At 70.6% G+C, this 56,316-nt stretch carries 53 protein-coding genes and 1 pseudogene (2 of these 54 running past the window's edge); 19 read left to right on the top strand and 35 right to left on the bottom strand.

Annotated features, from left to right (window positions below):
• From scy to ACZ4IF_RS37720, 4 genes are all read left to right on the top strand, one after another.
• Positions 1–2,960, top strand: partial view of a polarized growth protein Scy gene (scy, locus tag ACZ4IF_RS37735; protein ID WP_467571566.1) — the 3' portion only. Its footprint begins 889 nt before the window's first position; only the last 2,960 of its 3,849 coding nucleotides appear in the window; its start codon lies beyond the left edge, outside the window; the stop codon is at positions 2,958–2,960.
• 183 nt (positions 2,961–3,143) lie between these two features.
• Positions 3,144–4,079, top strand: a complete 936-nt coding sequence (locus ACZ4IF_RS37730; protein WP_028804254.1) for a coiled-coil domain-containing protein — start codon at positions 3,144–3,146, stop codon at positions 4,077–4,079.
• A gap of 115 nt (positions 4,080–4,194) precedes the next feature.
• Positions 4,195–5,163: an ABC transporter ATP-binding protein gene (locus tag ACZ4IF_RS37725; RefSeq protein WP_467571561.1), complete on the top strand. Its 969-nt coding sequence runs from the start codon at positions 4,195–4,197 to the stop codon at positions 5,161–5,163.
• Positions 5,164–5,165: 2 nt separating this feature from the next.
• Positions 5,166–5,936 (top strand): ABC transporter permease, encoded by a 771-nt coding sequence (locus ACZ4IF_RS37720; RefSeq protein WP_467571558.1) that lies wholly within the window; start codon positions 5,166–5,168, stop codon positions 5,934–5,936.
• 70 nt (positions 5,937–6,006) lie between these two features.
• Here the strand turns inward: ACZ4IF_RS37720 and ACZ4IF_RS37715 are convergent, their stop codons facing one another.
• Positions 6,007–6,879 carry a hypothetical protein gene (locus tag ACZ4IF_RS37715; protein WP_467571556.1) on the bottom strand — a complete coding sequence of 291 codons (873 nt, stop codon included), beginning with the start codon at positions 6,877–6,879 and terminating at the stop codon, positions 6,007–6,009.
• Positions 6,880–7,150: 271 nt separating this feature from the next.
• On the opposite strand from ACZ4IF_RS37715, the gene ACZ4IF_RS37710 reads away from it, so the two are divergent.
• The 3 genes from ACZ4IF_RS37710 to ACZ4IF_RS37700 all read left to right on the top strand — a co-directional run bounded on the left by ACZ4IF_RS37710 (position 7,151) and on the right by ACZ4IF_RS37700 (position 10,401).
• On the top strand, positions 7,151–8,032 hold the full coding sequence (locus ACZ4IF_RS37710) for a hypothetical protein (protein ID WP_467571554.1): 882 nt from the start codon (positions 7,151–7,153) through the stop codon (positions 8,030–8,032).
• A gap of 258 nt (positions 8,033–8,290) precedes the next feature.
• A complete protein-coding gene (locus tag ACZ4IF_RS37705; RefSeq protein ID WP_467571551.1) occupies positions 8,291–9,559 on the top strand; it encodes an ABC transporter ATP-binding protein in 1,269 nt (422 codons plus the stop codon).
• Positions 9,556–10,401: an ABC transporter permease gene (locus ACZ4IF_RS37700; RefSeq protein WP_095936698.1), complete on the top strand. Its 846-nt coding sequence runs from the start codon at positions 9,556–9,558 to the stop codon at positions 10,399–10,401. The genes ACZ4IF_RS37705 and ACZ4IF_RS37700 overlap by 4 nt, the downstream gene beginning before the upstream one ends.
• An 83-nt stretch (positions 10,402–10,484) precedes the next feature.
• On the opposite strand, the gene ACZ4IF_RS37695 is transcribed toward ACZ4IF_RS37700, so the two are convergent.
• Positions 10,485–10,853, bottom strand: coding sequence for a hypothetical protein (locus ACZ4IF_RS37695; protein ID WP_467571548.1), 369 nt, complete (start codon positions 10,851–10,853; stop codon positions 10,485–10,487).
• Positions 10,854–10,974: 121 nt separating this feature from the next.
• Positions 10,975–11,313, bottom strand: coding sequence for an ATP/GTP-binding protein (locus tag ACZ4IF_RS37690; RefSeq protein ID WP_359501628.1), 339 nt, complete (start codon positions 11,311–11,313; stop codon positions 10,975–10,977).
• Between the two features lie 221 nt (positions 11,314–11,534).
• Here ACZ4IF_RS37690 and ACZ4IF_RS37685 point away from each other — a divergent pair, with 221 nt between their 5' ends.
• On the top strand, positions 11,535–12,563 hold the full coding sequence (locus ACZ4IF_RS37685; protein ID WP_467571545.1) for an LLM class flavin-dependent oxidoreductase: 1,029 nt from the start codon (positions 11,535–11,537) through the stop codon (positions 12,561–12,563).
• A 102-nt stretch (positions 12,564–12,665) separates the two neighbouring features.
• Here the strand turns inward: ACZ4IF_RS37685 and ACZ4IF_RS37680 are convergent, their stop codons facing one another.
• On the bottom strand, positions 12,666–13,058 hold the full coding sequence (locus ACZ4IF_RS37680; RefSeq protein WP_028804246.1) for an SCO5389 family protein: 393 nt from the start codon (positions 13,056–13,058) through the stop codon (positions 12,666–12,668).
• A gap of 244 nt (positions 13,059–13,302) precedes the next feature.
• On the opposite strand from ACZ4IF_RS37680, the gene nucS reads away from it, so the two are divergent.
• The gene (gene nucS / locus ACZ4IF_RS37675; protein WP_095936694.1) at positions 13,303–13,974 is read left to right on the top strand and encodes an endonuclease NucS; all 672 of its coding nucleotides are present in this window, start codon (positions 13,303–13,305) and stop codon (positions 13,972–13,974) included.
• 95 nt (positions 13,975–14,069) lie between these two features.
• Here the strand turns inward: nucS and ACZ4IF_RS37670 are convergent, their stop codons facing one another.
• Positions 14,070–15,095 carry a recombinase family protein gene (locus tag ACZ4IF_RS37670; RefSeq protein ID WP_467571540.1) on the bottom strand — a complete coding sequence of 342 codons (1,026 nt, stop codon included), beginning with the start codon at positions 15,093–15,095 and terminating at the stop codon, positions 14,070–14,072.
• Positions 15,096–15,248: 153 nt separating this feature from the next.
• Positions 15,249–16,145 (bottom strand): helix-turn-helix transcriptional regulator, encoded by an 897-nt coding sequence (locus ACZ4IF_RS37665; RefSeq protein WP_467571537.1) that lies wholly within the window; start codon positions 16,143–16,145, stop codon positions 15,249–15,251.
• Positions 16,146–16,363: 218 nt separating this feature from the next.
• On the opposite strand from ACZ4IF_RS37665, the gene ACZ4IF_RS37660 reads away from it, so the two are divergent.
• The 4 genes from ACZ4IF_RS37660 (at position 16,364) to ACZ4IF_RS37645 (ending at position 20,111) form a co-directional block, all read left to right on the top strand.
• Positions 16,364–17,341, top strand: coding sequence for an aldo/keto reductase (locus ACZ4IF_RS37660; protein WP_467571534.1), 978 nt, complete (start codon positions 16,364–16,366; stop codon positions 17,339–17,341).
• A gap of 52 nt (positions 17,342–17,393) precedes the next feature.
• Entirely contained in the window at positions 17,394–18,422 is a 1,029-nt protein-coding gene (locus tag ACZ4IF_RS37655; RefSeq protein WP_467571531.1) for a zinc-binding dehydrogenase, read from the top strand.
• A 35-nt stretch (positions 18,423–18,457) separates the two neighbouring features.
• Positions 18,458–19,309 carry an aldo/keto reductase gene (locus ACZ4IF_RS37650; protein WP_467571528.1) on the top strand — a complete coding sequence of 284 codons (852 nt, stop codon included), beginning with the start codon at positions 18,458–18,460 and terminating at the stop codon, positions 19,307–19,309.
• 100 nt (positions 19,310–19,409) lie between these two features.
• The gene (locus ACZ4IF_RS37645) at positions 19,410–20,111 is read left to right on the top strand and encodes a flavodoxin (protein WP_467571525.1); all 702 of its coding nucleotides are present in this window, start codon (positions 19,410–19,412) and stop codon (positions 20,109–20,111) included.
• Positions 20,112–20,129: 18 nt separating this feature from the next.
• Here the strand turns inward: ACZ4IF_RS37645 and ACZ4IF_RS37640 are convergent.
• The 5 genes and pseudogenes from ACZ4IF_RS37640 to ACZ4IF_RS37620 all read right to left on the bottom strand — a co-directional run bounded on the left by ACZ4IF_RS37640 (position 20,130) and on the right by ACZ4IF_RS37620 (position 28,433).
• Positions 20,130–23,271: pseudogene (locus tag ACZ4IF_RS37640) on the bottom strand (Tn3 family transposase).
• 168 nt (positions 23,272–23,439) lie between these two features.
• On the bottom strand, positions 23,440–25,980 hold the full coding sequence (locus ACZ4IF_RS37635; RefSeq protein ID WP_467571522.1) for an ATP-binding protein: 2,541 nt from the start codon (positions 25,978–25,980) through the stop codon (positions 23,440–23,442).
• 236 nt (positions 25,981–26,216) lie between these two features.
• Positions 26,217–26,540, bottom strand: a complete 324-nt coding sequence (locus ACZ4IF_RS37630) for an STAS domain-containing protein (RefSeq protein WP_028804243.1) — start codon at positions 26,538–26,540, stop codon at positions 26,217–26,219.
• Positions 26,541–26,731: 191 nt separating this feature from the next.
• A complete protein-coding gene (locus tag ACZ4IF_RS37625) occupies positions 26,732–27,580 on the bottom strand; it encodes a 3-hydroxyacyl-CoA dehydrogenase family protein (RefSeq protein WP_467571519.1) in 849 nt (282 codons plus the stop codon).
• Between the two features lie 211 nt (positions 27,581–27,791).
• Complete coding sequence (locus tag ACZ4IF_RS37620) at positions 27,792–28,433, bottom strand: TetR/AcrR family transcriptional regulator (RefSeq protein WP_467571516.1); 642 nt, start codon at positions 28,431–28,433, stop codon at positions 27,792–27,794.
• Between the two features lie 81 nt (positions 28,434–28,514).
• On the opposite strand from ACZ4IF_RS37620, the gene ACZ4IF_RS37615 reads away from it, so the two are divergent.
• From ACZ4IF_RS37615 to ACZ4IF_RS37605, 3 genes are read left to right on the top strand one after another with little or no spacing between them, the layout of a single operon-like run.
• Positions 28,515–29,297, top strand: a complete 783-nt coding sequence (locus tag ACZ4IF_RS37615; RefSeq protein ID WP_467571513.1) for an ATP-binding cassette domain-containing protein — start codon at positions 28,515–28,517, stop codon at positions 29,295–29,297.
• 10 nt (positions 29,298–29,307) lie between these two features.
• On the top strand, positions 29,308–30,057 hold the full coding sequence (locus tag ACZ4IF_RS37610; protein WP_359499880.1) for an ABC transporter permease: 750 nt from the start codon (positions 29,308–29,310) through the stop codon (positions 30,055–30,057).
• 13 nt (positions 30,058–30,070) lie between these two features.
• Positions 30,071–30,643, top strand: a complete 573-nt coding sequence (locus ACZ4IF_RS37605) for a cob(I)yrinic acid a,c-diamide adenosyltransferase (protein WP_028804238.1) — start codon at positions 30,071–30,073, stop codon at positions 30,641–30,643.
• Positions 30,644–30,789: 146 nt separating this feature from the next.
• On the opposite strand, the gene ACZ4IF_RS37600 is transcribed toward ACZ4IF_RS37605, so the two are convergent.
• The 5 genes from ACZ4IF_RS37600 to ACZ4IF_RS37580 are packed head-to-tail and all read right to left on the bottom strand — an operon-like array spanning position 30,790 to position 34,153.
• Positions 30,790–31,011: a hypothetical protein gene (locus tag ACZ4IF_RS37600; RefSeq protein WP_467571508.1), complete on the bottom strand. Its 222-nt coding sequence runs from the start codon at positions 31,009–31,011 to the stop codon at positions 30,790–30,792.
• On the bottom strand, positions 30,981–31,367 hold the full coding sequence (locus ACZ4IF_RS37595) for a hypothetical protein (protein WP_467571505.1): 387 nt from the start codon (positions 31,365–31,367) through the stop codon (positions 30,981–30,983). Before ACZ4IF_RS37595 ends, ACZ4IF_RS37600 begins: the two co-directional genes overlap by 31 nt.
• A 51-nt stretch (positions 31,368–31,418) precedes the next feature.
• Entirely contained in the window at positions 31,419–32,882 is a 1,464-nt protein-coding gene (locus ACZ4IF_RS37590) for a sensor histidine kinase (protein ID WP_467571502.1), read from the bottom strand.
• Positions 32,879–33,559, bottom strand: coding sequence for a response regulator transcription factor (locus tag ACZ4IF_RS37585; RefSeq protein ID WP_359499872.1), 681 nt, complete (start codon positions 33,557–33,559; stop codon positions 32,879–32,881). The genes ACZ4IF_RS37590 and ACZ4IF_RS37585 overlap by 4 nt, the downstream gene beginning before the upstream one ends.
• 15 nt (positions 33,560–33,574) lie before the next feature.
• Positions 33,575–34,153, bottom strand: coding sequence for a hypothetical protein (locus ACZ4IF_RS37580; protein WP_467571500.1), 579 nt, complete (start codon positions 34,151–34,153; stop codon positions 33,575–33,577).
• A 153-nt stretch (positions 34,154–34,306) separates the two neighbouring features.
• On the opposite strand from ACZ4IF_RS37580, the gene ACZ4IF_RS37575 reads away from it, so the two are divergent.
• The 3 genes from ACZ4IF_RS37575 to ACZ4IF_RS37565 all read left to right on the top strand — a co-directional run bounded on the left by ACZ4IF_RS37575 (position 34,307) and on the right by ACZ4IF_RS37565 (position 38,112).
• A complete protein-coding gene (locus ACZ4IF_RS37575; protein ID WP_467571498.1) occupies positions 34,307–35,491 on the top strand; it encodes a sensor histidine kinase in 1,185 nt (394 codons plus the stop codon).
• A complete protein-coding gene (locus ACZ4IF_RS37570; RefSeq protein ID WP_359499865.1) occupies positions 35,488–36,129 on the top strand; it encodes a response regulator transcription factor in 642 nt (213 codons plus the stop codon). The genes ACZ4IF_RS37575 and ACZ4IF_RS37570 overlap by 4 nt, the downstream gene beginning before the upstream one ends.
• Positions 36,130–36,276: 147 nt before the next feature.
• Positions 36,277–38,112 carry a glycosyl hydrolase family 18 protein gene (locus ACZ4IF_RS37565; protein ID WP_467571495.1) on the top strand — a complete coding sequence of 612 codons (1,836 nt, stop codon included), beginning with the start codon at positions 36,277–36,279 and terminating at the stop codon, positions 38,110–38,112.
• An 83-nt stretch (positions 38,113–38,195) separates the two neighbouring features.
• On the opposite strand, the gene ACZ4IF_RS37560 is transcribed toward ACZ4IF_RS37565, so the two are convergent.
• From ACZ4IF_RS37560 to ACZ4IF_RS37470, 19 genes are all read right to left on the bottom strand, one after another.
• Positions 38,196–38,642, bottom strand: coding sequence for a DUF2550 domain-containing protein (locus ACZ4IF_RS37560; protein WP_095936681.1), 447 nt, complete (start codon positions 38,640–38,642; stop codon positions 38,196–38,198).
• Positions 38,643–38,780: 138 nt separating this feature from the next.
• Entirely contained in the window at positions 38,781–39,155 is a 375-nt protein-coding gene (locus ACZ4IF_RS37555) for a F0F1 ATP synthase subunit epsilon (RefSeq protein ID WP_028804231.1), read from the bottom strand.
• A gap of 128 nt (positions 39,156–39,283) precedes the next feature.
• Complete coding sequence (gene atpD, locus ACZ4IF_RS37550) at positions 39,284–40,720, bottom strand: F0F1 ATP synthase subunit beta (RefSeq protein WP_467571491.1); 1,437 nt, start codon at positions 40,718–40,720, stop codon at positions 39,284–39,286.
• Complete coding sequence (locus tag ACZ4IF_RS37545; protein WP_467571488.1) at positions 40,720–41,637, bottom strand: F0F1 ATP synthase subunit gamma; 918 nt, start codon at positions 41,635–41,637, stop codon at positions 40,720–40,722. Before ACZ4IF_RS37545 ends, atpD begins: the two co-directional genes overlap by 1 nt.
• Before the next feature lie 21 nt (positions 41,638–41,658).
• Complete coding sequence (gene atpA, locus ACZ4IF_RS37540) at positions 41,659–43,251, bottom strand: F0F1 ATP synthase subunit alpha (RefSeq protein WP_028804228.1); 1,593 nt, start codon at positions 43,249–43,251, stop codon at positions 41,659–41,661.
• A gap of 130 nt (positions 43,252–43,381) precedes the next feature.
• Positions 43,382–44,203 (bottom strand): F0F1 ATP synthase subunit delta, encoded by an 822-nt coding sequence (locus ACZ4IF_RS37535; RefSeq protein ID WP_095936676.1) that lies wholly within the window; start codon positions 44,201–44,203, stop codon positions 43,382–43,384.
• Entirely contained in the window at positions 44,200–44,745 is a 546-nt protein-coding gene (locus ACZ4IF_RS37530) for a F0F1 ATP synthase subunit B (protein ID WP_028804226.1), read from the bottom strand. The genes ACZ4IF_RS37535 and ACZ4IF_RS37530 overlap by 4 nt, the downstream gene beginning before the upstream one ends.
• A 42-nt stretch (positions 44,746–44,787) precedes the next feature.
• Entirely contained in the window at positions 44,788–45,018 is a 231-nt protein-coding gene (gene atpE / locus ACZ4IF_RS37525; RefSeq protein ID WP_031039373.1) for an ATP synthase F0 subunit C, read from the bottom strand.
• Positions 45,019–45,092: 74 nt separating this feature from the next.
• A complete protein-coding gene (gene atpB / locus ACZ4IF_RS37520; RefSeq protein WP_359499905.1) occupies positions 45,093–45,929 on the bottom strand; it encodes a F0F1 ATP synthase subunit A in 837 nt (278 codons plus the stop codon).
• 210 nt (positions 45,930–46,139) lie between these two features.
• Entirely contained in the window at positions 46,140–46,577 is a 438-nt protein-coding gene (locus tag ACZ4IF_RS37515) for a hypothetical protein (protein ID WP_095936674.1), read from the bottom strand.
• Between the two features lie 293 nt (positions 46,578–46,870).
• Positions 46,871–48,229, bottom strand: coding sequence for an MraY family glycosyltransferase (locus tag ACZ4IF_RS37510; RefSeq protein ID WP_467571483.1), 1,359 nt, complete (start codon positions 48,227–48,229; stop codon positions 46,871–46,873).
• A 129-nt stretch (positions 48,230–48,358) separates the two neighbouring features.
• On the bottom strand, positions 48,359–49,597 hold the full coding sequence (locus ACZ4IF_RS37505) for a serine hydroxymethyltransferase (RefSeq protein WP_467571480.1): 1,239 nt from the start codon (positions 49,595–49,597) through the stop codon (positions 48,359–48,361).
• Positions 49,598–49,730: 133 nt separating this feature from the next.
• Positions 49,731–50,378 (bottom strand): arsenate reductase/protein-tyrosine-phosphatase family protein, encoded by a 648-nt coding sequence (locus tag ACZ4IF_RS37500; RefSeq protein ID WP_467571477.1) that lies wholly within the window; start codon positions 50,376–50,378, stop codon positions 49,731–49,733.
• A gap of 52 nt (positions 50,379–50,430) precedes the next feature.
• Positions 50,431–51,078, bottom strand: coding sequence for an L-threonylcarbamoyladenylate synthase (locus ACZ4IF_RS37495; RefSeq protein WP_345650234.1), 648 nt, complete (start codon positions 51,076–51,078; stop codon positions 50,431–50,433).
• 53 nt (positions 51,079–51,131) lie between these two features.
• On the bottom strand, positions 51,132–51,977 hold the full coding sequence (gene prmC / locus ACZ4IF_RS37490) for a peptide chain release factor N(5)-glutamine methyltransferase (protein WP_095936669.1): 846 nt from the start codon (positions 51,975–51,977) through the stop codon (positions 51,132–51,134).
• Positions 51,978–52,029: 52 nt separating this feature from the next.
• Positions 52,030–53,106 (bottom strand): peptide chain release factor 1, encoded by a 1,077-nt coding sequence (gene prfA, locus ACZ4IF_RS37485; protein WP_467571474.1) that lies wholly within the window; start codon positions 53,104–53,106, stop codon positions 52,030–52,032.
• Between the two features lie 173 nt (positions 53,107–53,279).
• Positions 53,280–53,501: a 50S ribosomal protein L31 gene (rpmE, locus tag ACZ4IF_RS37480; RefSeq protein WP_028804216.1), complete on the bottom strand. Its 222-nt coding sequence runs from the start codon at positions 53,499–53,501 to the stop codon at positions 53,280–53,282.
• 272 nt (positions 53,502–53,773) lie between these two features.
• On the bottom strand, positions 53,774–54,910 hold the full coding sequence (locus ACZ4IF_RS37475) for an LCP family protein (protein WP_467571471.1): 1,137 nt from the start codon (positions 54,908–54,910) through the stop codon (positions 53,774–53,776).
• 213 nt (positions 54,911–55,123) lie between these two features.
• Positions 55,124–56,316 carry the 3' portion of a trypsin-like serine protease gene (locus tag ACZ4IF_RS37470; protein WP_467571645.1) on the bottom strand. 514 nt of this gene lie beyond the right edge of the window, so only the last 1,193 of its 1,707 coding nucleotides appear in the window; its start codon lies off the right edge, out of view — the gene reads right to left on this strand; it ends in the stop codon at positions 55,124–55,126.

Below are 56,316 nucleotides of genomic sequence, written 5' to 3'. Positions count from 1 at the left end.
TGGCGAGCGCCGAGTCGACGAACGAGCAGCGCACGCGGACCGCGAAGGAGCAGGTCGCCCGCCTGGTCAGCGAGGCCACCAAGGAGGCCGAGAACACCAAGTCCGAGGCCGAGCAGCTCGTCGCCGACGCCCGTACCGAGGCCGAGAGCATCATCGCGACGGCCAGCGAGAAGGCCCGCAGCCTCACGGCGGAGGAGACCGCCTCCCAGCTCTCCAAGGCGGCCCGCACCGCCGAGGACGTGCTGAACAAGGCGTCCGAGGACGCCAAGAAGACGACGAAGGCCGCGTCCGACGAGGCCGAGCGGATCCGTTCCGAGGCGGAGGCCGAGGCCGACCGGCTGCGCGGCCAGGCGCACGACATCGCCGAGGAGCTCAAGGGCGCCGCCAAGGACGACACCAAGGAGTACCGCGCCAAGACCGTCGAGCTCCAGGAGGAGGCCCGTCGGCTGCGTGGCGAGGCCGAGCAGCTGCGTGCGGACGCGGTCGCCGAGGGTGAGCGCATCCGTGCGGAGGCCCGGCGCGAGGCCGTCCAGCAGATCGAGGAGGCGGCCAGGACCGCCGAGGAGCTGCTCTCCAAGGCGAAGGCGGACGCGGACGAGCTGCGGGCGACGGCCACGGCGGACAGCGAGAAGGTCCGCACCGAGGCCATCGAGCGCGCCACCACGCTGCGCCGGCAGGCCGAGGAGACTCTGGAGCGCACCCGGGCGGAGGCCGAGCGGCACCGCGCGGAGGTCGTCGAGCAGTCCGAGACGATCAAGGCGGAGGCCGAGCGGGCCGCCGAGGGGCTGCGCGAGGAGACCGAGCGGGCCATAGCGGCACGCCAGGCCGAGGCCGCCGAGGGGCTGACCCGGCAGCACACGGAGGCCGAGGAGCGACTCGCCGCCGCCGAGCAGGCGCTGACGGACGCGCGTGCGGAGGCCGAGCGGATCCGGCGCGAGGCCGCCGAGGAGGCGGACCGGCTGCGGTCGGAGGCCGCCGAGCGGATCCGTACGCTCCAGGCACAGGCCGAGACCGAGGCCGACCGGCTGCGCAACGAGGCGGCCGCGGACGCGTCCGCCTCCCGGGCCGAGGGCGAGGCCATCGCCGTACGGCTGCGGTCGGACGCCGCCGCGGAGGCCGAGCGGCTGAAGTCGGAGGCACAGGACACCGCGGACCGCGTACGGGCCGAGGCGCAGGCCGCGGCCGAGCGGCTGGCGACCGAGGGCGCCGAGACCCTGGCCGCCGCGCAGGAGGAGGCCGCCCGCCGGCGGCGCGAGGCGGAGGAACTCCTCGGCTCCGCGCGCCAGGAGGCCGACCAGGAGCGCGAGCGGGCCCGCGAGCAGAGCGAGGAACTCCTCGCGTCCGCCCGCAACCGTGTCGAGGAGGCCCAGGCCGAGGCGGTTCGCCTGGTCGAGGAGGCCGACCGACGCGCCACCGAGATGGTGTCGAACGCGGAGCAGACCGCCCAGCAGGTGCGCGACTCCGTGTCCGGGCTGCACGAGCAGGCCCAGGAGGAGATCACCGGGCTGCGGTCGGCGGCCGAGCACGCGGCGGACCGTACGCGCAGCGAGGCGCAGGAGGAGGCGGACCGGGTCCGCGCCGACGCCTACGCGGAGCGCGAGCGGGCCTCCGAGGACGCGGCGCGTCTGCGCCGTGAGGCGGCCGAGGAGACGGAGGCCGCCAAGTCGCTCGCCGAGCGCACGATGTCCGAGGCGGTCGCCGAGTCGGAGCGGCTGCGTTCGGAGGCCGCCGAGCACGCCCAGCGCGTACGCACCGAGGCGTCGGACACCATCGCGAACGCCGACCAGGACGCCTCGCGCACCCGTGCCGACGCCCGTGAGGACGCGAACCGGATCCGTTCGGACGCGGCCACGCAGGCCGACACCCTGATCACCGAGGCGGTGTCGGAGGCCGAGCGGCTGGCGACCGAGACAGCCGCCGAGGCCGAGCGGGTCCGCGCCGAGTCCGTGGCGAAGGCCGAGAAGCTCATCGCGGACGCGACGGGCGACGCGGAGCGGCTGCGCGCCGAGGCCGCCGAGACGGTCGGGTCCGCGCAGCAGCACGCGGAGCGGACCCGGGCCGAGGCGGAGCGCGTCAAGGCGCGGGCCGAGGAGGAGGCCGAGCGGCTCACCTCGTCGGCGCGCGAGGAGGCCGAGCGGACGCTCGACGAGGCGCGCCAGGACGCCAACAAGCGGCGCTCGGAGGCCGCCGAGCAGGTCGACACGCTCATCTCGGAGACGGCGTCCGAGGCGGACAAGCTGCTCGCCGAGGCTCAGCAGAGCGCGCAGAAGACCACGGCGGACGCCGAGTCGCAGGCCGACACGATGGTCGGCGTCGCGCGGGGCGAGGCGGAGCGCCTGGTCTCCGAGGCGACCGTCGAGGGCAACACCCTGGTGGAGCGGGCCCGCACGGACGCGGACGAGCTGCTGGTCGGTGCGCGCCGGGATGCGACGGCGATCCGGGAGCGCGCGGAGGAGCTGCGCGACCGGATCACCTCGGAGATCGAGGATCTGCACGAGCGGGCGCGCCGCGAGTCGGCCGAGGCGATGAAGACGGCCGGCGAGCGCTGCGACACGCTGGTGAAGGCCGCCGAGGACCAGCTCGCCGAGGCCGAGGCGAAGGCGAAGGACCTGGTCTCGGAGGCCAATTCCGAGGCGAGCAAGGTGCGCATCGCCGCCGTGAAGAAGGCGGAGGGTCTCCTCAAGGAGGCCGAGCAGAAGAAGAACTCGGTCGTGTCCGAGGCGGAGAAGATCAGGTCCGAGGCCATCCAGGAGGCCAAGGCGGCCGTCGAGGAGGGCAAGCGCGACCTGGAGGTCCTGGTGCGGCGCCGCGAGGACATCAACGCCGAGATCTCCCGCGTCCAGGACGTCCTGGAGGCGCTGGAGTCCTTCGAGGCGCCGTCCGGCGGCAAGGACAGTGGGGTCAAGGCGGGTGCCGCCGCCGGCGCAACCCGTTCGAGTGGCAAGACGTCAGAGGGCTAGCCAGAAGCACCGATTCCGTGCTTTGCCGGGACCTTTCATACAGGGCTCTGGCAAGCCCTCCGACAGCTAGCCACCCAAAAGGAGTGTCATTCTCCAGATCAAACACGTATCCGCTCGATGACACACCGCTTTGGCCCCTAGGATTCCCCTATCACCTCACCGGTCTCATTCGACAGGAACCCCATGAGCGACACTTCCCCCTACGGCTTCGAGCTTGTGCGGCGTGGGTACGACCGCGCGCAGGTGGACGAACGCATCTCGAAGCTCGTCTCCGACCGTGACAGCGCTCTGGCCCGCATCACTGCTCTGGAAAAGCGCATCGAGGAGCTCCACCTCGAAACGCAGAACGCCCAGGCCCAGGTCACCGACGCAGAGCCGTCGTACGCGGGTCTCGGCGCGCGGGTCGAGAAGATCCTCCGCCTCGCCGAGGAGGAGGCGAAGGACCTGCGCGAGGAGGCCCGTCGCGCTTCCGAGCAGCACCGCGAGCTCGCCGAGTCGGCGGCCCAGCAGGTGCGCAACGACGCAGAATCGTTCGCCGCGGACCGCAAGGCCAAGGCGGAGGACGAGGGCGTCCGGATCGTCGAGAAGGCCAAGAGCGACGCCTCCCAGCTGCGCTCCGACGCGCAGAAGGACGCGCAGTCCAAGCGTGAGGAGGCGGACGCCCTCTTCGAGGAGACCCGCGCCAAGGCCGCGCAGGCCGCCGCGGACTTCGAGACGAACCTCGCCAAGCGCCGCGAGCAGTCGGAGCGGGACCTGGCCTCGCGTCAGGCCAAGGCCGAGAAGCGTCTCGCGGAGATCGAGCACCGCGCCGAGCAGCTCCGCCTGGAGGCCGAGAAGCTGCGCACGGACGCCGAGCGCCGCGCCCGCCAGACGGTGGAGACGGCCCAGCGCCAGGCCGAGGACATCGTGGCCGACGCGAACGCCAAGGCCGACCGGATCCGTTCGGAGTCCGAGCGCGAGCTCGCGGCCCTCACCAACCGCCGCGACTCGATCAACGCCCAGCTCACGAACGTCCGCGAGATGCTCGCGACGCTCACGGGCGCCGCGGTGGCCGCTGCCGGCACGCCGGCCGAGGACGAGCCGATCTCCCGTGGTGTTCCGGCCCAGCAGTCCCGGTAACCGCAGGACCGGCTGACGACGCCGCAGGCCCGCGCTCTCTCCTCGGGAGTGCGGGCCTTCGTCGTGCCGGGATGCTCAAGTGGCAGGCCCCTGCGCCCCGTCTTAGCGTGGCCGCATGATCGAACTCGTGGGGCTGACCAAGCGGTACGGCGAGAAGGTGGCGGTCAACAACCTCACCTTCACCGTCAGACCGGGCATCGTGACGGGCTTCCTCGGCCCGAACGGCGCCGGCAAGTCCACCACGATGCGGATGGTGCTCGGGCTCGACCACCCCACCACGGGCGACGTACGGATCGACGGCAGCCACTACGACCATCTCAAGGACCCGCTCAAGTACATCGGCGCCCTGCTGGACGCGAAGGCCATGCACGGCGGGCGCAGCGCCTTCAACCACCTGCTGTGTCTGGCCCAGAGCAACGGCATCCCGAGGGCGCGGGTGCACGAGGTCCTCGACACGGTGGGGCTCACCGCGGTGGCGAGGAAGAAGGCGAAGGGCTTCTCGCTCGGCATGGGCCAGCGGCTCGGCATCGCGGGCGCGCTGCTCGGCGACCCGCGGATCCTGATGTTCGACGAACCGGTCAACGGCCTCGACCCCGAGGGCATCCACTGGATCCGCAACCTCATGAAGTCCCTCGCCGCCCAGGGGCGTACGGTCTTCGTCTCCTCGCACCTGATGAGCGAGATGGCGCTGACCGCCGACCACCTGGTCGTCATCGGCCAGGGCCGGCTGCTCGCCGACACGTCCATGGCGGACTTCATCCAGCAGAACTCGCGGTCCTACGTGCGGATCCGCTCCCCGCAGCGCGAGCGGCTGCTCGACGTGCTGCACGGCGCGGGCATCACCGTCGTCGAGTCGGGCACCGGCACGCTGGAGGTGGACGGCGGCAAGCCGGAGCACATCGGTGAGCTGGCCGCCCAGCACCAGATCGTGCTGCACGAGCTCAGTCCGCAGCAGGCCTCCTTGGAGGAGGCCTTCATGCGGCTGACCGCGGAGTCGGTGGAGTACCACGCGCACGCGGACACCCCGCACGCGCCGCCGGAGCCCCGCCGGGAGTGGGGCAGCGACTGGAAGAGGGGGGCCTGACCGTGGCCGCGTCCCAGGTCCTGCGGTCCGAGTGGACCAAGATCCGGTCGGTCTCGTCGACGGTGTGGACGCTGAGTCTCGCCGCGGTCGTCACGATCGCGCTGGGCATCCTGATCTCGCTGCTGTCGAAGAACGAGTTCGCCCGGATGAGCGTGAAGGACCGGCTGTCCTTCGACCCCACGTTCATCAGCTTCGCCGGCATGAGCCTCGGGCAGCTCGCGATGATCGTGTTCGGGGTGCTGGTGGTGAGCAACGAGTACAGCACCGGCATGATCCGTACCTCGCTCGCCGCCGTTCCGCAGCGCGGCATGTTCCTGTCCGGCAAGATCACGGTCGCCGCGGTGCTCGCCCTCGTGGTCGGCCTCGTCACCAGCTTCGTCGCCTTCTTCCTCGGTCAGGCCGCGCTCGGCCCGCACCGGGCGTCGATCGGCGACCCCGGTGTCCTGCGCGCGGTGATCGGCGGCGGGCTGTACATGACGCTGATCGCCGTGTTCTCGATGGGCGTCGCGACGATGCTGCGCAGTCCGATGCTCTCGCTGGGCATCCTGATGCCGTTCTTCTTCCTGATCTCCAACATCCTGGGAGCGGTCTCCGCGACCAAGAAGGTGGGCCGCTACCTGCCCGACCAGGCCGGCAGCAAGATCATGCAGGTGGTGACACCGCTCGGCGACGACACCCCGTACGGGCCCTGGGGCGGCTTCGGGATCATGGTGTTGTGGGTGATCGCGGCGCTGCTCGGGGGATACGCGCTGTTGAAGAGGCGGGACGCGTGACGCTCACCCGGCTGCGGGCCGCTCCGCCTCACGGCCCAACGGGTCCTCGCCGTCCGGGCGGTCCCGGCCCTCAGTCGTCAGGATCCTGGCCGTTCGGGCGGGGCGCCAGCAGGCCGTCGAAGTCGGTCCATCCCTCCCAGCGCCAGACGTCCTTGTCCAGTTCGGGCTCGAGGGGCACGAAGCGGCCGAGCTCGAAGTCGCCGGCCTCCAGGTCGAACCAGCGCTCGTCGGCGACCTCGGTGCCCAGGCCCACGGTCCGCGCGGTCAGCCGCACGAGCAGTTTCACACCGCGGGAGTCCGACAGGTCCTTGCCCTGGATGTGCCGGAACGGCAGCTCGGACACCGGCGCCTGGACGGGTATCCACACGGTGAACGGCGCCCCGCGCTCGACCGCCAGCCAGTAGCGCTCGTCGGCCGGCTCGCCCTGCGCGTCCAGCACCTTCAGCCACTGTTTGTAGATCACGAGGCTGCCGTCGTGCGGGGACTCCTCCAGGTAGCGCAGGTGCGCCCGGGCCCGCAGGTCCACGACCGAGAGGTTGTCGAAGCGGTTGTAGAAGCGGACGGCGATGATCGCGTCGTCGCTGTGGGCGTGCCGCCGCGAGTAGCCGGGGAAGTCCGCGGTCCAGGCGTGCGAGATGCTGGCCCGCTGCCGCCAGACGAAGGGCCGCAGCGCGAACAGCTTGATCAGGACGATGCCGAGGAGGGCCGCGGGCGCCAGCGCGCCGGTGACGGAGGCGACCGTGGCGAGCAGCTGGTGCGCGGTGCTGTCCGGTTCGGGGTTGAGGTTGTCGGTGCCGACGCTGGCGCGCAGCACGGACAGGCTGAGGTCGAACAGCCGCTCGCCGTCCGAGAAGCGCCGCGCCATGGACCGCGCCGAGTGCTCGGTCAGGGTCCAGCCGACCGCGATGAGCACGGAGAGCCCGGCCAGCGCGCCGAGCGTCATCAGTAGCAGGGCGTGGACCGTGCGGCCGGCGATCCACCAGCGAACGGACGTACGGAACCGCGGATGCGCCCGGCTTCGCCCCGAGCGCCTCTGTAAGCTCAACTCGCATCCCCCGTAACCGACTTGGTCCCACTCGTACAATGGGACGGCATCATTCCCGGTGTCCGTTCCGGCCAACCCCGTCCACGTGGGGAGACGAGCCGCCGCCCCGGGTACATCCCGCGTGGAAGGCTGTGCCCGTATCGCGCGACCACCCCGGAAGGGCGTCACCGTGACGACGAAGGACCGAAGCCTCGAAGCGCTGGGCCTGGACGACGTGCCCGCGAAGAAGCCGCTGACCTATCCCGGCCGCCCCACGACGGAGCCGTCCCTGCTGACCGGCGGGGAGCTGCTCCAGCTCGACGTACGGCCGCTGCGCCTGGGCGAGTGGTACGTGGAGGAGCGGCAGGAGCAGCAGCGGCTCGACGAGGCGCTCGCCGACCTCGGCCAGGTGGTCACGGGGCGCCGCCACCCGGTCATCGCCGTCGGCTCCAACGCCTCCCCCGGCCAGGTCGCCCACAAGCTGACCCGGCTCGGGATCCCCGCGACGGTACCGATGGTCCCGGTGCGGGTGCACGGCATCGCGGTGGGCTGCTCGGGGCACATCAGTCCGGCGGGCTATGTGGCGGGGACGCCCTACGTGGACCGGGACGCCTCGGCCACGCTGGTGGTGACCTGGCTGGATTCGACGCAGCTGAAGGCGGTCGACGACACCGAGTTCCCCGACTACCGGCGGGCGATACTCCCGGGCGACGCGTTCGCGATGACGATGCCGTCCGGGGAGCGCCTCGGCGGCGCGTACATCTACTTCAGCGCGCACGGTGTGCTCGCCGACCCGGCCACCGGACACCCGCGTGCGGGCGGCGGCGACCAGGCCGAGCTGCTCGCCCACCTGCTCGCCGACTCGGCGCGGCTGCGCGAGCTGCTCGGGCCCGACCCGGCCACCTGGGTGCGGCGCGCCGGAGCCGACCGGTCGCTGCGGGAGCAGGGCACGCTGGTCTTCGGCGAGGAGGGCTGGGTCCTGCCGCAGACCGACTTCCTGCCCTACGTCGACGAGTCGGCGGACCTGCGGCTGTACGACGACCTGCCGCCGTTGGGCGACTCGCTGCCGTAGCGCACACCGGGCGGGGCACCGGGGGCCGGGTTCCGGCCGTGTCTCCGGGCCCTTCGGGACGTTGCCGGAACACGGCGGTTCCTGCCCCTCGGGATTCCGTTTCGCCCCTGGCCTGCGAAGACGCGTACCTGACAACGTGAGCGTGTGACCTGCGCAGTTTTACTTTCCCTTGAGTGGAACCGTCAGCGCCCCGATATCCTCCTAACCCTTACGGGGGCGTGTGCCCCGACGTCCTGAACCTTTCGATGGGTGCGGAGCATGATCGAGGCAGTCGGCCTGACGAAGCGCTACGGCGCCAAGACGGCCGTGTACAACCTTTCCTTCCAGGTGCGGCCGGGCGCCGTCACCGGCTTCCTCGGGCCCAACGGCTCGGGCAAGTCGACCACCATGCGGATGATCCTCGGCCTGGACAACCCCACCTCGGGGCATGTGACCATCGGCGGCTTCCCCTACCGCAAGCTGCCGAACGCGCCCCGTCAGGTCGGCGCGCTGCTCGACGCCAAGGCCGTGCACGGTGGCCGCCACGCCCGTAACCACCTGCTGTGCCTGGCCCAGCTGTCCGGCATCCCCGCCCGCCGGGTGGACGAGGTGCTCGGTGTCGTCGGCCTCCAGGACGTCGCCAAGAAGCGCTCCAAGGGCTTCTCGCTCGGTATGGGGCAGCGGCTCGGCATCGCCGCCGCGCTCCTCGGCGACCCGCAGGTGCTGCTCTTCGACGAACCGGTCAACGGCCTCGACCCCGAGGGCATCCTCTGGGTCCGCAACCTGATGAAGTCCCTCGCGGCGGAGGGCCGGACGGTCTTCGTCTCCTCGCACCTGATGAGCGAGATGGCGCTGACCGCCGACCACCTGATCGTGATCGGCCGCGGCCAACTGCTCGCCGACATGAACATCAAGGACTTCATCTCCCACAACTCGGCCGACTTCGCCCGGGTCCGCACCCCGGACACCGAGCCCCAGCAGCGCGAGAAGCTCACCGCCGCGCTGACGGAGGCCGGCGGCCAGGTGCTGCCCGAGCAGGACGGCGCCCTGCGCGTCACCGGCCTGCCGCTGCCCCGCATCAGCGATCTCGCACACTCCGCCGACGTACGCCTGTGGGAGCTGTCGCCCCATCAGGCCTCGCTGGAGGAGGCGTACATGCGGATGACGCAGGGTGCCGTCGACTACCGCTCGACGATCGACCAGAAGGCCGGTCTCCAGCAGGAGCTGCCGCCGGGCGCCGTGCCCCAGCCGCAGATGCCGGTCGCCGGGCAGGGCCAGCCGGGCTGGTACGCCCCGCCGCCGCCCCAGCAGGGCGGGCAGCCGTTCTCGATGCCGCAGGGGCAGCCCGGCCCGTACGGCGCGCCCGCGGGCGGCGCTCCGGGCCCGTACGGCGCTCCGTCCGCACCCGCGGGCGCGGACGCCAACCCGTACGCCCGGTCCGCGCCCCAGGCGCCCGCACAGGCTCCCGCGCAACCGCCCGCCGCACCGGCTGTTCCCGCCGCTCCCGCCGCCGCACCCGACCTGACCAAGCCCGAGGACGCCCGATGAGCACGCCCCAGCCCCCGATGCCGCAGCAGGCGGCCGCTGCCCCCAACTGGCAGGCGGCGCCCGGCGCTTCGTACACCTCGCCGATCCCGGTCACCCGCACCCACATCGGTCACGCGCTCACCTCCGAGTGGACGAAGATCAAGTCGGTGCGCTCCACGATGTGGACGCTCGGTATCTTCCTGCTTCTCGTGATCGGCATCGGCTTCCTGGTCGCCGCGCAGACCACGAACGAGGACTTCAGCGACGTCCCGTACACCATCCCGGCCTTCTTCGGCCTGATGCTCGGGCAGATCTGCCTGATCACCCTGGGCGTCCTGGTGGTCTCGTCCGAGTACGGCACGGGCATGATCCGTACGACCTTCACGGCCTCCCCGCAGCGTCACCGGGTGCTCGCCGCGAAGCTGATCATCTTCTTCGCGGTGGCGTTCGTCGTGTCGGCCTTCTCCATCGCGCTCGTCGGCATGATGACCTCCGGGATGCACGGCGGCTCCTCGGACGTCAGCTGGGGCGGTTCGGTGATCATGGGTGCGCTGTACGTCTCGCTGCTCGGCGCCCTCGCGCTCGCCGTCGGCTCGATGCTGCGCCACTCGGCCGGAGCGATCACCACCATGCTCGGTGTGGTGCTCGTGCCCGCGATCATGCCCGCGTTCCTGATGATGTCCGACAGCATGCGCACCATCGGCGAGAAGATGCAGGAGTACAACGCGCCCAACGCCCTCGCCCGGATCTTCCAGCTGGACACCGAGAGCGGTCACGGCGGGGCGCAGCTCGGCCTGCTCGCCGGGGTCACGGCCGCGGCGATCATCGGCGCGTTCGTGCTGCTGGAGCGCCGGGACGTGTGAGTCCGCCCCCGAGGAGGGGCGCGCAAAGGCGGCGGGGCGAAGGTCGTGAAGACCTTCGCCCCGCCACCTTCGTTCTGTGCCCGTCACACCCCGCCGTCGGTGGCAGCGGCGTCCGCCTCGGCACCGCTGTCCGCGGGAGCCTGGTCGGTCGCGGTCTGGTCGGCCGCACCCTGGTCGGTGGCCGTCTGGTCAGTGGCACCCTGCTCGCTCGCGGTCTGATCGGTCGCGTCCTGCTGGGTGACGCCCTGCTCCTGACCCTGCTGACCGTCGGTGCCCTGCTCCGCCGGGTCCGTGCCCTGCTGGTCGTCGGTGCCCTGCTCCGCCGGGTCCGTGCCCTGCTGGTCGCCAGTCCCCTGCGCGTCACCGGTGCCCTGCGCCGGATCCGTGACGCTTCCGCGCCTCCGGAGCCCCGGTTTCTTCCGGCGAGGTCCGCACTTCAAGTAGGCCCGCATCCCGCGGCAGGGTCACGCTCCGAGGATTCGGGGCCTGACGGCACACGAGACCGCGGGTAACAGCCGCGTCGACGACCCGCACGAGCCACCGGCGCCTGCTCGGCCGGGCTCTCGGGCCCCTCTAGAACCTGGGCGCGTTACGGGACCGCTGCACCCGCGAGGTACGGCGGTCCTTCGCGTTCCAGCAGGCCTTGTGCCAGTGGCGCCGCTCGTCGACGCCCGAGTGCTCCGGCCACGCCACCACATGCGGTACGCCCGAGGGGATCATCTGGTCGCAGCCGGGGCAGCGGTACGTCTTGCCCTCGGCGCTCGCGCCCGCGACGTGGCGCACGCTCCACTCCTCGCCCTGCCAGCTCTCCGTGGACTGCCAGCCGCCGTAGCGGTCGGCCCGGTCGTCCTCTGCGGACGCGCTGCGGCCGGGGCTGCCGACGCCCTTCGAACGGTTGCGACGCGGGGACACGGAACACCTCACGGAGCTATACAGGGAGCAGCGGCCATGTCCAGCCTACGCGGCGCGCACAGGGGTACGCGTACTCCTCCAACCCGTACAGATCCCCCACCGGGTGGCCCATTTCGCAGACAATCCGCAAATCTCTCCGCCAGGCCGTGACTTCGGCACGTGTCACGCGGTTATGCCGGGTGGGGGAGCTCCGTGTCGGAGCCGAGGAAGCAGGAAGTGCCATGCACGTTGGAAGTTTTGTACTGGCAGCGCAGTTCCCGGGACAGGGCCACGGGGAGGCCCTGCACCGCGCGGTGCGGTCCGCCGAGCTCGCGGAGGAAGCGGGCCTCGACTCGGTCTGGCTGGCCGAACACCACTTCGTGCCGTACGGCACGTGCCCGTCGGCCGTCACGCTCGCCGCGTATCTGCTCGGCCGCACCAGCCGGATCCGCGTCGGCACGGCGGTCAGTGTGCTGCCCACCGCCCATCCCGTGGCACTCGGCGAACAGGCCGCGCTGCTGCACCTCACGTCCGGCGGACGGTTCTCGCTGGGCGTCGGACGCGGCGGCCCCTGGGTCGACCTGGAGGTCTTCGGCTCGGGTCTCGACGCGTACGAGAAGGGGTTCCCGGAATCACTCGATCTGCTGGTGCGCTGGCTGCGCGAGCCGGCCGTGGCGAGCGACTCCGGGCGCTTCCGGTTCCGTGAAGTCCCCGTGGTTCCACGGCCGTCGGAGGCGCTGAGCGGCACCCCCGGTCCCGAGGTGGTCGTCGCCTGCACCTCTCCGGCGAGCGTACGGCTCGCCGCGGAGCGCGGGCTGCCGATGCTCCTCGGCATGCATGTCGGGGACGAGGAGAAGGCCGAAATGGTGGCCCTGTGGCGGCAGTGCGCGCGTGTGGCGGGACGCCCGGCGGACGAGGTGTACGGGGCGGCCCACGTGTCCGCCGGGGTCTGCCAGATCGCGGACCGCCGCACGGACGCCGTCGAAACGCTCGTCAAGGCCATGCCGGGCTGGCTCAAGCACGGCCTGGAGGCCCATGTGACGGTCGACGGCCGCACCCGCTCCATGCGCGACCCCCTGGCGTACACCGAACTGCTCTGCGGCCTCCACCCGGTGGGGACTCCGCGCCTGTGCGCCGACCGGCTCGCGGCGACCTCGGAGCGCACCGGCATCACCCGCTTCGCCCTGCTGGTCGAAGGCTCGGGAGACCTGGCGGCGACCGAGGAGAACGTCCGCCGGCTCGGGGCCGAAGTACTGCCCCACCTCGGCTGACGTGACGCGGCCGGCCCCACGGGCCGGGTGTGCGGGGAGCTTGCCGCCCAGTACGAATGCACCTCCCGCGTACGGAGCGGCAAGCCATACGGCATCACCGTGTCAGCAGTCCCGGAACTCCGGGGACTGGTTCAGCACCTGACTGCGGACCGAGGTGAAGCGTGCCAGCGTGTCGTCCACCGAGGCGTCCAGCGGGAACACCGCCACCCGGTGGCAGTTCTGGAAGGCCAGCCGCACTCCGAAGTGCCGCTGCAACGCGCCGCGAATCGCGTCACTCGCGAGCGCACGCAGCAGCTGCCCACGTGCCTGCTCGTCCGGCGGGGGCGTCTGGTTGTCGGCGAAGTTGCCGCCGTCCACCTTCAGCTGGGCCACCAGGGAGCTGATCATCTCCCACGCGTAGGGCAGGGAGGTCCGGACGCAGTCGACGAATTCAGCTTCGTCGACCTCGCCTCGCTCGGCCTGTTCGAGTAGGGCCGGTGAGACGTCGAGCGACATGGGTTCTCCTCTCGCACCCCCAGACCTCGGGGGTTGCCGGACAGGGACAGGGAATTCGCGATGTCGAACACGGTGAGTACACACACCGCGACCTCCCGTTTATACGGTAAGCAACGGAAGGTGACGGCACCAGGAGAATGCGCACATAGCGAACTCCCAGTAGGCACACAATCAGCCACCGCAGAACATGCGCCTTCCAGGGCGAATCGCGTGCACCCGGGCCCGTCGAGTAGCGTTGTCGACCATGCGTCTCGTCATTGCCCGCTGTTCCGTGGACTACGCGGGCCGGCTCACCGCCCATCTCCCGTCGGCCCCCCGCCTCATCCTGGTGAAGGCGGACGGCAGCGTCTCGATCCATGCCGACGACCGGGCCTACAAGCCCCTCAACTGGATGTCGCCGCCCTGCACGCTGAAGGAGGGTTCCGGTGACGAGGAAGGCACCTGGACCGTCATCAACAAGGCGGGCGAGAAGCTCATCATCACGATGGAGGAGGTCCTCCACGACTCCTCGCACGAACTCGGCGTCGATCCCGGCCTGATCAAGGACGGCGTGGAAGCGCACCTCCAGGAGCTCCTCGCCGACCGCATCGAGACGCTCGGCGAGGGCTACACGCTCATCCGCCGCGAGTACATGACGGCCATCGGCCCGGTCGACATCCTGTGCCGGGACGCCGAGGGCCGGACCGTCGCCGTGGAGATCAAGCGGCGCGGCGAGATCGACGGCGTCGAGCAACTCACCCGCTATCTGGAGCTGTTGAACCGCGACCCGCACCTCGCGCCGGTGCGCGGTGTCTTCGCCGCCCAGGAGATCAAGCCGCAGGCCCGCGTCCTCGCCACGGACCGCGGCATCGGCTGCACGGTCCTGGACTACGACGCGCTGCGCGGCATCGAGGACGACAAGCTGCGGCTGTTCTGACCCCCTGAGGGTCCCGCCGGGGCAGGGGAGAGGGCCCGCACCGTCCGTGGACCGGGTGTGAGTAGTTGCGGTACAGAAAGTGCCGTTGAGATTGATCATGCTCCGGCTGGCGGGGTGAGCGGATCGTCCGGGTGCCGGATGCGGACTCGGCGGGGGCGGGGGATGTCGTCGGCGTTCTGGAGGTCGGCGAAGTCGGCGTGCGCCTGGGCGACGGCTTCGGGGTACGCCTCCTGCTTCTCGTGCTCGGCGAGCGCGCGGTAGATGCTCGCGACGCTGGGGGCCTGGCCCTTGCGTTTGCCGGTGGGGATGATCAGATCGGGCTGGATCTGTTCGACCGACTCGCCGTTCGCCCGGCGGCGGAGCACGGTGTGCAGCATGTCCTCGGTGATGACGGGCGGTCGGCCGCCGTGCTTGCCCTTGCGGGCCGCCGCGTTGAGTCCTTCGAGGGTCGACTCCCGGATGTTCTCCCGCTCGGTCTCCGCCATCGCCGCGAAGAACGCGAACAGCAGCCGTCCGGGCCCGCTCGGGTCGTAGATCCCGGACAACGGCCCGGCGAGCATCTCCAGGACCAGGCCGTGCGCGGTGAGGTGGTCGGCGAGCGCGGTGAGCTCGGCGGCGTCACGGCCCAGGCGCTTCATCTCGTAGACGGTGAAGATGACCCGGCAGTGTGGGGCGTGGGCCTTGATCTGGCGGGCAAGGGCGAGCGCGGCCTCGAACTGGGGGCGGACGCGCACGCGGGTGCTGATCTTCTCGGAGAACACCTTGTCGCGTGGGATGCCGTGCTTGGCGAGGGCGTCGAGCTGGGACTGGAGTTCCTGGGTGAGCGTCGAGCAGCGGGCGTATCCGATGCGGATGTCGGCGCTCGGGGTGTCCGGCGCGGGGGCGAGCGGGACCGGGGTGCCGGGGCGCCAGGGCTGGCCGGGGCCGCGGTCGGCGGGGGTGGGCACGCGCAGGAGCTTGGCGAGCCGGGGCACCTTGGTGAAGCGGCCGGTGTGGTAGGTGCCGGCGACTGCGCCGGAGCGCGAGCGGCACGGTGAGCCGGGTTCGGCCCGGCAGCGCGGGCAGGGGTGGCGTTCGACGTCGTCCGCGTTGCTCGGGGAGGCTTCTTGAGGGGCCGTCATGGCACCGGATGCTGTCACAAACGATTCTCAGAAGTGCCCCTAACTCACCTTTGAGTGAGAACGAGTTCTGCGAACCGAATCGCCGGGTCGTGATCACCGGGACGCCGTATTTGATCTTGCTCGGGCAAAGGACCCCGTTTGTGAGAACAGCGGTCAGGGCGATGCGTGCGGAACTTCCCGGTGGGGCACGGGTGCGGGCGCAGTCATGTCGAGCAGGAGCATGGCGTCGTGGTCGGGTGTGCCGGGTTCGGCGGTGTAGACGCCGATGCGCTGGCCGGGGGTGCCTTCCAGTTGCATGGACTGGGAGGTGAGCGTGAGGGCGCCGACGCGGGGGTGGTGGAAGGTCTTCTGTGCGGGCTTGCGGCCGGTGACCTCGTAGCGTTCCCACAGCCGGGCGAAGTCGGGGCTCTTGAGGAGGAGCTCGCCGACGAGGTTGGTCAGGTCCGGGGCGTCGGGGGCGGTGCCGGCGACGGCGCGCAGGCGGGCGACGCAGGCGGTGATCTGGCGGTCCCAGTCGCCGAAGAGATCCCGCGCGGCCGGGTGGAGGAAGAGGTAGCGGGCAAGGTTGCGGTGCTTGGCCGGCCAGTCTTCCAGGCCCGCGTACAGGGCGAGGCCGCCGGGGTTCCAGGCGAGCATGTCCATGCTGCGGCTGATGACGTACGCGGGGTTCGGCCGCAGGGACTCCAGCAGCAGTTTTAGGTGGGGGCGCACGGTGCGGCTGGGTGCGGGCGGAGGCTCGGGGGCGTAGCGGGCGGCGCGGGCGGCGAGCTCGCGCAGGTGCTGGTGCTCTTGGTCGTCCATGTGCAGGGCGCGGGCGAGGGAGTCGAGGACTGCGGGGCTGGGGCGGGTCTCCTTGCCGCGCTCCAGGCGCACGTAGTAGTCGATGCTGATGCCGGCGAGGGTGGCCAGCTCCTCGCGGCGCAGTCCGGGGGTGCGGCGGATGCCGGCGCCGACGGTGAGACCGACGTGTTCGGGGCTGGTCTGGGTGCGGCGGGCACGCAGGAAGCGGCCCAGCTCGGCGCCTTCGCTGTGCGCGCTCTGGGATGCCATGACTCCAGTTTCACCCGGTAGGCAGCCGTGCCGCGGACGGGAGGGGGGCCCTGTCATTACCCCTGAAGAGCCCGCCCTGCCACACCCGAGCAATCCGGGCGAAGGTGAATGAGGAAGACGCCGGCCTCGTGCGTCGCCCGGGCTTCGACGGGCACGGCTTGCTGGGCCGGGCAAGAGTGAGAGACCAGGCGAGCGAGACCCATGCGGAAGAGGGCGAGATGCGGTACATCAAGCTGCGTGACCTGGAGGTTTCCCGGATCGGGCTGGGTGCGATGGGCATGTCCCACGGCTACACCGGTTCCGGTACCGATGACGCGGAGTCGATCAGGACCGTGCACCGGGCGCTGGAGCTGGGCGTCACGCTGATCGACACCGCCGAGATCTACGGCCCCTACACCAACGAGGAGCTGCTCGGGCGGGCACTGAAGGGCCGCCGGGACCAGGTGGTGCTGGCGACCAAGTTCGGCCTGGTCTCGCACGGCGGCGAGGGTCCGTGGAACCTGGACTCCCGCTCGGCCAACATCCGCACCGCGGTCGAGGGTTCCCTGAAGCGGCTGGGCACCGACTACATCGACCTGTACTACCAGCACCGCGTCGATCCGAACACGCCGATCGAGGAGACCGCCGGCGCCGTGAAGGAGCTGATCGACGAGGGCAAGGTCCGCGCCTTCGGGCTCTCCGAGGCCGGTCCGGACACCATCCGCCGGGCCCACGCCGTCCAGCCGGTCACCGCGGTCCAGTCCGAGTACTCCCTGTTCACCCGGGGAATCGAGGAGCGCGTGCTGCCCGTCCTGCGGGAGCTGAACATCGGCCTGGTGCCGTTCTCCCCTCTCGGCCGCGGCTTCCTGACTGGCACTGTGCGTTCCACCGACCAGTTCGACGAGAACGACTTCCGCCGCGATAACCCGCGCTTCACCGGCGAGAACTTCCAGCACAACCTGGCGCTCGCCGACGAGGTCAAGGCCCTGGCCGACGAAGCCGGTGCCACGCCCGGTCAGGTGGCGCTGGCCTGGCTGCTCGCCCAGGGCGACGACATCGCCCCGATCCCCGGCACCAAGCGCGTGGCTCGGGTCGAGGAGAACACCGCCGCCGACGCGGTCACCCTCACCGCCGAGCAGCTCGACCGGCTCTCCAGCCTGCCGCCCGCCGCCGGCGCCACCCACATCGAGGCCCAGGCCCGGATGCTGGAGCGCTGACACCGCCCCGTCGCGCCCCTCCCCACCCCCCCTGTTTGGAGCAATCCCCCTCATGCGTGCAGCAGTGATGTACGGAGCCGGTGACGTCCGCGTCGAGGACCGGCCCGACCCGAAGATCGTCCGGCCCACCGACGCCGTGGTCCGCGTCGTCGCCTCCTGTGTGTGCGGCAGCGACCTGTGGCCCTATGCGTCGATGCCTGCCACCGATACCGGCCGCCCCATGGGGCACGAGTTCCTCGGCGTCGTCGAGGAGACCGGCGCGGACGTGTCAGGCCTGAAGGCCGGTGATCTGGTCGTCGCCCCGTTCACCTACAGCGACAACACCTGCGACTACTGCGCCAAGGGTTTGCACATCTCGTGCCGCAACGGCGGCCGCTACGGCTTCGACGGCGTCGACGGCGGGCAGGGCGAAGCCGTCCGCGTCCCCTACGCCGAGGGCACCCTGGTGAAGCTTCTGGTGGCCGCCGACTCCGCGCTGCTGCCGTCGCTGCTGGCGCTCTCCGACGTGATGACCACCGGCCACCACGGCGCCGTCACCGCCGGCGTCGGCCGGGGGGATGCGGTGCTGATCGTCGGCGACGGCGCGGTCGGCCTGTGCGCGGTGATCGCCGCCAAGCGGCTCGGAGCCGAGCAGATCGTGCTCGCCGGCCGCCACGAAGCCCGCACCAGCCTGGGCCGCGAGTTCGGCGCCACCGACGTGGTCGCCGAACGCGGCGAGGAGGGCATCGCCCGCATCCGCGAGCTGACCGGCGGCGTGGACAAGGTCATCGAGGCCGTCGGCACCCGCCAGGCCCTCGACACCGCGCTCGGCGCGGTCATGGACGGCGGCACCATCAGCCGCCTAGGCGTCCCCCAGTACGAGCAGGGACCGATCGGCCCCGCCGAGTTCATGCGCAACATCACCCTGACCGGCGGCGCCAGCCCCGCCCGCGCCTACGTTCCGCAGCTGCTGCCCGACGTCCTGGACGGCACCATCACCCCCGGCCGCGTCTTCGACCGCACCTTCCCCCTAGACCAGGCCCCGGATGCCTACCGGGCCATGGCCGACCGCCAGGTCCTCAAGGCCCTCATCCGCCCCTGACCACCCTCCCACGCGCACAGCGAAGGACTTCCCCCATGCAGCACGTGACCTTGAACAACGGCGTGCAAATGCCGATCCTCGGCTTCGGCGTCTACCAGATCCCCGCGGAGGACACCGAGCGCGCCGTCTCCGAGGCCCTGGCCGCCGGCTACCGCCTGCTGGACACCGCCGCCGCCTACGGCAACGAAGAAGCCGTCGGCCGCGCCATCAAGTCCAGCGGCATCCCGCGCGAGGGGCTGTTCGTCACCACCAAGTTGTGGGTCCAGGACGCCCCCGCCCAGGACAACACCCGCCGCGCGTTCGAGACGTCCCTGAACAAGCTGGGACTGGACTACCTCGACCTGTACCTGATGCACCAGCCCTTCGGCGACGTCTACGGCCAGTGGCGTGCCATGGAGGCACTCAATCGCGAGGGCCTCGCGAAGGCGATCGGCGTCGCCAACTTCTACCCCGACCGGCTGATCGACCTGATCATCAACAACGAGATCACCCCGGCCGTCAACCAGATCGAGACCCATCCCTTCTTCCAGCGCGCCGACTACCAGGACCTCATGCGCGAGCACGGGGTGCAGATCCAGTCCTGGGGCGGCTTCGCCGAGGGCAAGAACGACCTGTTCACCAACCCGCTGCTCGCCGAGATCGGCAAGGAGTACGGCAAGTCCGTCGCCCAGGTCGTACTGCGCTGGCTCACCCAGCGCGGCGTCATCGCCATCCCCAAGTCCGTACGTGCCGAGCGCATGGCCGAGAACATCGACGTCTTCGACTTCGAGCTCACCGACGAGCAGATGGCCCAGATCGCCACCCTCGACACCGGCAGCTCCCTGTTCTTCGACCACCACGACCCCGAGATGGTCACCTGGCTCGCAGGGCGCCGCCTGGGCAGCTGAGCACTACCAGATCTCCTCGCCGGGCGGGTGCCGCGGAAGCAGACGCCCGGGGCGCCCGCCCAGCCCCATCCAGTCCACGGTTCACCGGGAGCCGTCCACCGTGATCACGCCACAGCACCACGCCGTCCTGCCGAGCCGGCGCACCCTTCTGCGCGGCACGCTGCTGAGCGCAACCGCCGCTGCGAGCGCGACCTACCTGACGGGCTGCTCATCGTCCTCCCCGCGGTCCGGCACCCCTACCTCCTCCCAGTCCGCCGCGACGACCGGAAGCACCGGGAAACGAGTCCTGCTGGCCTACTTCTCCCGACCAGGCGAGAACTACTACCACGGCGGCCGTACCGACCTGAAGGTCGGCAACACCGAGGTACTGGCCGAGAAAATCGCCGACCGCATCGCCTGCGACACCTACCGCATCCAGGCCGCCGACCCCTACCCGCACGACTACGACGCCACCGTCCAGCGCAACGTCCGCGAGCAGGACACCGACGCCCGCCCGGCCATCGAAGGCCGCCTGCCCTCCCTCGACGGCTACGACACCATCCTTCTGGCCAGTCCCATCTGGAACGTCCGAGCCCCCATGATCATGACGACGTTCACCGAAGCCCTCGACTTCCGCGGCAAGACCGTCCACCCGGTCACCACCTACGCCATGAGCGGCCTGGGCACCACCGAACGCGACTACGCCGCCTCCTGCCCCGGCGCGACCATCGCCGAGGGCCTGGCGGTACGCGGCGAAGAAGTCAACGACGCCGACACCGAAGTCGAGGCATGGCTGCGACGCACCGGGCTGCCCACCCGGTGACCGTTCCTGCCGGGTACATCACGGCTCGCCGTCCTCGTCACCGTCCTCGGACGCGTCCGGGTCACGGAAGGGGCGCAGGCCCTGGCCGGGGCCGCTGGCGGTGATGTTGAACAGGTAACGGCCCAGGAAGTTGATATGCCGGTCCTTGAGCGGGGAAAGGCGGGCGGCGTCCTCGTCCTTGATGTCGTGGCCCTCGGCGCGCAGCCGCGCCACGGCGGCGTCCAGGTAGCGGGTGTTCCAGAGCACGACGGCGTTGATGACCAGGCCCAGGGCGGCGAGCTGGTCCTCCTGACCCTCGCGGTACGCCTGGCGGATCTGGCCCCGGCCCCCGTGGCAGATCGCGCGGGCGAGCCGGTGGCGGGACTCCTGCACGGTGAGCTGCCGGCTCATCAGCCTCCGGTAGGTGTCGTCCACCGGGTCGACCAGGGCGAGCAGGTGCATGGTCTTGTCGATCCGCCCGTACTCGGCGAACGCCGCCCCCAGCGGGGTCGGGTGCCCCTCGCGGCCGAACATCCGCAACAGGTCATAGGCCCGCACCTGGTTGGTGATGAGCGACCCGGCCACCCGCAGCATGTCCGGCCAGTGCGTGACGACCTTCTTCAGGTTGACCTTGTTGCAGGCCACGTCCTCCAGCGGCCCGTACCCGGCGGCCGGCGCCTCGCCGTCGGGCAGGTCGGCCCGCCAGAACCTCTGGTCCGCAAGGTCGCGGAAGCGCGGGGCGAAGCGGAAGCCGAGCATCTTGTACAGGCCGAACGCCATGTCGGAGTACGAGGCGTTGTCGGTCGCGACCATCTCCGGCTTCACCCCGCCGTCCAGGTTCAGCAGCGTGTCCAGGGTGTAGAGACTGTCGCGCGGGGTGCCACGTACGACCATCGCGCCGATCCCCGCGACCTGGTCGTTGACGGCGTTGAGCCAGGTCACACCGCGTTTGAAGCCGTAGTACTTCGGTGAGGGGCCGGTGTTGATGCTCTTGACGGGGACGACGAAGCGCAGGCCGTCGACGGAGGCGAGCAGCCCGCCGCCCCATATCTGGGCCAGCTCGATGCGGGACTGCACGGTGATGAGCGCGGCATTCGCCGGGGCGATGGTGTCGGCGCGCAGGTAGTTCTGGTCGACGTGGGACAGCCGCGAGCGGGTCAGCGCCTTGTTCTCCGGGTCGATGACCGGGGTCAGGCCGATGTTGCAGCTCTCCGCCACCAGCAGCGCGACGAGCGAGACGAGCAGGCCCTCCATGGGGGTGCGCCGCTCGGAGACGTGGCCGAAGGCGTCGAGGAACCCGGTCCAGGAGTGGACCTCGAACAGCAGGTCCGGCAGGTCGATCCTCGGGAGCATCGCCTCCGTGGTGGCCTTGAGCCAGGTCAGCGACTCTGGTTCGCCCACCGCGCCAAGCTTGTCCACCGACAGGCGGCCGCGTCCGCCGCCCTCAGGGACGACAATCTCCACCTTCGCGTCGGCGCCGGCCTCCTCCAGGCGGTCGGCCATCTGCCGCCATGCCGCGTCCAGCCCCCTCACGAGCTGGGCCAGGTGCTCGTCGGCGTCCTCGGTCAGGGACAGGCCCGCGAGCACGTCCGCGCGCAGGGCCTCCCACCGCGGACCGTCCAGCAGCCGGGCGCGCGGGTCCGCCCACCGGTTCGACGGGGCGGCGAACACATCACGCCGGTTCAGGGCACGGTGCAGCTGCTCCAGGACGCACACCACGTACGCGTCGCGGTCGACCGCGCCCTGCGGCAGCTTGGCGTTGGAGAACACCGCGCGCTTCCACATCGCCGGCACCAGCTCGGCGTCGACCTCGCGGGGCAGCAGCGGCCGGTCCTTGACCCGGCGCCGCGAGAGCGCGGGCAGGCGCCGAAACGGCCTTGAGGATGCGCCGACCGGCCGGGGCGGCGCCCAACGCGTCCGACTCTCCCAGCAGGGACAGGAACGGGCGCACGGTGTTGTAGCGCAGGGCCAGCTTCTCGCGCATCGCCGCCTCGGCCGAGCCGTCGTCGTCGGGCACCAGGGCCTCGACGGTCGCCACCGCGCCGGCTACCGCCGTGCGCGGCACGGCCTCCTCAACCGCCGCCCACAGCGCGGCGACGTCCAGGTCCGCCTCGTGCTCGGTGACCAGGTCCAGCTCCTCGGTGAGGATCTTCGACGCCTTCGCCAGGATGCGGGCCGCCTTCTCCAGCTGTGGCAGCGTCGCCAACCGTTCCCGGTCCGAAGCCCGTCGGGCCGGGCTGATCAGCCGGTTCGCCATCAGCACCGCGAACAGGTCCAGCGCGTCGTCGACCGCCTGTGCCTCCAGCTGACGGACCACCGCCGTCAGCAGCGCGGTCCGCCGCGGCTCCGGCGCCCGCAGAATCGTCTGCGCCTTGCTCAGCTGCCCGTACCGGGCCAGCGCGGACAGCCTGTTCACCGGCACCCTTGAAAGGTTCACCCGGCCCAGCGCGAACGCGGAGATCTCCTCCACCCGCTCCATCGCCCGCACCATCGCCGTGCCCGTCGACTTCACCGGCGGCGTGCGCAGCCGCTCCAGCTCCGAGACCAGCCGTCCCTCCGGCACCACCAGCAGCTCCGCCAAGGCCGACGCGAGCACGGGATCGGCCCGGACCGTCGCCCGGGTCACCGCCTCGTACAGGCGCCGCTCGGCCGCTGTACGGGCCTCCGACACCTGCCGGGCCAGCACCGAGACACCCGGCAGCAGCACCCGGTTCTTCCGCAGCCACGTCACCGCGTGGTTGAACAGCGCCACCGGCCCCTCCGCGTGCGTCCACGCACGCCCGTACAGGAACCCGCGGAACTCCCGCCCCCACCGCCGATCGGTGAAGTCGCGGTACCTGAACCGCTCCTGAATCTCCTCCGCATGCTCGTACGGCGTCCTGCGCCGCTCGGGGTACCGCTTCACGCACGAGGCGTCCTCGATACCGAGCTGCCCGGCCAGGTACTCCACGACCTCCCACGGCACCGCCAGCGGATTGTCGCCCAGGAACCGACCGATGTAGCGGACGGTGCAGATCTGCACCGCCATGCCCAGCCGGTGCGCGTCCGTACGCCGCAGTGCGATCAGGTCACGGTCGTCGTCATCGAGGAAGAAGAACCGCTCCGGCTCCGGGCGCGTGGGCGCCTGGGGGAACGTCCCGTACGCCTCGGCCTGCTCATCCGTCAGAAACTCCACCGGCACGAGCCGGACCGTAGCCAGCGCCAACAGCCGCCCGGGGACCTTTCCACGAACCCCAGCGGCAGCGGCATTCCGTGTGCTAGCCGACCATGATCAATCTCAACGGCACTTTCTGTACCGCAACTACTCACACCCGTGGACGGTGCGGGCCCTCTCCCCTGCCCTGTGCGATCAGATCAGCGCGCCACCGGGCGACGCGGCGGTGCCGCTGCTCGCCACCCCGCTGCTCTCGGGGGCGCTGGCCGTGGTGGCCGGTGCGCTCGACGCGGGGCCGCTCGCGCTGTCCGACGTGGTCGGCGTCGTCGACGGCGTGGTGGTCGTCGGCGTCTCCGTCGGAGTCGGGGTCGTCGTCGGAGGCTTGGACGTGGACGTCGGAGGCTTCGAGGTGGACGTCGGCGGCTTGGACGTGGACGTCGGAGGCTTCGACGACGAGGACGGCGGCTTGGTCGACGGCTTCGAGCTGTGCGAACCGCTCGGTTCGTCGGACGGCTCACCGCTGTCGGTCGCCGACGGCGGCGTCGGGTCGTCCGACGTCCCGTAGGTGCCGTCGGGGCCCGGGTCGGTGGGCGTGGGCACCGACCCCGTGTCGGAGTCGGAGTCGCCGTCCTTCTTCGCCTTGTCCGCGCCCAGGCTGTCGTCGTCGCCGCCCTGGGTGGCCGAGGGGTTGACCCCGACCTTCTCGGACGGGGGGTTGTCCTCGTGGTTCGAGGTCGCGCCGAGCGTCACCACGGTGCCGAGCACCGCGACGAGGAGCGCGCCGGCCCCGGCCGCCACCAGATTGCGGCGGGTGCCGCTGACCAGCCGGCCCGCGACGCCCATGGGCTTGCCCGCGGAACGGTCGGGCTCCGCCCGGCGGGTGACCAGCGTCGTGGGTTCGGCGGGCGGCTCGGCGAGCACGAAGGCGGCGGGCACCCCGCCGGGCGGTGATGCCGACTCCTCGTAGCGCGCGCCGGACACCTCCTCCCCGGCAGCGGTGCTGGCGCCGGACCCGACGGTCCCGGAACGGTCGGCGACCAGCGCGAGGGCGCGGCGGCCCGCGACGGTGCCGCGCTTGTCGGCGAGCGCGCCGCGCAGCCCGATGGACGCCTCCAGCTCGGCGCGCGCCCGGTCGAGCTGGCCTCCGCAGAGCGCGAGGATGCCCAACTCGTGGTGGAAATAGGCCTGTTCGGCGACCTCGCCGGAGAGCCGGGAGACCTCGGAGCCGGCGCGCAGCATGCGTTCCCAGGCGCTCCAGTGCAGTCCGGCGGCGAAGGCGGGCGCCGCGGTGCGGGCCAGCCGCACGCCCTGGTTCTCCTCGTCCTCGTCGTCGAGCGGAGCCGTGGAGAGCGGCACGAGCACGGTCAGGGCGGCGAGCAGGGCGTCGGCCTCGGCGCACACCCGTTCCGGGGTGACCGAGGGGTGGCCGGCCCACCAGGTGTAGTGCCGGGCGGCGGTGAGGGCATGCTCCGCCAGGTCGTCCGTGTATCCGGCGGCCTCCAGCTGGGTGAGCACGCCGGCGGCGAGCCGGTAGCGGGAGCCGACCGGGGAGACCAGCGCGCAGTTCGCGAGCTCGGCGAGCGCGGCGTCGGCGTGGGTGTCGCCGACGAGTGCGGGCAGGTGCGCCTGGTGCGGGACCTCGCCGCCGAGCGCGACGGCGAAGCGCAGGGTGGTGCGCGCCGAGTCGCTCAGCCGGGACGCGAGCAGCGCGGCGGGCGCGGCACCCTCGGCGAGCGAGGGCAGCGGAACGTCGTGGCCGTCGCCGGCGTCGAAGGGCGCGTCGACCGGCGCCTCCTGGAAGACGCCGAACTCGTCGAAGGCCTCCTCGCTGGCCCGCAGCCGGTCGCGCTGCCGCAGCAGCGCCCCGGCCTGCACGAAGCGCAGGGGCAGGCCCTCGGACTCGAACCAGAGGTCGCCGGCCCAGTTCGCCTCGTCCTCGGTCAGCTCGCGCCCCACGGCCCGTGCGAGCAGTTCCAGGCCGCCGCTGCGGTCGAGGCCGCCGAGGAGCACCTCTTCGAGGAGCGAGTCGGCGGACGGCGCGGGGACCTCGGGGGTCGCGGCGATCAGGAAGGCGCACTCGGGGGTGGCGTCGAGCAGTTCGTCGAGCGCGCTGCCGCCGATCTCGGCGTCGTCGAGGACGACGACCGCGCCGATCTCGTGGACGTGCCGGAGCAGCTCTTCGTGCCCCGGGCGGTACAGGGGCGCGGAGTAAACGGCCGCGAACAGGTCGTGCAGCAGGTCGGCCGCGGTGCGCCGGTGACCGGAGAGGCGGACGACGCCGTCGGGGGCGAGGTCCGCGCAGTCGTCGGCGACGGCGTCGAGCAGGCTTGTGCGGCCCGATCCCGACGGTCCGGTCAGGCGCACCGAGCGTCCGCGCGCGAGGAGGCGTACGAGCCGCTCACGCTCCTCCTGGCGCTCCAGGAGCGGCAGCCTGGGCTGTGCCGGGCCGGGTGGTACCGGCGGCCGGCCGGCGCGGGCCGGCTCGGCCCGCTCGGCGGCGCTGAACTTCACCGGCGGCTGCGGCCGCTCGTTCGGCGGGCAGTTCTCTATCTCGCTGCCGTCGACGGGATTGACCGTGAGCAGGAAGTCGCCCGCGACGAGCTGGACGGTGCGGGCGAGTGCGGGCGAGTGCTGACCGAGGTCAGCGGTGAGCGGGTCACGAGGCGGGCGCGAACGAGGCGCCTGGCCGTCGTCTTCATGGCCGTACTCTTCGGGTCCCCGGTTGTTCGGGTCCATGTTCCAAGCCCCCCAAAAGCGTCGTGTGCCAAGCCCCTCCCGGCCTTGCTGCACACCGCGCTGTCGCTTCTGGTCCGGTGCCCGCTCTCAGGGTTTCGGGCGGCGGGCAGCCGAACCCTAAACCTTCGCACAGTATCTATGAACAGGCGGGGTACCGCGCCGTCCGAGACGTCACAGCTTCGTGAGGATTGTGCGCGTGGTGCCTTTGGTACGCCGGTCGGGACGGGTACGAGGGCTCACACCCGGGGCAGGGAGTCGACGCCGATGCCGCCCTCGATCGCCAGGATCCGGTGCAGCCGGGTGGCGACGAGGAGGCGTTGCATCTGCGGTGGCACGCCGCGCAGCACGAGCCGTCGCCCGCACCGCCCGGCCCGTCGGTGGGCTCCCATGATGACGCCGAGTCCGGTGGCGTCCCAGGAGTCCAGTTCGGACAGGTCCAGCACCAGGTCGCCGGCTCCGTCGTCGACGGCCGAGTGCAGGACGGTGCGGGCGTCCGCCGCGCTGCGTACGTCGAGGCGGCCCCCGACGACCAGCTCGGCGTGGTCGCCCCTGATGTACATATGCGCTCCCCGAGAGTGCGTCTCGTACTCCGCGTTGTGTCTGTGTTGCATCGTCTGACTGGCTGAGGCCCGCAGAGGTTGCCGTCTGTAAGCGAACCGATACCGAATTCACCTCATGGAGTGATGCCCCAGAGGATCGTGCGGATCCCGTGCCGGATGCGGCGCCCGGTGTCCGGGCGCCGCGTGGTCGTTCAGTGCTTGTAGAAGCCCTGCCCGCTCTTGCGCCCGATGTCACCGGCGTCAACCATCCGGCGCATCAGCTCCGGCGGTGCGAACTTCTCGTCCTGGGTCTCGGTGTAGATGTTGCCGGTGGCGTGCAGCAGGATGTCGACGCCCGTCAGGTCGGCCGTGGCCAGCGGGCCCATGGCGTGCCCGAAGCCCAGCTTGCAGGCCAGGTCGATGTCCTCGGCGGTCGCCACGCCGGACTCGTACAGCTTCGTCGCCTCGACGACGAGGGCCGAGATGAGGCGCGTCGTGACGAAGCCGGCCACGTCGCGGTTGACGACGATGCAGGTCTTGCCGACGGACTCGGCGAACTCCCGCGCGGTGGCGAGCGCTTCGTCGCTCGTCTTGTAGCCGCGGACCAGCTCGACGAGCTGCATCATCGGCACCGGCGAGAAGAAGTGCACGCCGACGACGCGCTCCGGGCGCTCGGTGACCGCCGCGATCTTGGTGATCGGGATCGCGGAGGTGTTGGAGGCGAGGACGGCGTCGTCGCGGACGATCTTGTCGAGCGTCCGGAAGATCTCGTGCTTGACCTCGAGCTTCTCGAAGACGGCCTCGACGACGATGTCGGCGTCGGCGGCCGCGTCCAGGTCGGTGGTGGCGGTGATGCGCGCGAGCGCCGCGTCGGCGTCCGCCGCTTCCAGCTTGCCCTTGCTCACGAACTTGTCGTACGAGGCCTTGATGCCGTCGAGGCCACGGGTGAGGGCCTGGTCGGTGACGTCGCGCAGGACGACGTCCCAGCCCGCCTGCGCGGAGACCTGGGCGATGCCGGACCCCATGAGTCCGGCTCCGATGACGGCAAGCTTCCGTGCCACTCCGACTCCCCTACTGCGTTTCCCCGGGGGGACGCCCCCCGGACCCCCAGCCGAAAGAAAGGTCAGCTGGGTCGACCGGCGCTGACTTCGCAAGGCGACCCCGGGTAACCCTGAGTTGCCTCTCCGGCGGACCCTAGCGCTCGTGAGGGCCTGTGTGACCGGTAAGTAATGCGCGTCACGTCTCATCTGACGGACATCACACCGGCACGGGTCATTGCGCCGCCCGTACGGCGTAGTTGAGGACCTTCTCGCTCAAAAGGTCCTCCATGTCGTCGAGGAGGACGAGCACCTCGCGTGACACTTCGCCCGGATCGCGACCGGCCATCATCTTCCTGCCGATGACGGACATCACGGTCTGGTGGATCCAGTTGATCTGGCCGGCCACCAGACCGGGCAGCGGGTCGTCGTCGGGCGCGCCGGTCTCCTCACGCAGCGCCTCCTCCAGGTTGTCGAGGACCTCCTGGGCGATCGCCCACAATCGCGAGCGGAGCGCGGGGGCTTCGTGGATGACATGCATGAAGCGGGCGTAACCGGCCATCAGGCCGAGCCGCGGCGAGACGGCTTCCGTCTCCTCGCGCAGTTCGCGCAGGACCGCGGCGGCGGCGGACTCGCCCGTGTTCCGGCCGCGCACCCAGCGAGCCAGTCGGTCGACGACCCCCTGGGAGCGGTCGAGGAAGAGGTCCTCCTTGGCCGGGAAGTAGTTGTAGACGGTGTTCACGGAGACGTTCGCCGCGTCCGCGACCTCCGCGACCGTGACCGCGTCGAAGCCCCGTTCCAGGAACAGCCCCGTGGCGACGTCCGAGATGTACTGCCTGGTCTGGCGCTTCTTCCGCTCCCTGAGCCCTTCAGCCATGCCCGCATCGTAACTTTCGCTGGAGCTCCTGAAATCTTGGAGTCATTGCAAAATTTCAGTGACTCTGTTTTTCTGGGCGGCATGGCAATCATCAGTACGGCCGGCCTGGCCCGTACCTTCCAGACGAAGAGCGGCCCCGTGGAGGCGGTGCGCGGCATCGACCTCACCGTGCGGCCGGGCGAGATCCTCGGATTCCTCGGCCCGAACGGCGCGGGCAAGACGACCACGCTCCGGATGCTCACCACCCTGCTCGCGCCGACGGGCGGCGCCGCCACGGTCGCGGGCCACGACCTGGCCACCGATCCGGCCGGGGTGCGCCGGGCCTGCGGCTACGTCGCGCAGTCGGGCGGCGTCGACGGGCAGATCACCGCGCGGGAGGAACTGGTCACCCAGGGCCGCCTGTACCGCCTGCCGAAGGACCGAGCCGTGGAGCGCGCCGAGGAACTGGCCCACGACCTCGGCCTGACCGAGCTGCTGGACCGCAGGACGTCGGCGCTCTCCGGCGGCCGGCGGCGCCGCCTGGACATCGCGATGGCCCTCACGCACCGGCCCCCGGTGCTCTTCCTGGACGAGCCGACGACCGGTCTGGACCCGGGCAGCCGCGCCGACCTCTGGGACCTGATCCGCCGTCTGCGCGACGACCACGGCACGACGGTGTTCCTCACCACCCACTATCTGGACGAGGCCGACGCCCTCTCCGACCGCCTGGTGATCGTCGACCGGGGCGTGGTCGCCGCCGAGGGCACGCCGGACGCCTTGAAACTCGCGTACGCCGGCTCGGCCGACGCCTCGCTCCAGGACACCTTCCTCGCCGTCACCGGACGCGGGCCGGCCCCGGCCGGCACCGCCCCCGTAGCCGTATAGGACCGCCCCGATGCTTCTTCACGACACCGCGCTCATCTACGGCCGGTACCTGCGCCAGTCGCTGCGCTCGCGCTTCGCGCTGCTCTTCGGCGTGCTGATGCCGCTGCTCTACCTGCTGTTCTTCGGGCCCCTGCTCACCGGGCTGCCGCTGGGCGGGCGGGGCAGCTCGTGGCAGCTGCTGGTGCCCGGACTACTGCTCCAACTCGGGCTGTTCGGCGCCGCGTTCGCGGGCTTCGCCGTCATCATCGAGAACGGCCAGGGGGTGCTGGAGCGGATGCGGGTGACACCCGTCAGCCGGCTCGCCCTGCTGCTCGGCCGGGTGCTGCGCGACGCCACCGTCTTCGTCTTCCAGGCGGTGCTGCTGGTGCTGGCCGCGGTGGCGATGGGGCTGCGCGCCCCGCTGCCGGGCGTGCTCATCGGATTCGCGTTCGTCGCGCTGCTCACCGTCTCGCTGGGCTCGCTGTCGTACGCGATGGCGATGAAGGTCGCCACCCCGCAGGAGTTCGGTCCCGCGGTCAACGCCCTGACCATGCCGTCCATGCTCCTGTCCGGCCTGATGCTGCCGATGAGCCTCGCGCCGGGCTGGCTGGACGTGCTCTCCCACTTCGTCCCGTTCCGCTATCTGGTGGACGCGGTGCGCGACGCGTACGTGGGCTCGTACGCCACGGCCCACATGCTGTACGGCGTCGTCGTGGCCCTCGGCTTCACCGCGCTCTCCGTGACGGTGGGCACACGGGTCTTCCGGACGGCCGGAGCATAACTACGCTGGCCCCATGGTCAATCTGACACGCATCTACACCAGGACCGGCGACCAGGGCACCACGGCCCTCGGTGACATGAGCAGGGTCGCCAAGACCGACCTGCGGATCTCGGCGTACGCCGACGCCAACGAGGCGAACGCGGTGATCGGCACGGCGATCGCGCTCGGCGGACTCGACGAGGAGATCATCACGGTCCTCACCCGTGTGCAGAACGACCTGTTCGACGTGGGCGCGGACCTGTCGACGCCGGTGGTCGAGAACCCGCAGTTCCCGCCGCTGCGGGTGGAGCAGTTCTACATCGACAAGCTGGAGGCGGACTGCGACCGCTTCAACGAGCGGCTGGAGAAGCTGCGCTCCTTCATCCTGCCCGGCGGCACCCCCGGAGCGGCACTGCTGCACCAGGCCTGCACGGTGGTCCGCCGTGCGGAGCGGTCCACGTGGGCCGCGCTGGAGGTGCACGGCGAGGCCATGAACCCGCTCACCGCGACCTACCTCAACAGGCTGTCCGACCTGCTGTTCATCCTGGCCCGCACGGCGAACGGCGAGGTCGGGGACGTGCTCTGGGTCCCGGGCGGGGAGCGCTAGCTCTCCGCGCCCGAAGCCATCGGGACGGCGAGGGGCGCCCCGGCCGGTCCGCGTCGCGCGGACCGGTATGCCGTGGGCGCTCCTCGCCTTCTTCTTTCCCGCAGTCACCGACCCGCTTCTTTCCCGCGGTCACCGGCCCGCGCCCGTCACTTGTCGGTGCGCGCGTCCCGGTCGGCCTCCGCCGCCGCCGACTCTGCGGCGTCCACCTTCTTCTGCATGTCGGCGTATCCCGAAGGGGTCGACGACGACGGCTGGTCCGCCGGGCCGTCGTGCGCCCCGCAGCCCGCGGCGAGTCCCAGGGCGAGCAGGACCGCCGGCAGGACCCGCAGCCCGCGCATCAGCTCGCCCCGTTGTCGTGGTCCGCGCACCAGGTGCGGACGTCCTTCAGATCCTTCTGCCGCTGCTGAAGCGTCGTCACCAGCGACGTGCGGAAGGTCAGCCGGTCCTTCAGGTAGGTGGCGATCTCGTCGTGCCCCGCCTTCTTCGCGTTGGCCACGCGCTGCTCCAGCCGGGCGACCGAGCCACGCCTGCCCGGGCCCGCCTGGAGGCGCTTGAGCGCCCGGTCGATCCGGTGGTCGATCTTCGGCGCCCGCTTGCACAGCGCCTGCGCCCCGTCGCCCGTCGGCCCCGCCGCGGGAGAGCTCTCCGCCGAGGCCGCGCCCGTGACACCCGCGAGCAGTGCCACCGTGGCCAGCCCCGCGATGAGCGGCCGTCGTATGTACATGTGCGTCTCCGTTCCCCGGACGGCCCCGTCGTCCGTCCGCCGCAGCGGAGGCTAGGAGGCGTCCTTGGGGAAACTCTGTGACCGGTTTGCCCCCACTGTGCCGATCAGCCAGTCCCTGCGTCCGGGCAGTTCGCCGCTCCCGCGCGGCAGCCGCACCTCGAAGCGCGCCCCGGTGCCGTCCGGGCCGTCGGCCACCGTGACGCTCCCCCGGTGCAGCGCCGTCTGCTGGGCGACCAGGGTCAGGCCGAGGCCGGAACCGGTGCTGGCCGGGCCCCGCCGGAAGCGTTCGAAGATCTGGGCGCGGGCCTCGGGCGGCACGCCCGGTCCGCGGTCGTCCACCGTGATCACCACCTGCTCCCCCGCTTCCCGCACGGCCACCGTCACCTCGGCCGGCCGCTCCTCGTCCCGGCCGTGGGCGAGCGCGTTGGCGAGAAGGTTGTCGAGCAGCAGTCGCAGGCCGGGTTCCCAGCCGTGGACGGTGAGCCCGGGGGCCGTGTGCAGGGTGATCCGGGCTCCGGGGGCGCGCCGCCGTGCCTCGGCCACCGCTGCGTCGGCGGCCTCCGGCAGGTCGACGGTCCGCAGCGCCTCCGCCTCCACCAGGTCCCCGCGCCCCAGTTCGCGCAGCATCACCAGCAGGCCGAGCAGCCGGGCGTGTTCGCGGCGCAGGTCGGTGAGGACCTCGGTGCGGTCCGGGTCGGGGAGGTCTGGATGGTCGGCGAGGATGTCGAGGTTGGTGCCCATGCTCATCAGCGGGGTGCGCAGTTCGTGCGAGGCCGCGGTGGCGAAGGAACGCGCGGTGTCCAGGGCCTCACCGGTGCGCACTGCCTGGGCGTCGTAGCGGGCGAGGACCGTCTGCAGGGTGGCGGCCAGTTCGTCCACCTCCGTCAGCCCGGTCGGCTCGTGGTGCAGCCGTGCGGCGCTGGTCCGCGGGTCGAGGCCAGCGGCGCGACGGTTGAGGCGGCGCAGCGGGCGGCCCGCACCGGCGGCGACACCCCACGCGAGCAGGCCGGAGAGCGGGGCCGCGAGCAGCGCGGTGGTGACCACGCGCCGGCGCACGAGATGGAGTTGGGTGCGGTCTGCGGTGTCCGGCGCGAAGACCCACAGGGTGCCCGAGACGCGGGCGCCCGCGACCGGCACGGACAGTGCCCGCCAGCTGTCGCCTTTGGCGCGGACGGTCACGGGAGCGGAAGCGCGGTCCGGCAGCGGGACGGAGGGGTCCGGCTGCGGTCCGCCGCTGTACGTCGTCTCCGGTCCGACGACGCGTACGCCGACGTCGAGGGCGGCGCTGTAGAGCCGCCGTTCCCTGGTGTCGGCCGCCTTGGGCCGGTCGTTGGCGCCGGCCCGCAGCAGCGCGAGGGCGTCGGGGACGACGGCCGCGGCCCGCTTGCGCAGGTGGTCGTCCTCCACCCGGTGCAGGTCCCGGGAGACCAGCTGGAGCAGGAGCCAGCCGGAGGCCAGGACGAGCAGTGGCACGGTGAGTCCGACGGCGAGCCCGATGCGGGTCGAGAGCCTCACGGCTCCTCCCGCAGGACGAAGCCCACCCCGCGCACGGTGTGCACCAGCCGCCCGGCGCCGCCGGCCTCCAGTTTGCGGCGCAGATAGCTGACGAAGGTGTCCACCGCGTCGGTGCGCACATCAAAGTCGTAGCCCCACACGCGCTCCAGGAGCTGGTCGCGGGTGAGGACGAGCCCGGCGTTGCGGGCGAGCACCTCGAGGAGTTCGAATTCCCGCCGGGTCAGCTCCAGGGCCCTGCCGTCGCGCTCCGCGGTGCGGGCGGCCGGATCGACGACCAGGCCCGCCACCCGCAGCGTCTCGTGGCCCGTCGGGGGGCGGCGGCGCAGCAGGGCGTGCAGCCGGAGCACGAGTTCCTGGAGGGCGAACGGCTTGACCAGGTAGTCGTCGCCGCCCGCCTGGAGTCCGGCGATGCGGTCGGCGGTCTCGTCGAGCGCGGAGAGCATGAGCACCGGCAGGTCCCGCCCGTCGTCGCGGAGCCGGGTGCACACCTCGATGCCGCTCATACCGGGCATCGAGACGTCCAGGACGAGCACGTCCGGCGGCTCGTCGCGGACCGCGTCCAGCGCCTCCGGGCCGCTGTCCGCGGTGCGGACCCGGAAGCCGCTCAGTCGCAGCCCGCGTTCCAGTGACCGTCGTATCGCCGCGTCGTCGTCGACGACCAGCACCGCACCGCTCATGCGCCTCGCCCCTCCTCATCGCCCGGTCAGGGTACGGCCCTCCTTCTCGCGGACGGCAGCGGCCGGGCTCCTCTTGGGCCGGAGCAGGTAGGACAGCGCGATCAGCCCGTGGATCACGACGATCCGCAGGGCGACCCACTGCCAGGAGCGCAGCGGTCCGGTGTCGCCGGAGTCGCCCACGTACCGGACCGCGGACTGGAGCAGGGCGACGGCGACCGCGGCGGCGAGCAGTGTGCGCAGCCAGAGCCGGCCCTCGTACCGGGCACGGGCCGTCCCGTGGCGGGGCGGTTTCGGCGGGCGCGGGCCGCCGGCCAGCCGGTGGGCCGCATGGTCGTCGAGCCGTCGGACCGTGAAGTGTCCGTAGCCGACGGTGAAGCCGATGTAGAGCGCCGCCAGGCCGTGTTCCCAGCCCGGCTCGCCCCCGTTCCTGAGGTCGACGGCCGTCGCCACGAACAGCACCACCTCCAGCAGCGGCTCGCACAGCAGCAGCGCCGCGCCGGTGCGCCGCAGTCTCAGCAGGTAGCGAGCCGTCAGGCCGGCGGCGAGCAGCACCCAGAAGCCCACCTCGCAGGCGATGACCAGTGCGACGATCACGGTTCGCTCCTCTCGCTCGTCGTTCCAGGCTCACCGCTGCGGACGCGCGCTTCGTCGTCGGCGGTGACGAAACCGCGGTACATCGAAAGATGCAGTCGGGGACCGTTCCCCGGGAGCACGCGGGCGGTGCGGCGGCCGTGTTGGATGGAGGGCATGGCCCTGACGCTCCCCCGCCCGCACCGCGACGACGTGCGCATCGCGGTCGGCGGGCTGCTCGGCGGGCTCGCGCTGTGGGGCGTCGGTCTCCACAGCCGTGGCCCGAGCGATCCGATGGCGCGCGTCGACCAGGGCTGGGCGGTCCTCGTCCCGCTGGCCGTCCTGACCGGCTGTGAGCTGATGCGGCGCACCCGGCCGCGGACCGCCCTGCTCATCGGCACGGCCGCCCTCGTGGCGGATCTGCTGACGCGGGGCAGCCTGGCCAGCGTGGTGATGTTCACGGACCTGGTGTACGCGGCGGTCCTGTACGGCTCGCCGGCCGCGGCCCGCCGCATTCCCTGGGTCACGGGGCTGGTCACGGTGATCTCGACGGTGTGGCCGGTCGCGCTGTGGCGGAAGCCGGAGGGCCTGCTGATCGGGGCGTTCTGCGGTCTGGTGACCTTCACCCCGGCGGCCACCGGCTGGATCGTCCGCAACCACCGTGACACCGCCGTCGCGGAACGGCTGCGTGCCGAACAGACGGCGCTGCTGGCCGAGATGGACCGGGTCCAGGCGATCACGGCCGAACGGGCCCGGATGGCAAGGGAGTTGCACGACATGGTCGCCAACCACCTGTCCGCCATCGCCATCCACTCCACAGCCGCGCTCTCGCTCAGCGATCCGAAGACGTCCGAGGACGCCCTCGCCGTCATCCGGGAGAACAGCGTCGAGGGGCTCGCCGAGATGCAGCGGCTGATCGGCATCCTGCGCGACGGCGGCGGGGACGACGGGCCGGCCGCGGCGCCCACTCTGGACGGGCTCGGCGCGCTGGTGGACGGCGCACGCGCCAACGGGCTGGAGGTCGCGCTCAGCGCGGACCACGGCAAGGTGCCCGCGCCGGTCGAGCTCGCCGCGTACCGCATCGTCCAGGAGTCCCTGACCAACGCCCTCAAGCACGCGGGCCGCGGCCCGGTGACGGTCGCGCTGGCGCTGCGGGACGACTGGCTGACCACGCGGGTCACCAGTCCGTACGCCGACCGGGACCGTCCGCGGGCACCGGGCTCGGGGGCCGGCCTGGTCGGCATGCGGGAACGGGTGGCCCTGCTGCACGGCACGTTCGAGGCCGGTCCCGAGGACTCGCCCGCCGGGAAGGTCTGGACCGTACGGGCCGCCCTGCCCCTGAACCGAGGAGAGGCCGCATGATCCGGGTGGTCGTCGCCGAGGACCAGTCCGCCGTGCGCGCCGGGCTCGTCCTCATCCTGCGCAGCGCGCCCGACATCGAGGTGGTCGGCGAGGCCTCGGACGGCGAGGAGGCGGTGCGGCAGGCTCGCCTGCTACGGCCGGACCTGGTCCTGATGGACGTGCAGATGCCCCGGCTGGACGGGGTGTCGGCCACCCGTCAGGTCGTCGCCGAGCGGCTCGCCGATGTCCTGGTGCTCACCACCTTCGACCTCGACGCGTACGTGTTCGGAGCGCTGCGCGCGGGCGCCGCCGGCTTCCTGCTGAAGAACACCGAGGCGCGGGACCTGCTCACGGCGGTCCGGACGGTGGCGCGCGGGGAGGGGGTCGTCGCACCGGCGGTCACGCGCCGGCTGATCGCGGAGTTCGCCGCCGGGCCGGTGCGCGAGCCGTCCGCCGACGCGGCCGTGCTGGACGCCCTGACCCGGCGGGAGCGCGAGGTGCTGTCCTGTCTCGGCGAGGGGCTGTCGAACGCGGAGATCGCGGCGCGCCTGGACATGGCGGAGGCGACGGCGAAGACCCACGTCAGCCGTCTGCTGGGGAAGCTGGAGATGCGCAACAGGGTGCAAGCAGCGGTGCTGGCCCAGGAGTTGGGCGTCTAGCGCGCCGTACTGACACCGCATCACCCTCACTGGTCCAGACCTATTGACCTATGGTCCAGACCTTTCTATTCTCGCCGCACTGCGCTTAGCCATGCCCACGACACCGCCTGGCCCCCACAGGCGATCAGACTCAAGAGGAGAGGCATCATGCGCTTCCGGCAGAGAGCCCGACACAGAACAGTGGCGGGGCTCACCACCCTGCTCCTCCCCCTCGCCGCACTGGTCGGCCTCGCGGGCCCCGCCCACGCGGCCGCCGGCGCCAAGGCCACGTACACCAAGACCCAGGACTGGGGTACCGGCTTCGAAGGCAAGTGGACGGTCACCAACACCGGTACCACCAGCATCAGTTCCTGGACCGTCGAGTGGGACTTCCCCTCCGGCACATCGGTCACCTCGGCCTGGGACGCCGACGTCACCTCCTCCGGCAACCACTGGACCGCCAAGAACAAGTCCTACAACGGCACCCTCGCCGCGGGCGCCTCCGTCTCCTTCGGCTTCAACGGCTCCGGATCCGGCTCACCCTCCAACTGCAAGCTCAACGGCGACAGTTGTGACGGCACCACCGTCCCCGGGGACGCGGCCCCCTCCGCGCCCGGCACCCCGACCGCCTCCGCGATCACCGACACCTCGGTGAAGCTGTCCTGGTCCGCCGCGAGCGACGACAAGGGCGTCAAGAACTACGACGTCCTGCGCGACGGCGCCAAGGTCGCGACCGTGACCACGACCTCGTACTCGGACACCGGCCTGACCGCCGGCACCGACTACTCGTACACCGTCCAGGCCCGTGACACCGCCGACCAGACCGGACCGGTCAGCGGCGCGGTCGCCGTGCACACCACGGGCGGCACCACCGACCCGCCGCCCACCGGCGACAAGGTCAGGCTCGGCTACTTCACCGAGTGGGGCATCTACGGCCGCAACTACAACGTCAAGAACCTGGTGACGTCCGGCTCCGCCGCCAAGATCACGCACATCAACTACGCCTTCGGCAACGTCACGAACGGCCAGTGCGCCATCGGCGACTCCTACGCCGACTACGACAAGGCCTTCACCGCCGACCAGTCCGTCAGCGGTACCGCCGACACCTGGGACCAGCCGCTGCGCGGAAACTTCAACCAGCTGCGCCAGCTGAAGGCCAAGTACCCGAACATCAAGGTGCTGTGGTCCTTCGGCGGCTGGACCTGGTCCGGCGGCTTCGCGCAGGCGGCGGCCAACCCGACCGCCTTCGCCCAGTCCTGCTACAACCTGGTCGAGGACCCGCGCTGGGCCGACGTCTTCGACGGCATCGACATCGACTGGGAGTACCCGAACGCCTGCGGCCTGAGCTGCGACACCAGCGGGGCGGCGGCCTACAAGAACCTGATGCAGGCGCTGCGCGCCAAGTTCGGCTCGAACAACCTGGTCACCGCGGCCACCACCGCGGACGGCTCCTCCGGCGGCAAGATCGACGCCGCCGACTACGCGGGCGCCGCGCAGTACGTCGACTGGTACAACGTGATGACGTACGACTTCTTCGGCGCCTGGGCCGCCCAGGGCCCGACGGCCCCGCACTCCCCGCTCACCTCGTACAGCGGCATCCCGACGGCAGGCTTCACCACGGCCGACGCGATCGCCAAGTACAAGGCGAAGGGCGTGCCCGCGAGCAAGCTGCTGATCGGCATCGGCTTCTACGGGCGCGGCTGGACCGGCGTCACCCAGGACGCCCCCGGCGGCACCGCGACCGGACCCGCCGCCGGCACGTACGAGCAGGGCATCGAGGACTACAAGGTCCTCAAGACGTCCTGCCCCGCCACCGGCACCATCGCCGGAACGGCGTACGCGCACTGCGGCAGCAACTGGTGGAGCTACGACACCCCGGCCACCATCGGGACCAAGATGACCTGGGCCAAGAACCAGGGCCTGGGCGGCGCGTTCTTCTGGGAGTTCAGCGGCGACACCAGCAACGGTGAACTCGTCAGCGCCATCAACAGCGGCCTGTCGTAGGAAAGTCGGAACACCGGGGCGTCATCGACGCCCCTCCCCGGACCCGGTCCGGGACATCTCACCCGGCGGGTGGACGTGACCTCTCAGGCCACGTTCACCCGCTGTCCGGGTGGAGCGGCCTCCAGCCACGCGAGGAATCCCGTCAGGGCGTCCTCGCTCATCGCCAGTTCGAGCCGTGTCCCGCGGTGCAGACAGGCGAGGATGATGGCGTCGGAGAGCAGGGCCAGCTCCTCCTCGCCCTCCGGGGCGCGGCGGCCGGCCACCTCGATCGCGGAACGCTCCAGCACACGACGCGGGCGCGGTGCGTAGGAGAAGACGCGATACCACTCGATGCGGTCGCCGTTGTAGCGGGCCACCCCGTAGCTCCAGCCCTTTCCGCTGGGATCGCCGTCCTCCGGGACGTCCCACCGCAGGCTGCAGTCGAACGTGCCGCCGGACCGCTGGATCAGCCGACGACGGAGGCCGAAGACGAAAAGGCCCACGACCACGAGCGCCACTACCAACCCACACACAGTCAGAGCGAGGACCATCGACACCGACCTCCTCGTCTCCTAGGTAAAGCAGGTAATGAAACGGAAAAAAGCACCCGCATCGCCTCAGCCGCGGCCCGGTCTGGATGTCTCCAGTCCCGGCCGCGGCTGAGTCACGTCATTCCGTGCGCGCTGGGGTCAGCGCGCCGCCACCGCCCGCAGGCGGACGTCCGCGCGACGCTCGGCGGAGGCATCGCCCTCCGCCTTCGCGCGCTCGAGCTCCCGCTCCGCACGCTGGACGTCGATCTCGTCCGACAGCTCGGCGATCTCGGCCAGCAGTGACAGCTTGTTGTCGGCGAACGAGATGAAACCGCCGTGCACCGCGGCGACGACCGTTCCACCATCACTCGTACGGATGGTCACCGGGCCCGACTCCAGCACACCGAGCAGCGGCTGGTGACCGGGCATGACGCCGATGTCGCCGGACGCGGTACGCGCGACGACCAGGGTGGCCTCGCCGGACCAGACACTGCGGTCCGCGGCGACGAGCTCGACGTGCAGCTCAGCAGCCAAGGTGGGCTCCTCGGGTCACCACCCGGCGTTGCTGCCGGGTGTTGGGTCAAAGTCTAGTAGGCGTACGGAGGGGGACGGGACGCGCCCCGCGAGGTGCGGCCCCGCCCCCCTCACGCAGAACACGAGGTTCAGGAGACGCCGAGCTCCTTGGCGTTGGCCTTGAGGTCCTCCAGGCCACCGCACATGAAGAACGCCTGCTCCGGGAAGTGGTCGTACTCACCGTCGATGATCGCGTTGAAGGCCGCGATCGACTCGTCCAGCGGGACGTCCGACCCGTCGACGCCGGTGAACTGCTTGGCGACGTGGGTGTTCTGGGACAGGAAGCGCTCCACGCGACGGGCACGGTGGACGGTGAGCTTGTCCTCTTCGCCCAGCTCGTCGATACCGAGGATCGCGATGATGTCCTGGAGGTCCTTGTACTTCTGCAGCACCGACTTCACACGCATCGCGGCGGTGTAGTGGTCCTGCGCGATGTAGCGCGGGTCCAGGATGCGGGACGTGGAGTCCAGCGGGTCCACGGCCGGGTAGATGCCCTTCTCGGAGATCGGACGGGACAGAACCGTCGTCGCGTCGAGATGGGCGAACGTGGTGGCCGGGGCCGGGTCGGTCAGGTCGTCCGCGGGGACGTAGATCGCCTGCATCGAGGTGATCGAGTGACCACGGGTCGAGGTGATGCGCTCCTGGAGGAGACCCATCTCGTCGGCCAGGTTCGGCTGGTAGCCCACCGCGGAGGGCATGCGGCCGAGCAGCGTGGAGACCTCGGAACCGGCCTGGGTGAAGCGGAAGATGTTGTCGATGAAGAACAGCACGTCCTGCTTCTGCACATCGCGGAAGTACTCCGCCATGGTCAGACCGGCCAGGGCCACGCGCAGACGGGTGCCCGGGGGCTCGTCCATCTGACCGAAGACAAGGGCGGTCTTGTCGATGACGCCCGAGTCCGACATCTCCTCGATGAGGTCGTTGCCCTCACGGGTGCGCTCACCGACACCGGCGAACACGGAGACACCGTCGTGGTTGTTGGCGACGCGGTAGATCATCTCCTGGATGAGCACCGTCTTGCCGACGCCGGCACCACCGAACAGACCGATCTTTCCACCCTTGACGTACGGGGTGAGAAGGTCGATGACCTTGACGCCGGTCTCGAACATCTCGGTCTTCGACTCGAGCTCGTCGAAGTTGGGGGCCTTGCGGTGGATGGACCAGCGCTCGCCCGTGTACTTCTCGTCGACGTTCAGCACCTCACCGAGGGTGTTGAACACCTTGCCCTTGGTGAAGTCGCCGACCGGGACGGTGATGCCGTCGCCGGTGTCGGTGACCGGGGCCTGGCGGACCAGACCGTCGGTGGGCTGCATGGAGATCGTGCGGACCAGGCCGTCACCCAGGTGCTGGGCGACCTCCAGGGTCAGCGTCTTCTTCTCGCCGGCGTTGGCCGGGTCGGCCACCTCGACGTGAAGGGCGTTGTAGATGTCCGGCATCGCGTCGACGGGGAACTCCACGTCGACGACCGGACCGATGACCCGGGCGACGCGGCCCGTGGCAACGGCCGTCTCTGAAGTCGTCGTCATTACTTGTCACTCCCCGCGGTCGCGTCGGCAAGGGCGCTGGCGCCACCGACGATCTCGCTGATTTCCTGGGTGATTTCGGCCTGGCGGGCCGCGTTGGCAAGACGGGAGAGCGTGTTGATCAGCTCGCCCGCGTTGTCGGTCGCCGACTTCATCGCGCGGCGGGTGGCGGCGTGCTTGGAAGCAGCCGACTGGAGCAGCGCGTTGTAGATACGGCTCTCGACGTAGCGCGGCAGCAGGGCGTCGAGGACGTCCTCCGCCGACGGCTCGAACTCGAACAGCGGGAGGATCTCGCCCTTGCCGGACGCCTCCTCCGCCACCTCTTCGAGGCGAAGCGGAAGCAGTCGGCCGTCGATGGCCGTCTGCGTCATCATCGAGACGAACTCGGTGTAGACGATGTGGATCTCGTCCACGCCGCCGTCCGCCGTCTCCTTCTCGATGGCCTCGATGAGCGGACCCGCGACCTTCTTCGCGTCCGCGTAGCTGGGCTCGTCGGTGAAGCCCGTCCACTGCTCCGCGATCTTGCGCTCACGGAAGTTGTAGTGGGCGACACCGCGGCGGCCGACGATGTACGTGTCGACCTGCTTGCCCTCCGCCTCGAGGCGCGCCGTCAGCTGCTCGGCGGCCTTGATGGCGTTGGAGTTGAAGGCGCCGGCCAGTCCGCGGTCGCTCGTGAGGAGCAGCACCGCGGAACGGGTCGCCGTCTCCGCCTCCGTGGTCAGCGGGTGCTTGGTGTTCGAACCGGTACCGACCGCCGTGACCGCGCGGGTGAGCTCGGTCGCGTACGGCGTGGAGGCCCTCACCTTGCGCTGCGCCTTGACGACGCGCGAGGCGGCGATCATCTCCATCGCCTTGGTGATCTTCTTGGTCGCGGTGACGGATCGGATGCGACGCTTGTAGACCCGGAGCTGGGCTCCCATGAGTCAGGTCCCTTCCTTACGTCACTTGGCGGCAGCGGCCGGAGCGTCCTCGCCGAGCAGCTTGCCGTCAGAGGTCTCGAACTGCTTCTTGAAGTCCGCGATCGCGTCGGCAACGGCCGTCAGCGTGTCGTCCGACATCTTGCCGCCCTCCTTGATGGAGGTCATGAGGCCCTGCTCCTTGCGGTGCAGGTACTCCAGGAGCTCCTTCTCGAAGCGGCGGATGTCGGCGACCGGCACGTCGTCCATCTTGCCGGTGGTACCGGCCCACACGGAGACGACCTGGTCCTCGGTCGGCATCGGCTGGTACTGAGCCTGCTTGAGCAGCTCGACCATGCGCTGACCGCGCTCCAGCTGCGACTTCGACGCGGCGTCGAGGTCGGAACCGAAGGCGGCGAACGCCTCCAGCTCACGGAACTGGGCGAGGTCGACGCGCAGTCGGCCGGAGACCTGCTTCATCGCCTTGTGCTGGGCGGAACCACCGACACGGGAGACGGAGATACCGACGTTCAGCGCGGGACGCTGACCGGCGTTGAAGAGGTCCGACTCCAGGAAGCACTGGCCGTCGGTGATGGAGATGACGTTGGTCGGGATGAACGCCGACACGTCGTTCGCCTTGGTCTCGACGATCGGCAGACCCGTCATCGAACCGGCGCCCATGTCGTCGGAGAGCTTCGCGCAACGCTCCAGCAGACGGGAGTGCAGGTAGAAGACGTCACCCGGGTAGGCCTCGCGGCCCGGCGGGCGGCGCAGCAGCAGGGAGACGGCGCGGTAGGCGTCGGCCTGCTTCGAGAGGTCGTCGAAGATGATGAGGACGTGCTTGCCCTCGTACATCCACTGCTGGCCGATGGCCGAACCGGTGTACGGCGCCAGGTACTTGAAGCCCGCCGGGTCGGACGCCGGGGCGGCGACGATGGTCGTGTACTCGAGCGCGCCGGCCTCTTCCAGGGCACCGCGCACCGAGGCGATGGTGGAGCCCTTCTGACCGATGGCGACGTAGATGCAGCGGACCTGCTTCTTCGGGTCGCCGGTGCGCCAGTTGTCGCGCTGGTTGATGATCGTGTCGACGGCCAGGGCGGTCTTGCCGGTCTGGCGGTCGCCGATGATCAGCTGACGCTGGCCACGGCCGACGGGGGTCATCGCGTCGACGGCCTTGTAGCCGGTCTCCATCGGCTCGTGCACCGACTTGCGCTGCATGACCGTGGGGGCCTGCAGTTCGAGGGCGCGGCGGCCGGTGGTCTCGATCTCGCCGAGACCGTCAATCGGGTTGCCGAGCGGGTCGACAACGCGGCCGAGGTAGCCCTCGCCGACGGCGACGGACAGAACCTCTCCGGTGCGCTGCACCGGCTGGCCCTCCTCGATGCCGCTGAACTCGCCGAGGACGATGGCGCCGATCTCGCGCTCTTCCAGGTTCAGCGCGAGGCCGAGGGTGCCGTCCTCGAACTTCAGCAGTTCGTTGGCCATGGCCGAGGGCAGGCCCTCGACCTTCGCGATGCCGTCGCCGGCAAGGGTGACCGTACCGACCTCCTCGCGCGAGGCCGCGTCCGGCTTGTACGACTGGACAAAGTTCTCCAGCGCGTCCCGGATCTCCTCCGGCCGGATCGTGAGCTCCGCCATCTGGGTTCCCTGCTCTCCTTGTTGGGCCCGAAGTTTCACTTTGGGGGGATGGGGACTCCCCCCTAAGAGAGGTGAATCCTCTGCACGGCCCAACGAGGGCCGTAATTACGTACTTCTTTTTGAGTTGCTGCTAGCCGGCCAGGCGGCGGCCTGCGTCCTCAAGTCGATCCGCGATGGAGCCGTTGATGACCTCGTCGCCGACCTGCACCCGGATCCCGCCGAGGACCTCGGGGTCCACGTCGAGGTTGAGGTGCATCTGACGGCCGTAGAGCTTCGCCAGAGCGGCGCCGAGGCGCTGCTTCTGCCCGTCGCTCAGCGGGACCGCCGAGGTGACGACGGCGACCACGCGGTTGCGGCGCTCTGCGGCGAGCTTGGACAGGGACTCGAGTCCCGCTTCCAGGCTACGTCCACGCGGAGCGGTCACAAGGCGCGTCACCAGACGCTCGGTGGTCACGTCGGCACGGCCGCCGAGCAGGCTGCGCAGCAGCTCGCTCTTGGCCGCCTTGGAGGCGGCGCGGTCGGTCAGCGCGGCGCGCAGCTCGGTGTTCGAGGAGACGATCCGGCCGAACCGGAACAGCTCGTCCTCGACGTTGTCGAGTCCACCGCTGCGCTGCGCGGCCGTGAGGTCGGCCGTCGCGGTCAGCTCCTCCAGCGCGTCCACCAGGTCGCGGGGCTGCGACCAGCGGGAACGCACCATGCCGGACACCAGGTCGGCGGCCGTGCCGCTCACCTGGCCGCCGAGCAGGCGCTGCGCCAGTTCGGCCTTGGCCTCGCCGGGCTGCGCCGGGTCGGTCAGGACCCGACGCAGCGACACCTCGCGATCGAGCAGCGCGGTGACGGCGGCCAGCTCGTCGGCGAGCTGCGCCGCGTCCACGGACGCCGAGTCCGTCAGCGCGTCGAGACGCTCACGGGCTGCTGCGAATGCCTCGCGGCTCGCTCCGTGCGCTGTCATCGAGCTGCCTCGGCCTTCTCCTCAAGCTCGTCGAGGAAGCGGTCGATGACACGGCTCTGCCGGGCGTGGTCCTCGAGGGACTCGCCGACCAGCTTGCCGGCCAGGGCGGTGGCCAGCTGGCCGACGTCCTGACGCAGCGCCTGGGCGGCAGCCTTGCGGTCCGCCTCGATCTGCGCGTGACCGGCGGTGACGATCTCCTCGCGCTGCCGCTGGCCTTCCGCACGCATCTCGGTGATGAGCGTGGCGCCCTGTTCCTGCGCCTCCTGGCGCAGACGGGCCGCCTCGTGCCGGGCCTCGGCGAGCTGTGCCTTGTACTGCTCAAGAACGCTCTGAGCCTCGGTCTGAGCGGCCTCAGCCTTCTCGATACCGCCCTCGATGGCCTCGCGACGCTGCTCCAGAACCTTGTTGATGTTCGGGAGGAGCTTCCAGGCCAGGAAGCCGAAGACGATGACGAAGGCGATCAGTCCGATGACAAGCTCGGGGATCGGCGGGACGAGGGGGTTTTCCTTCTCCTCGGCCGCCAGAATGAGCAGGTGGCTCATTTCAGTGCCTTTCGTCTAGTGGGCTGTTGCTGATCGGCCGGATCAGACGCCGTAGACGAACGGCATGACCAGACCGATGAGGGCGAGCGCCTCACAGAAGGCGAAGCCGAGGATCTGGTTGGCGCGGATCAGACCGGCGGCCTCAGGCTGACGGGCGAGCGCCTGGGTGCCGTTACCGAAGATGATGCCGACGCCGACGCCGGGGCCGATGGCCGCGAGGCCGTAACCGATCGAGCCGAGCGAGCCGGAGACAGCGGCAAGGGTCTGGGACATGCCAGTTCTTCCTTTTCTTTACGGACCGGTGGGGGTTGGCCACCGGACGAGTGCGGGGTCGTAAGGGGCGGCGCTCAGTGGTGCTCGGCCAGCGCGCCCTGGATGAAGGTGCAGGTCAGCAGCACGAACACGTACGCCTGCAGTGCCTGGATGAACAGCTCGAAGGCCGTCATGACGAGCGTCATGATGAACGAGACACCCGCGTACGCGATGCCGATGCCGTTGAGCAGGTACCAGCTGGCGATCGTGAACAGCAGCAGCAGCGTGTGACCCGCGAACATGTTCGCGAAGAGTCGCACGGCGTGCGTGAACGGCCGGACGATCAGGTTCGAGAGGAACTCGATGAACATGGCCAGCGGGAGGACCGGGCCGAGCGACTTGTCGTAGCCGGTGAAGTTCTTGAGCGCACCGACGAAGCCGTGCCGCTTGAAGGTCAGCGAGACCCACAGGACGTAGACGATCAGTGCCAGAACGGCGGGGTACGCGATGATCGCCGTGACCGGGAACTGGGCGACCGGAATGATCGACCAGAGGTTCATCATCCAGATGAAGAAGAAGAGCGAGACGACCAGCGGAACGTACTTCTCGCCTTCCTTCTTGCCGATCGTCTCGTAGACGACGCCGCGGCGGACGAAGTCGTAGCCCGCCTCGGCGATCATCTGCAGCTTGCCCGGGACGACCTTCGGCTTGCGGAAGGCGGCCCAGAAGAAGCCGATGATGACGATCGAGCCGAGCAGCGCCAGGAGCATCGTCTTGTTGAAGTAGACGTTGCTGTCGCCGTCGCCCCAGAGGGGTTCGAACAGGAACGAGTGCAGGCCGGGAGCCGGGAAGCCACAGCCGTCGAAGATGTGGCAGTCGGTCTCGAAGGCGAGCACCTGCGTCGGGTCAGCACTCACCGCGGGCTCCTTCAGCGTGGCGCATAGGTACGGCAACCTCGTTGTGTCGGCGCGGCGCGCAGCCGCGGTTCGGCACTGGACTGGTGTTACGGATGTGGGGGCGGCTGTGGGGCATCAAGCCTCGCGATTGAGCAGGCGTCAGCTCAGATGCCCGCGCCCGCGATGCCGCAGTTGGCACCGGACGATAGCAGGATCTCTTACGCGCACTTATCCCGGCCCTACCCCTCACGACGAGTGCCCCGACTTTTCGGGCTTGTCGCCCTTCGAGGAGTCGGGTTCGACGTAAAGGATCTTGGCCTTCATGTGGGCACGCGCCTGTGCGCCGATCCACACGAGCGTGGTGGCGACCAGGGTGAGCGCGAAGGCCTTGGGGTTGAACAGCGACGTGTTCTTGAACGCGGCGACGAAGACGAACAGCAGCAGGATCTGCGCCGTGTACAGCAGCAGACCCATCGCCTGGAACAGGTGCGGAAGCGATTTGGCGGTGCGCTGCAGGACGTAGAGCCCGAGCCCCATGAAGAGGATCACGACCAGCGTCGCGACGACGGCCCCGATCGCTCCCTTGCCGCCGGCGACCACACCACTGACGACGGCGGCAACTGCGCCGACGGCAGCTGTGGGTACAGCGGCCTGCAGGAGGATCCGGGCGTCATTGGACGGCATGGCGGCAACTCCGCTTGTAAGGGGGGCGTGTCGTCATGGACGAGCGTAGTCCCGGGCTGAGAGAGAACCTCACGCCAAGGAACCGTCGCACTACGGTCCTTCGGCTCTATCCCGGGTTCTCGTGAACCGTATCACAAACTATTTGATGAGGTCTTTACCTGGTTGGTGTGCTCGCTGTCACACATGAGAGTGAACCTGCGCGTCTGTGCAAGAACGGCGTGGACTTGTCTGTTATTGGGGTGCTTTGCACCCCCACGACTTGGTCACGCGTTAGTCAGATTCTTACCTTCACGTCAGCGCGACGACCCGGCATTGCGCCCATCAAGGAAGCGCGAACGGGGGCCGATGGCCGTCGCTCCGTTGACTCCCGAAACACCCGCCACGACCGGCGCACAGTGCTCGCGCGCCTCGTCCGGCTCCTCGGCCTCCGCCGTCCCGTGCGTGACCTCCTGCCCCGCCTCCGCGGCGGCGGAGGAGGCCGCCCTGCGGCGCCGGTAGCGCGGCGGCACGAGACGTTCGGCCCACTGCGGGGCGCGCGGAGTGAAGCGCGGCAGCAGGAGCAGGACGAGGCCGACCGCGCTGAGCGCGGCGATGCCGAGCACGATCCACATGGACGCCGAGTTCACCGAGAAGGCGAGGGCGCCGAAGGCGATCAGCGCGGACCAGAAGTACATGATCAGGACCGCGCGGCTGTGCGAGTGCCCGACCTCGAGGAGACGGTGGTGCAGGTGCCCGCGGTCGGCGGCGAACGGCGACTGGCCGCGCCAGGTGCGCCGCACGATCGCCAGCACCAGGTCGGCGGCCGGCACCGCGATGATCGTCAGCGGGAGCAGCAGCGGGATGTAGACGGGCACCGTCTGGTGCACGGTGTTGCGCTCCGAACCGGAGAACAGGTTCATCGCGTCGGGGTCGATCTGCCCGGTGATGGAGATGGCGCCGGCCGCCAGCACGAGCCCGATGAGCATCGAGCCGGAGTCGCCCATGAAGATCCGCGCGGGATGCATGTTGTGCGGCAGGAAGCCGAGGCACATGCCCATGAGGATGGCCGCGAAGAGCGTCGCCGGGGCCGCGGCCTCGATGCCGTAGCTGTACCAGATGCGGTACGCGTACAGGAAGAACGCCGCGGAGGCGATGCACACCATGCCCGCGGCGAGGCCGTCGAGGCCGTCCACGAAGTTCACCGCGTTGATCGTGATCACGACGAGGGCCACGGTCAGCAGCGTGCCCTGCCACTGGGTGAGCGCCACCAGGCCGACGCCGGGGATGGGCAGCCACAGGATCGTCAGACCCTGCACGACCATCACGCCCGCGGCGATCATCTGACCGCCCAGCTTGATCAACGCGTCGATCTCGAACTTGTCGTCGAGGACACCGATGAGCCAGATCAGCGCGGCACCGGACAGCAGTGCCCGCGGCTCGTTGGAGTTCGAGAAGACCGCGTTGAGGTTCTTCAGGTGGTCGGCGACCAGCAGTCCCGCGCACAGCCCGAAGAACATCGCGATCCCGCCGAGACGCGGAGTGGGCTCCCGGTGCACGTCGCGCGCACGGATCTCCGGCATGGCTCCGGCCACGATCGCGAATTTCCGTACCGGTCCTGTCAGCAGGTACGTCACCGCGGCCGTGATGCAGAGCGTCAGCAGGTATTCACGCACGGGCTTCCCCACAGGTCTCGCTGGCCATCTCAGCCCCACACCCTAGCGATGCACGCATATGGTTGGGGACTTCCGGGTAGCGACGATGGTTGCACGAGTGGCTGTGCACGAGTGTGCGAGTACCCCCGCTCAGTCCGGATAGGGCGGAAATCTTCCGGTGAGCTCCCGCACATCTTCACGCGCGGTCCTGGCGTCGACGTCCTCGCGCAGCACCCCGGCGAACAGGTCCGCGATCCACACCATCTCCGCCTCGCCCATGCCCTGCGTGGTCAGGGCGGCCGTGCCCAGCCGCAGACCGCGCGCGTCCCCGTGGGGAAGCGCACACGTGTCGAGGACCATGCCCGCCGCGGCCAGGCGGCCGCGCGCGGTGCGTCCGTCGAGGCCGAGCGGCGCCGGGTCCGCGGCCAGCAGATGGGTGTCGGTACCGCCGGTGGTGATGTGCAGGCCCTGCGCCGCCAGTCGCTCCGCGAGCACTTTCGCGTTGGCGACCACCTGGTGGGCGTAGGCGGTGAAGGCCGGGGTCGCCGCCTCGCCGAACGCGACGGCCTTGGCGGCGATGGTGTGCATCTGCGCTCCGCCCTGGGTGAACGGGAAGACCGCCCGGTCGACCCGCTCGGCCAGCTCCGCCCCGCACAGGATCATTCCGCCGCGGGGACCGCGCAGCACCTTGTGCGTCGTCGCGCACACGACATCGGCGTACGGCACCGGGTTGGGTGCGGCTCCCCCGGCCACGAGCCCGATGGGATGTGCGGCGTCGGCGATGAGATAGGCGCCGACCTCGTCGGCGATCTCGCGGAAGGCGGCGTAGTCGATGTGGCGCGGGTAGGCGATCGAACCGCACACCAGGGCCTTGGGCCGGTGCGTCCTGGCGAGCGTGCGCACCTGCGCGTAGTCGATGAGCCCGCTGTCGGCCTCGACGCCGTATCCGACGAAGTCGAACCAGCGGCCGGAGAAGTTCGCGGGCGAACCGTGGGTGAGGTGACCGCCGAAGGGCAGTCCCAGGGCGAGCACGGTGTCACCGGGCCGCAGCAGGGCGGCGTACGCGGCGAGGACCGCCGAAGACCCCGAGTGGGACTGCACGTTGGCGTGGGCGGACCCGAAGAGCGCCTTGGCGCGGTCGACGGCGAGACGCTCCGCGACGTCGACGATCTCGCACCCGCCGTGATGTCGGGCGCCGGGGTAGCCCTCGGCGTACTTGTTGGCGAGCGGCGAGCCGAGCGCGGCCAGCACGGCGGGCGAGGTGAAGTTCTCGGCCGCGATCAGCTGGAGCGTGGTGGACTGCCGGTCGAGCTCCCCGAGGATGATCTCGGCGAGCTCGGGGTCCTGGCGGCGCAGGACATCCGCTTCGAGCGTTTGTGTGACCGGCATGGTGGACTCCGGACCTCGGCGGGGGGACGCTACGTCCCAATGTAGAACCGGGGCCCGTGGGGCGCCCGGTATCACCACCATTCGCACCGCGCGCGGTCCTTGCGCGGGCCCGGCAGGATCCGGGAGCGAGGCCCTAGGCCCGGGCCGGCACACCCGTCAGCGCGGTCACCACGGGGTCCAGCGCCTCGTTGATCTCGTCCCCGATCGACCGGAAGAACGGCAGCGGCGCCCCGTACGGGTCGTACACCTCGTCCGCCTCGGCGGTCGGGGCCAGCAGCCATCCGCGCAGCGCGGCGGCGGCCCGCACGAGGGCGCGGGCGCGTTCGACGACGCCGTCCTCCAGCGGCGGAAGCGTCGTCGGGTCTATCGCCCGTACAAGGCGGGTGAACTCCTTCAGGGTGAAGGTGCGCAGGCCCGCGGAGTGGCCCATCGAGATGACCTGGGCCCGGTGGTCACGGGTGGCGGTCAGGACCAGGTCGGCGCGGATGACGTGCTCGTCGAGGAGTTCCCGCCCGACGAAGCCGGAGGCGTCCGCGCCGAAGTCGGCGAGGACCGCCTCGGCGTTGGCCTCCATGGGCGCGCCCTCGTGGCCCCACGTGCCGGCGCTCTCCACGATCAGACCGCCCCACAGGGGGTCGCCGAGCCGGTCCGCCACGGCATGGCGGGTCAGCCGCTCGGTGATCGGCGAACGGCACACGTTGCCGGTGCTGACGTGGAGGATGCGGAAGGACCCGCCGGAGAGCCCGCCGGCCTCCGTGATCCCCTCGCCTATGCCACGCATGGGGGTGCCCCCTGGTCGAGCGGAGCCGCGGGCCGGGAGGTGTCAGGGGCTGTCAATTCGCCACCTCGAGGTCGGGTACGACCTTCCGGAGCTCGTCCGCCGACAGTGCGCCCGCACGCAGCAGTACGGGCACCTTTCCGGTCACGTCGACGATCGAGGAGGGCACGTTGCCCGGGGTGGGGCCGCCGTCCAGGTAGACCGAGATGGAGTCGCCGAGCATCTCCTGCGCTGCGTCGCAGTCCTCCGGCGCCGGGTGGCCGGTGAGGTTCGCGGACGACACGGCCATCGGGCCGACCTCGGTGAGCAGTTCGATGGCGACCGGGTGCAGCGGCATGCGCACGGCGACGGTGCCACGGGTGTCCCCGAGGTCCCACTGGAGGGACGGCTGGTGCTTGGTGACGAGCGTCAGGGCGCCCGGCCAGAAGGCGTCGACGAGCTCCCAGGCCATCTCGGAGAAGTCCGTGACGAGGCCGTGCAGGGTGTTCGGGGAGCCGATGAGGACGGGGGTGGGCATGTTGCGGCCCCGGCCCTTGGCCTCCAGCAGGTCGGCGACGGCCTCCGAGGAGAACGCGTCGGCGCCCACGCCGTACACGGTGTCGGTCGGGAGGACCACCAGCTCGCCACGGCGGACGGCGGACGCTGCCTCACGCAGACCGGTGGTGCGGTCGGTCGCGTCGTTGGTGTCGTATCGCCGTGCCATTTAGCGGGCCTCCTCGTACACGTACTGCTGGCTGGGGAACGTGATGCGCGTGCTCACGGCATCGCCTTGCGGGCGGTCGCGAACCGCGGCCGGTTGTTGAGGTCCGGGTGGTCGGCCGCGTCGGCCCAGCCCCGCTCCTCGGTGAAGATCCACGGCACCTGGCCGCCCTGGGTGTCGGCGTGCTCGATGACGACGACGCCGCCGGGGCGCAGCAGCCGGTGCGCGGTGCGCTCGATGCCGCGGATGAGGTCGAGTCCGTCCTCGCCGGAGAACAGGGCGAGTTCGGGATCGTAGTCCCGGGCCTCCGGAGCGACGTACTCCCACTCCGTCAGCGGGATGTACGGCGGGTTGGAGACCACCAGGTCCACCTGGCCGTCGAGGTCAGGGAAGGCCTCCAGGGCGTCTCCCTGGCGCAGGTCGACCCTGGACCCCTCGACGTTCTTGCGCGTCCACCGCAGGGCGTCCTCGGACAGCTCCACGGCGTGCACGCGGGAGCGCGGCACCTCCTGCGCCAGGGCGAGCGCGATGGCGCCCGAACCGGTGCACAGGTCCACGATCAGGGGTTCGACGACGTCCATCGCGCGGACGGCGTCTATGGCCCAGCCGACCACCGACTCGGTCTCCGGCCGGGGCACGAACACTCCGGGCCCGACCTGGAGTTCCAGGTAGCGGAAGTAGGCCCGCCCGGTGATGTGCTGGAGCGGCTCGCGGGCCTCGCGGCGCGCGGTCACCTCCCAGTAACGGGCGTCGAAGTCCGCGTCCTTGACGGTGTGCAGCTCGCCCCGCTTGACGCCGTGCACGAAGGCGGCGAGCTCCTCCGCGTCGTTGCGCGGCGAGGGCACGCCGGCGTCGGCCAGCCGCTGGGTGGCCTGGGCCACTTCCGCGAGCAGCAGGTTCACGCTGGTCCTCCGGGGCTGAGCTGTTGTCGTGTGCTGGTTGCCGCCGCCGCTGTTACGCGGCGGCGAGCTTGGCCGCCGAGTCCGCGTCGACGCAGGCCTGGATCACCGAGTCGAGGTCGCCGTCGAGGACCTGGTCCAAGTTGTACGCCTTGAAGCCGACCCGGTGGTCCGAGATGCGATTCTCCGGGAAGTTGTACGTACGGATCTTCTCGGAGCGGTCGACGGTGCGGACCTGGCTGCGGCGGGCGTCCGCGGCCTCCCGCTCCGCTTCCTCCTGCGCCGCTGCGAGGAGCCTGGAGCGCAGGATACGCATCGCCTGCTCCTTGTTCTGCAGCTGGCTCTTCTCGTTCTGGCAGGAAGCGACGACTCCGGTGGGAATGTGCGTGATGCGCACCGCCGAGTCGGTCGTGTTGACGGACTGGCCGCCGGGGCCCGACGAGCGGTACACGTCGATGCGCAGATCGTTCGCGTGGATCTCGACGTCGACCTCCTCGGCCTCCGGCGTGACCAGCACGCCCGCGGCGGAGGTGTGGATGCGGCCCTGCGACTCGGTCGACGGCACGCGCTGCACGCGGTGCACCCCGCCCTCGTACTTCAGGCGCGCCCACACGCCCTGGCCGGGTTCGGTGGCGCCCTGGCCGCCCTTGGTCTTCACGGCGACCTGGACGTCCTTGTAGCCGCCGAGCTCCGACTCGGTGGAGTCGATGATCTCGGTCTTCCACCCGACGCGCTCGGCGTACCGCAGGTACATGCGCAGCAGATCGCCGGCGAACAGGGCGGACTCGTCGCCGCCCGCGCCCGCCTTGATCTCCAGGATCACGTCCTTGTCGTCGCTGGGGTCGCGCGGGACCAGCAGCAGGCGCAGCTTCTCGGTGAGCTCCTGGCGCTGCTTCTCCAGGTCCTTGACCTCGGCGGCGAAGTCGGGGTCGTCGGCGGCGAACTCCTTCGCCGTCTCGATGTCGTCCCCGGCCTGCTTCCAGGAGCGGTACGTCGCGACGATCGGGGTCAGCTCGGCGTAGCGCTTGTTGAGCTTGCGCGCGTTGGCCTGGTCGGCGTGGACCGACGGGTCAGCGAGCTTCTTCTCCAGGTCGGCGTGCTCGCCGATGAGTTCCTCGACCGCCTCGAACATCTCCGGCTCCAATGGACTGTCCCCAGCTCCATCATGGGCTCGGGACGTAGGTACGGCATGGGGGTCCCCCCTGCTCGGGCGTGTGCGCGGGCTCGGGGGAGGGGGCTGCACCGCAAAGCGCCGGTCCCGGCGCCCCCGTGCAGGGGACACCGGAGACCGGCGCTGTGGGCTCGCTACTTCTTGGCAGCGGCAGCCTTGCCGAAGCGGGCCTCGAAGCGGGCCACGCGGCCACCGGTGTCGAGGATCTTCTGCTTGCCCGTGTAGAACGGGTGGCACTCGGAGCAGACCTCGGCACGGATGGTGCCGGATTCGATCGTGCTACGCGTGGTGAACGACGCGCCACAGGTGCAGCTGACCTGCGTCTCGACGTACTCGGGGTGGATGTCGCGCTTCAAGGTGTCTCCTAGATTCGGGAGGGCGCCGGGTCGCCGCCGCGGGATGCGGGAGCGTGAACCGGAGCCGACGTACCAGTCTGCCAGGACTGGGCGCATCCCCCAAAACCGGGGTGGTGGAGGATCTATTCCCGGGCCGTCCCGGGAACCGCTCCCGGGCCTTCCCCGGACCGCTCCCGGGCCTTGCCGGACCGCTCCCGGACCTCTTCGAAGCGTTGACCGGGCCCCGCCGTACGCCTCGGGAGCCCCGCGCCCGGCGGGCCCCCGCGGGTGTCTCAGGAAGTGACGACGCCCTTGGCGGAGCCCGTGGCGGTGCCCTTGGTGGCCGCCGCGGGGATCGCCCGGTCGTTCTTCAGGGCGTCCCACACCAGCTTCGACTTGGCCTTGTCGACGAGGACGCGGTTGGCGTCCGCGGCGTCGTACTGGACCGGCATCGTCACCATGGTCATGCGGGAGGAGTTGATGCCCTTGAGGCCGTCGGCGAAGGACGCGAGCTCGGCGACCGAACCGATCTCGGAGTCGGTGGTGACGGTCTTGGTCGCGGTGTCGGCGAGGTCGTACAGCTTCTTCGGGCTGGTCAGCACCCCGACGTCCTTGACCTGCTGTACCAGGGCCTTGATGAAGGCCTGCTGGAGCTGGATGCGGCCGAGGTCGGAGCCGTCGCCGACGCCGTGCCGGGTACGGACCAGTCCGAGTGCCTGCTCGCCGTCGAGCGTGTGCGGGCCGGCCTTCAGATGCAGGTGGCTGTCCGGGTCGGAGATGTCCTTGGTGGTGGTGATGTCCACCCCGCCCAGGTCGTCGATGAGCTTCTGGAAGCCGCTGAAGTCGACCTCGAGGTAGTGGTCCATGCGGATGCCGGTCATGGACTCGACGGTCTTGACCGCGCAGGCGGCGCCGCCGGTCGAGTAGGCGGAATTGAACATCACGCCGGAGGCCGCGTCGTGGGTGACGCCCTCGGGGTCGGTGCAGGAGGGCCGCTCGACGAGGGTGTCGCGGGGTATGGAGACGACGCTCGCCTTCTTGTGGCCCTTGTACACGTGCACGACCATCGCCGTGTCGGACCGGGCGCTGCCGTCGTCGGCGCCGCCGCCGAGCTTCTTGTTGCTGCCGGAGCGCGTGTCGGAGCCCAGGACGAGGATGTTCTCCGAGCCGTTGTCGACCTTCGTGGGCCGGTCCGTGCCGAGGGCGCCGTTGATGTCGACGTTCTTGAGGTTGCCGTTGAGCTTGAAGTACAGGATTCCCGCGCCGGTACCCCCCAGCACGACCACACCCGCGGCCGTCCAGGCCGTGATCAGGAGGGCCTTGCGCCGCGCGCTGCGCGTCTTGCGGCGTCGGCCCTTTCCGCGCTGACGCGGGGCGCTGGTGCCGGGCTCCCCCGGTATGCCGGGTTCCGGCGTGCTCTCGGCAGGCATGTGCTCCTCAGTCCTGTGTCTGCGGTCGGTTACCCCCTGCTTTCAGGGCCAAGCCCATCAGGTCGTGACTACGGGTACCGCTCCATGGTCACTCCGTACGGTCAGACGGGGAAACCTGGGAAAGGGTTGCACAACGCAATGTGCCCACCGCGTGGCGCGATGGGCACATTGCGTCACCGGCGAAAGCGGGCGAACCCGCGTTCACCTGCGATTTCAGCCGAAGATGTCGTACTGCTTGAAATCGGTGCCGACCGAGATCCTTGTGGCGAAGATCTCCGTGGTCGCCTTGCCGGTGCCCGGGTACAGGTAGAGCGTGCCGCCGGGCGTGCGGGCCAGGAAGTCGGCCTTGCCGTCGCCGGTCACGTCACCGGGGGCGTCGAAGGCGTTGTAGCCGCTCCAGGTGCGCACCTTGATGCGGCTGGAGAAGGCGTCGCTGCCGGTCTTGCCGGTGCCCTTGTACAGGTACACGTACGAGCCGGTCTTGCTGCGCGCGATCAGGTCGGCCTTGCCGTCGCCGGTGAAGTCACCGTGGCCGCGGATGGAGTTGTACTGGTTCCAGCCGGTGCGGACCTGGATGCGCGCGGAGAAGGTGCCGTTGCCCTTGCCCGGGTACTCCCACATCGCTCCGGCGGAGTCGACGGAGAGCATGTCGGGCAGCGCGTCGCCGGTGATGTCGCCCGGGGCGATGATGCGGGTGCGGGTGCCCCAGCTGCTGAAGATCTTGTCGGTGGACCAGTCCCCGCTCGCCGGGACGTAGTGCGACCAGTAGACGTTGCCGTTGCTGCTGTCGCGGACGACGAGGTCCTGGTAGCCGTCGCGGTTCAGGTCGGTCTGGAGCACGACGTTGACGCCGTTCCAGTTGCCCCACGACTGACGGGCGGCGAACGAGGTGCCCTTGGAGTCCTTCTCGTACCCGGTCTTCGTGGAGGAGTTGCGCACCCAGAGGTCGGCCTTGTGGTCGCCGCTGAGGTTGGTGTCCTCCACTCGCGGCCAGGCCGCGCCCACGTACGTGCTCACCTTGGAGAAGACGCTGTACGCGCCCTTCTCGACGCAGTCCTTCACGCCCCAGGAGACGATGCCGACGATACGGCCGCCGACGATCAGCGGGCCGCCGGAGTCGCCGTTGCACGCCGTGGTGGTCCCGGTGTCGCTGCCGGTCGCCGCGTCGCCCGCGCAGACCATGTGGCCCTTGACGAAGTCGCTGCCGTAGTAGCCGGCGCAGGTGGTGTCGGACTTGATGGGCAGCGTGGCCGTCTTCAGCGTCTCGGAGATGTCCTCGCTGGTGGAGCTGGTGCGGCCCCAGCCGTACAGCGTCGCCTTGGTGCCGGACGCGTACGAGGTGGTGTCACCGGACGTCGTCATGCGGATCGGCTTGGCCGTGACGGGGCTCGGCAGCGTGATGACCG

Source organism: Streptomyces sp. NPDC025784 (assembly GCF_055558435.1).
The sequence above is the reverse complement of the archived record's forward strand: the minus strand, read 5'-3'. Positions and strand labels throughout refer to the sequence as shown.

Bases quoted from the DNA above. Each gene is read 5' to 3' on its own strand.
- ACZ4IF_RS37730 (WP_028804254.1), top strand. From the start codon at position 3,144: ATGAGCGACACTTCCCCCTACGGCTTCGAGCTTGTGCGGCGTGGGTAC.
- ACZ4IF_RS37725 (WP_467571561.1), top strand. From the start codon at position 4,195: ATGATCGAACTCGTGGGGCTGACCAAGCGGTACGGCGAGAAGGTGGCG.
- ACZ4IF_RS37715 (WP_467571556.1), bottom strand. From the start codon at position 6,879: ATGACGCTCGGCGCGCTGGCCGGGCTCTCCGTGCTCATCGCGGTCGGC.
- ACZ4IF_RS37705 (WP_467571551.1), top strand. From the start codon at position 8,291: ATGATCGAGGCAGTCGGCCTGACGAAGCGCTACGGCGCCAAGACGGCC.
- ACZ4IF_RS37700 (WP_095936698.1), top strand. From the start codon at position 9,556: ATGAGCACGCCCCAGCCCCCGATGCCGCAGCAGGCGGCCGCTGCCCCC.
- ACZ4IF_RS37695 (WP_467571548.1), bottom strand. From the start codon at position 10,853: ATGCGGGCCTACTTGAAGTGCGGACCTCGCCGGAAGAAACCGGGGCTC.
- ACZ4IF_RS37685 (WP_467571545.1), top strand. From the start codon at position 11,535: ATGCACGTTGGAAGTTTTGTACTGGCAGCGCAGTTCCCGGGACAGGGC.
- ACZ4IF_RS37680 (WP_028804246.1), bottom strand. From the start codon at position 13,058: ATGTCGCTCGACGTCTCACCGGCCCTACTCGAACAGGCCGAGCGAGGC.
- nucS (WP_095936694.1), top strand. From the start codon at position 13,303: ATGCGTCTCGTCATTGCCCGCTGTTCCGTGGACTACGCGGGCCGGCTC.
- ACZ4IF_RS37670 (WP_467571540.1), bottom strand. From the start codon at position 15,095: ATGACGGCCCCTCAAGAAGCCTCCCCGAGCAACGCGGACGACGTCGAA.
- ACZ4IF_RS37665 (WP_467571537.1), bottom strand. From the start codon at position 16,145: ATGGCATCCCAGAGCGCGCACAGCGAAGGCGCCGAGCTGGGCCGCTTC.
- ACZ4IF_RS37660 (WP_467571534.1), top strand. From the start codon at position 16,364: ATGCGGTACATCAAGCTGCGTGACCTGGAGGTTTCCCGGATCGGGCTG.
- ACZ4IF_RS37655 (WP_467571531.1), top strand. From the start codon at position 17,394: ATGCGTGCAGCAGTGATGTACGGAGCCGGTGACGTCCGCGTCGAGGAC.
- ACZ4IF_RS37650 (WP_467571528.1), top strand. From the start codon at position 18,458: ATGCAGCACGTGACCTTGAACAACGGCGTGCAAATGCCGATCCTCGGC.
- ACZ4IF_RS37635 (WP_467571522.1), bottom strand. From the start codon at position 25,980: ATGGACCCGAACAACCGGGGACCCGAAGAGTACGGCCATGAAGACGAC.
- ACZ4IF_RS37630 (WP_028804243.1), bottom strand. From the start codon at position 26,540: ATGTACATCAGGGGCGACCACGCCGAGCTGGTCGTCGGGGGCCGCCTC.
- ACZ4IF_RS37620 (WP_467571516.1), bottom strand. From the start codon at position 28,433: ATGGCTGAAGGGCTCAGGGAGCGGAAGAAGCGCCAGACCAGGCAGTAC.
- ACZ4IF_RS37615 (WP_467571513.1), top strand. From the start codon at position 28,515: ATGGCAATCATCAGTACGGCCGGCCTGGCCCGTACCTTCCAGACGAAG.
- ACZ4IF_RS37610 (WP_359499880.1), top strand. From the start codon at position 29,308: ATGCTTCTTCACGACACCGCGCTCATCTACGGCCGGTACCTGCGCCAG.
- ACZ4IF_RS37605 (WP_028804238.1), top strand. From the start codon at position 30,071: ATGGTCAATCTGACACGCATCTACACCAGGACCGGCGACCAGGGCACC.
- ACZ4IF_RS37595 (WP_467571505.1), bottom strand. From the start codon at position 31,367: ATGTACATACGACGGCCGCTCATCGCGGGGCTGGCCACGGTGGCACTG.
- ACZ4IF_RS37585 (WP_359499872.1), bottom strand. From the start codon at position 33,559: ATGAGCGGTGCGGTGCTGGTCGTCGACGACGACGCGGCGATACGACGG.
- ACZ4IF_RS37575 (WP_467571498.1), top strand. From the start codon at position 34,307: ATGGCCCTGACGCTCCCCCGCCCGCACCGCGACGACGTGCGCATCGCG.
- ACZ4IF_RS37570 (WP_359499865.1), top strand. From the start codon at position 35,488: ATGATCCGGGTGGTCGTCGCCGAGGACCAGTCCGCCGTGCGCGCCGGG.
- ACZ4IF_RS37565 (WP_467571495.1), top strand. From the start codon at position 36,277: ATGCGCTTCCGGCAGAGAGCCCGACACAGAACAGTGGCGGGGCTCACC.
- ACZ4IF_RS37560 (WP_095936681.1), bottom strand. From the start codon at position 38,642: ATGGTCCTCGCTCTGACTGTGTGTGGGTTGGTAGTGGCGCTCGTGGTC.
- atpD (WP_467571491.1), bottom strand. From the start codon at position 40,720: ATGACGACGACTTCAGAGACGGCCGTTGCCACGGGCCGCGTCGCCCGG.
- ACZ4IF_RS37545 (WP_467571488.1), bottom strand. From the start codon at position 41,637: ATGGGAGCCCAGCTCCGGGTCTACAAGCGTCGCATCCGATCCGTCACC.
- atpA (WP_028804228.1), bottom strand. From the start codon at position 43,251: ATGGCGGAGCTCACGATCCGGCCGGAGGAGATCCGGGACGCGCTGGAG.
- ACZ4IF_RS37535 (WP_095936676.1), bottom strand. From the start codon at position 44,203: ATGACAGCGCACGGAGCGAGCCGCGAGGCATTCGCAGCAGCCCGTGAG.
- ACZ4IF_RS37530 (WP_028804226.1), bottom strand. From the start codon at position 44,745: ATGAGCCACCTGCTCATTCTGGCGGCCGAGGAGAAGGAAAACCCCCTC.
- atpE (WP_031039373.1), bottom strand. From the start codon at position 45,018: ATGTCCCAGACCCTTGCCGCTGTCTCCGGCTCGCTCGGCTCGATCGGT.
- ACZ4IF_RS37515 (WP_095936674.1), bottom strand. From the start codon at position 46,577: ATGCCGTCCAATGACGCCCGGATCCTCCTGCAGGCCGCTGTACCCACA.
- ACZ4IF_RS37505 (WP_467571480.1), bottom strand. From the start codon at position 49,597: ATGCCGGTCACACAAACGCTCGAAGCGGATGTCCTGCGCCGCCAGGAC.
- ACZ4IF_RS37500 (WP_467571477.1), bottom strand. From the start codon at position 50,378: ATGCGTGGCATAGGCGAGGGGATCACGGAGGCCGGCGGGCTCTCCGGC.
- ACZ4IF_RS37495 (WP_345650234.1), bottom strand. From the start codon at position 51,078: ATGGCACGGCGATACGACACCAACGACGCGACCGACCGCACCACCGGT.
- prfA (WP_467571474.1), bottom strand. From the start codon at position 53,106: ATGTTCGAGGCGGTCGAGGAACTCATCGGCGAGCACGCCGACCTGGAG.
- ACZ4IF_RS37475 (WP_467571471.1), bottom strand. From the start codon at position 54,910: ATGCCTGCCGAGAGCACGCCGGAACCCGGCATACCGGGGGAGCCCGGC.